General features: G+C 50.4%; 39 protein-coding genes, 1 tRNA gene and 1 pseudogene. 20 read left to right on the forward strand and 21 right to left on the reverse strand.

Translation table 11 applies throughout. From position 1 onward, the window contains the following. Nucleotides 1-92 precede the first annotated feature (92 nt). Together D5S03_RS08640 and D5S03_RS08645 are read right to left on the reverse strand one after the other, a co-directional pair. On the reverse strand, nucleotides 93-389 hold the full coding sequence (locus D5S03_RS08640; RefSeq protein ID WP_208596392.1) for a type II toxin-antitoxin system RelE/ParE family toxin: 297 nt from the start codon (nucleotides 387-389) through the stop codon (nucleotides 93-95). 432 nt (nucleotides 390-821) lie between these two features. Beyond that, nucleotides 822-1,610 carry a polysaccharide deacetylase family protein gene (locus D5S03_RS08645; protein WP_287043519.1) on the reverse strand — a complete coding sequence of 263 codons (789 nt, stop codon included), beginning with the start codon at nucleotides 1,608-1,610 and terminating at the stop codon, nucleotides 822-824. Between the two features lie 641 nt (nucleotides 1,611-2,251). Here D5S03_RS08645 and D5S03_RS08650 point away from each other — a divergent pair. The 9 genes from D5S03_RS08650 (at nucleotide 2,252) to D5S03_RS13805 (ending at nucleotide 6,653) form a co-directional block, all read left to right on the forward strand. Beyond that, nucleotides 2,252-2,545 (forward strand): type II toxin-antitoxin system RelE/ParE family toxin, encoded by a 294-nt coding sequence (locus D5S03_RS08650; RefSeq protein ID WP_008869838.1) that lies wholly within the window; start codon nucleotides 2,252-2,254, stop codon nucleotides 2,543-2,545. A gap of 17 nt (nucleotides 2,546-2,562) precedes the next feature. Beyond that, nucleotides 2,563-2,919: a HigA family addiction module antitoxin gene (locus tag D5S03_RS08655; protein WP_287043522.1), complete on the forward strand. Its 357-nt coding sequence runs from the start codon at nucleotides 2,563-2,565 to the stop codon at nucleotides 2,917-2,919. Nucleotides 2,920-3,438: 519 nt separating this feature from the next. Next, nucleotides 3,439-3,651 carry a hypothetical protein gene (locus D5S03_RS08660; protein WP_287043524.1) on the forward strand — a complete coding sequence of 71 codons (213 nt, stop codon included), beginning with the start codon at nucleotides 3,439-3,441 and terminating at the stop codon, nucleotides 3,649-3,651. Continuing rightward, the gene (locus D5S03_RS08665) at nucleotides 3,644-3,976 is read left to right on the forward strand and encodes a type II toxin-antitoxin system RelE/ParE family toxin (protein WP_287043525.1); all 333 of its coding nucleotides are present in this window, start codon (nucleotides 3,644-3,646) and stop codon (nucleotides 3,974-3,976) included. Before D5S03_RS08660 ends, D5S03_RS08665 begins: the two co-directional genes overlap by 8 nt. 188 nt (nucleotides 3,977-4,164) lie before the next feature. Then, a complete protein-coding gene (locus tag D5S03_RS08670; RefSeq protein ID WP_287043528.1) occupies nucleotides 4,165-4,497 on the forward strand; it encodes a hypothetical protein in 333 nt (110 codons plus the stop codon). 114 nt (nucleotides 4,498-4,611) lie between these two features. Further along, nucleotides 4,612-4,968, forward strand: a complete 357-nt coding sequence (locus D5S03_RS08675; RefSeq protein ID WP_287043530.1) for a DUF4411 family protein — start codon at nucleotides 4,612-4,614, stop codon at nucleotides 4,966-4,968. A gap of 224 nt (nucleotides 4,969-5,192) precedes the next feature. After that, entirely contained in the window at nucleotides 5,193-5,333 is a 141-nt protein-coding gene (locus D5S03_RS08680) for a type I restriction enzyme endonuclease domain-containing protein (protein WP_287043531.1), read from the forward strand. Nucleotides 5,334-5,395: 62 nt separating this feature from the next. Further along, a complete protein-coding gene (locus D5S03_RS08685; RefSeq protein WP_008869842.1) occupies nucleotides 5,396-6,049 on the forward strand; it encodes a four helix bundle suffix domain-containing protein in 654 nt (217 codons plus the stop codon). 433 nt (nucleotides 6,050-6,482) lie between these two features. Further along, complete coding sequence (locus D5S03_RS13805) at nucleotides 6,483-6,653, forward strand: DUF4282 domain-containing protein (protein WP_353745153.1); 171 nt, start codon at nucleotides 6,483-6,485, stop codon at nucleotides 6,651-6,653. A gap of 455 nt (nucleotides 6,654-7,108) precedes the next feature. Here D5S03_RS13805 and D5S03_RS08690 read toward each other — a convergent pair whose 3' ends face one another. Next, nucleotides 7,109-7,303: a putative DNA binding domain-containing protein gene (locus D5S03_RS08690; protein ID WP_287043532.1), complete on the reverse strand. Its 195-nt coding sequence runs from the start codon at nucleotides 7,301-7,303 to the stop codon at nucleotides 7,109-7,111. Between the two features lie 178 nt (nucleotides 7,304-7,481). Beyond that, a tRNA-Ala gene (locus D5S03_RS08695) sits at nucleotides 7,482-7,557 on the reverse strand. 418 nt (nucleotides 7,558-7,975) lie between these two features. On the opposite strand from D5S03_RS08695, the gene D5S03_RS08700 reads away from it, so the two are divergent. Then, entirely contained in the window at nucleotides 7,976-9,448 is a 1,473-nt protein-coding gene (locus D5S03_RS08700) for an adenylate/guanylate cyclase domain-containing protein (protein ID WP_287043534.1), read from the forward strand. Here the strand turns inward: D5S03_RS08700 and D5S03_RS08705 are convergent. From D5S03_RS08705 to D5S03_RS08735, 7 genes are all read right to left on the reverse strand, one after another. Then, nucleotides 9,445-10,812, reverse strand: a complete 1,368-nt coding sequence (locus tag D5S03_RS08705) for an FAD-binding oxidoreductase (protein ID WP_287043536.1) — start codon at nucleotides 10,810-10,812, stop codon at nucleotides 9,445-9,447. The two genes, D5S03_RS08700 and D5S03_RS08705, sit on opposite strands and share 4 nt — an antisense overlap. A gap of 75 nt (nucleotides 10,813-10,887) precedes the next feature. Next, nucleotides 10,888-11,355: an SsrA-binding protein SmpB gene (gene smpB / locus D5S03_RS08710; RefSeq protein WP_008869855.1), complete on the reverse strand. Its 468-nt coding sequence runs from the start codon at nucleotides 11,353-11,355 to the stop codon at nucleotides 10,888-10,890. Nucleotides 11,356-11,358: 3 nt separating this feature from the next. Then, entirely contained in the window at nucleotides 11,359-11,955 is a 597-nt protein-coding gene (locus tag D5S03_RS08715) for an HD domain-containing protein (RefSeq protein ID WP_008869856.1), read from the reverse strand. A gap of 101 nt (nucleotides 11,956-12,056) precedes the next feature. Then, entirely contained in the window at nucleotides 12,057-13,241 is a 1,185-nt protein-coding gene (gene argJ, locus D5S03_RS08720) for a bifunctional glutamate N-acetyltransferase/amino-acid acetyltransferase ArgJ (RefSeq protein ID WP_008869857.1), read from the reverse strand. 131 nt (nucleotides 13,242-13,372) lie between these two features. After that, nucleotides 13,373-15,889 carry a preprotein translocase subunit SecA gene (gene secA, locus D5S03_RS08725; protein ID WP_287043539.1) on the reverse strand — a complete coding sequence of 839 codons (2,517 nt, stop codon included), beginning with the start codon at nucleotides 15,887-15,889 and terminating at the stop codon, nucleotides 13,373-13,375. 129 nt (nucleotides 15,890-16,018) lie between these two features. Continuing rightward, nucleotides 16,019-18,067 (reverse strand): ribonuclease catalytic domain-containing protein, encoded by a 2,049-nt coding sequence (locus D5S03_RS08730; protein WP_287043540.1) that lies wholly within the window; start codon nucleotides 18,065-18,067, stop codon nucleotides 16,019-16,021. Nucleotides 18,068-18,078: 11 nt separating this feature from the next. Next, a complete protein-coding gene (locus tag D5S03_RS08735) occupies nucleotides 18,079-19,353 on the reverse strand; it encodes an IMP cyclohydrolase (RefSeq protein ID WP_008869860.1) in 1,275 nt (424 codons plus the stop codon). 213 nt (nucleotides 19,354-19,566) lie between these two features. On the opposite strand from D5S03_RS08735, the gene D5S03_RS08740 reads away from it, so the two are divergent. Next, nucleotides 19,567-19,875 (forward strand): hypothetical protein, encoded by a 309-nt coding sequence (locus D5S03_RS08740; RefSeq protein ID WP_008869861.1) that lies wholly within the window; start codon nucleotides 19,567-19,569, stop codon nucleotides 19,873-19,875. Here D5S03_RS08740 and D5S03_RS08745 read toward each other — a convergent pair. Then, entirely contained in the window at nucleotides 19,804-21,252 is a 1,449-nt protein-coding gene (locus tag D5S03_RS08745) for an MltF family protein (RefSeq protein ID WP_287043543.1), read from the reverse strand. The two genes, D5S03_RS08740 and D5S03_RS08745, sit on opposite strands and share 72 nt — an antisense overlap. Nucleotides 21,253-21,499: 247 nt before the next feature. Between D5S03_RS08745 and D5S03_RS08750 the strand changes: the two genes are divergently transcribed. The 5 genes from D5S03_RS08750 to D5S03_RS08770 are packed head-to-tail and all read left to right on the forward strand — an operon-like array spanning nucleotide 21,500 to nucleotide 28,012. Beyond that, nucleotides 21,500-22,774 (forward strand): adenylosuccinate synthase, encoded by a 1,275-nt coding sequence (locus D5S03_RS08750; protein ID WP_008869863.1) that lies wholly within the window; start codon nucleotides 21,500-21,502, stop codon nucleotides 22,772-22,774. 21 nt (nucleotides 22,775-22,795) lie between these two features. Next, nucleotides 22,796-23,629: a DNA polymerase III delta subunit-related protein gene (locus D5S03_RS08755; protein ID WP_008869864.1), complete on the forward strand. Its 834-nt coding sequence runs from the start codon at nucleotides 22,796-22,798 to the stop codon at nucleotides 23,627-23,629. A 60-nt stretch (nucleotides 23,630-23,689) separates the two neighbouring features. After that, nucleotides 23,690-25,573, forward strand: coding sequence for a 1,4-alpha-glucan branching protein GlgB (gene glgB, locus D5S03_RS08760; protein ID WP_008869865.1), 1,884 nt, complete (start codon nucleotides 23,690-23,692; stop codon nucleotides 25,571-25,573). Continuing rightward, the gene (gene malQ, locus D5S03_RS08765; protein WP_008869866.1) at nucleotides 25,573-27,099 is read left to right on the forward strand and encodes a 4-alpha-glucanotransferase; all 1,527 of its coding nucleotides are present in this window, start codon (nucleotides 25,573-25,575) and stop codon (nucleotides 27,097-27,099) included. The genes glgB and malQ overlap by 1 nt, the downstream gene beginning before the upstream one ends. A 43-nt stretch (nucleotides 27,100-27,142) precedes the next feature. Beyond that, nucleotides 27,143-28,012: a LapA family protein gene (locus tag D5S03_RS08770; protein WP_008869867.1), complete on the forward strand. Its 870-nt coding sequence runs from the start codon at nucleotides 27,143-27,145 to the stop codon at nucleotides 28,010-28,012. Here D5S03_RS08770 and D5S03_RS08775 read toward each other — a convergent pair. From D5S03_RS08775 to dnaN, 4 genes are read right to left on the reverse strand one after another with little or no spacing between them, the layout of a single operon-like run. Further along, a complete protein-coding gene (locus D5S03_RS08775) occupies nucleotides 28,009-28,800 on the reverse strand; it encodes a tetratricopeptide repeat protein (protein ID WP_287043546.1) in 792 nt (263 codons plus the stop codon). The two genes, D5S03_RS08770 and D5S03_RS08775, sit on opposite strands and share 4 nt — an antisense overlap. A 13-nt stretch (nucleotides 28,801-28,813) precedes the next feature. Continuing rightward, on the reverse strand, nucleotides 28,814-31,255 hold the full coding sequence (gene gyrA / locus D5S03_RS08780; RefSeq protein WP_287043548.1) for a DNA gyrase subunit A: 2,442 nt from the start codon (nucleotides 31,253-31,255) through the stop codon (nucleotides 28,814-28,816). A gap of 45 nt (nucleotides 31,256-31,300) precedes the next feature. Further along, the gene (gyrB, locus tag D5S03_RS08785; RefSeq protein ID WP_287043549.1) at nucleotides 31,301-33,703 is read right to left on the reverse strand and encodes a DNA topoisomerase (ATP-hydrolyzing) subunit B; all 2,403 of its coding nucleotides are present in this window, start codon (nucleotides 33,701-33,703) and stop codon (nucleotides 31,301-31,303) included. Nucleotides 33,704-33,708: 5 nt separating this feature from the next. Then, nucleotides 33,709-34,869 carry a DNA polymerase III subunit beta gene (gene dnaN / locus D5S03_RS08790; protein ID WP_008869871.1) on the reverse strand — a complete coding sequence of 387 codons (1,161 nt, stop codon included), beginning with the start codon at nucleotides 34,867-34,869 and terminating at the stop codon, nucleotides 33,709-33,711. Nucleotides 34,870-35,587: 718 nt separating this feature from the next. On the opposite strand from dnaN, the gene D5S03_RS08795 reads away from it, so the two are divergent. The 3 genes from D5S03_RS08795 to D5S03_RS08805 all read left to right on the forward strand — a co-directional run bounded on the left by D5S03_RS08795 (nucleotide 35,588) and on the right by D5S03_RS08805 (nucleotide 38,165). Further along, nucleotides 35,588-36,760 carry a homocysteine biosynthesis protein gene (locus tag D5S03_RS08795; RefSeq protein ID WP_287043551.1) on the forward strand — a complete coding sequence of 391 codons (1,173 nt, stop codon included), beginning with the start codon at nucleotides 35,588-35,590 and terminating at the stop codon, nucleotides 36,758-36,760. After that, nucleotides 36,747-37,529 carry an ATP-dependent sacrificial sulfur transferase LarE gene (gene larE, locus D5S03_RS08800; RefSeq protein ID WP_287043553.1) on the forward strand — a complete coding sequence of 261 codons (783 nt, stop codon included), beginning with the start codon at nucleotides 36,747-36,749 and terminating at the stop codon, nucleotides 37,527-37,529. Before D5S03_RS08795 ends, larE begins: the two co-directional genes overlap by 14 nt. 63 nt (nucleotides 37,530-37,592) lie before the next feature. Continuing rightward, the gene (locus D5S03_RS08805) at nucleotides 37,593-38,165 is read left to right on the forward strand and encodes a type I restriction enzyme HsdR N-terminal domain-containing protein (protein WP_008869875.1); all 573 of its coding nucleotides are present in this window, start codon (nucleotides 37,593-37,595) and stop codon (nucleotides 38,163-38,165) included. On the opposite strand, the gene D5S03_RS08810 is transcribed toward D5S03_RS08805, so the two are convergent. Both D5S03_RS08810 and D5S03_RS08815 read right to left on the reverse strand, forming a co-directional pair. Further along, on the reverse strand, nucleotides 38,134-39,117 hold the full coding sequence (locus D5S03_RS08810; protein ID WP_008869876.1) for a bifunctional heptose 7-phosphate kinase/heptose 1-phosphate adenyltransferase: 984 nt from the start codon (nucleotides 39,115-39,117) through the stop codon (nucleotides 38,134-38,136). The genes D5S03_RS08805 and D5S03_RS08810 overlap by 32 nt on opposite strands. 19 nt (nucleotides 39,118-39,136) lie before the next feature. Next, nucleotides 39,137-39,997 carry a ParB/RepB/Spo0J family partition protein gene (locus D5S03_RS08815; RefSeq protein ID WP_008869877.1) on the reverse strand — a complete coding sequence of 287 codons (861 nt, stop codon included), beginning with the start codon at nucleotides 39,995-39,997 and terminating at the stop codon, nucleotides 39,137-39,139. 49 nt (nucleotides 39,998-40,046) lie between these two features. Between D5S03_RS08815 and D5S03_RS08820 the strand changes: the two genes are divergently transcribed. Next, the gene (locus tag D5S03_RS08820) at nucleotides 40,047-40,454 is read left to right on the forward strand and encodes a hypothetical protein (protein WP_008869878.1); all 408 of its coding nucleotides are present in this window, start codon (nucleotides 40,047-40,049) and stop codon (nucleotides 40,452-40,454) included. 243 nt (nucleotides 40,455-40,697) lie between these two features. Here the strand turns inward: D5S03_RS08820 and D5S03_RS08825 are convergent, their stop codons facing one another. From D5S03_RS08825 to D5S03_RS08835, 3 genes and pseudogenes are all read right to left on the reverse strand, one after another. Next, nucleotides 40,698-41,462 (reverse strand): ParA family protein, encoded by a 765-nt coding sequence (locus tag D5S03_RS08825; protein ID WP_008869879.1) that lies wholly within the window; start codon nucleotides 41,460-41,462, stop codon nucleotides 40,698-40,700. Between the two features lie 363 nt (nucleotides 41,463-41,825). Beyond that, on the reverse strand, nucleotides 41,826-42,107 hold the full coding sequence (locus D5S03_RS08830) for a GAK system XXXCH domain-containing protein (RefSeq protein WP_008869880.1): 282 nt from the start codon (nucleotides 42,105-42,107) through the stop codon (nucleotides 41,826-41,828). A gap of 29 nt (nucleotides 42,108-42,136) precedes the next feature. Further along, nucleotides 42,137-42,320, reverse strand: a pseudogene (locus tag D5S03_RS08835) (slipin family protein); the annotation flags it as partial.

Consider the following 42,320-nt stretch of genomic DNA (forward strand, 5'->3'; position numbering starts at 1 on the left):
AATAAGGCTCTTCTGCCAGAATAACAGCTATGTTATCTGCCCCAATATAACCCGAGGACAGGGGAGGGAGGTAAACATTAGCCCCGGGGTTTTTAGGCGTTTTTTGGCTTTTCTTTTGGAATGAGTTTGTCAAAATTATCAATTATCAACTCGTTTCCAAAGAAGAAGCCAAGCAAACGAAAAGTGTTTTTTCCAACATCAATACGAACTTCCCAGATATCATCCGTATTTACCAGTTTTTTAAAATACTTAGATGGAACACGGTCAATTTCTTGGATTAATTTCAATACCCAGGTCACTTTCATAACTTGCGCATCTGTCAGGTTATCCAGATGATCTTCAACTGGGCAATTCCCAGACACTGAACGATAGAATTCAATGCTTTTCATTAATTTAAAGTACACATATATGTTAACATTGTCAAGGAGATTTATTGTTTTGTAGGCAGCGAACGAAAAGCTCACTCTTACATCTATGTTTTTGGCCCAAAAAAAGGCATCCTAAGGCAATTTTTAAGGCCTTATAGAGGACTTTTACTCAATTAGTTCAATGACTTGGTTAGGTCCGACCCCCATAGCGAAACCCCCATAGACCATAGCATGGTCCGCGTCAGGGATGCATACTTCAACCCTGAAACGCAACTTATTTCGTGCACCAAGTCACCTATTTTCTAATTGTCGTTGCGGGCTTGAATAACTTATTGCTCTGGGGACTGTCCCGGGATTACAAGTATGGAAGCAAGGGCATATGGGGGTATGATATTCAGAATATCTTCACCCCACACATGTGGGGCGCGGTTCGTTTAAGTTCACTGGCGGTGACTACTGCTGTTTTTTCAGCTCGCTCACGGTAACCGGCTTGAGTCCTCGAAGCTCCAGGCCAGCGATGATCCGGGGCAAAGCCTCGGCTGTCGGCAGATCAGGATTGTTCATGTGCAGGATTACAATGCTTCCCGGTCTGACGGAATCAATTACATAATCAGCTATTTCCTTCGGGGATGCATTTTCATCAGCGTCTCCGCTGGCGATATCATACTGAACCGTCAGCATACCCAGCTCGCCGGCAATATCCACCACATCGTTGTTTTTTTTGACATAGGGGGGGCGAAACAGTCTCGGCATCTCTCCGGTAAGCTTTCTGGCTATTAGCTGGGTATAGCCAAGCTCCTGCCTGATTACAGAGGGATCGTGCCGGGTAAGATCAGGGTGGGAGTAAGAGTGGTTGCCAAGCTCAAACAGATTATTATCATGCAGAGCCTCTGTCTCCTGCGAATAGTTGAGCATCCATAGTCCCCCCAGAAAAAGGGTGGCTGGAGTTTCTGTCTTTTTAAGTATTTTGATGACATCCGGATCGTAGCCCGTTTTCTGCCAGGTACTGCAGGCATCCAAGGTTAAAGCCACTTTTGACAGGTCGCTCTCAATTCTCTTTAGTACTTCCGGGCTTTTCTGCTCAATTTCCGGTGAAACTTCTGGAGCCATATCCGGATGTGCTCTTTTGAATCCATCCAGCACATCTTCCGGCATTTCTTCTGTCCAGGCCGGCAGGGCAGTCAGCAGCAAGACAGCCAGGCAGATGATGATGCAGAAAATAAGTCTGCTCAAGTTTGTCATATTCCATGTCCTGATGTGACTGCAAAAATTCATTTTTGCAGTCACAGATGTCAGAGCTCAGACGTCAGAGGTCCCCAGTGAAATCCCCCAGTTAAACAAAAGAGGGTTTAACCGGGTAAACTTCGGGAACTCCAAGGAGTTATTTCACGGGGCAGGCAGTAAAAACAAAGATTTATATCACGCGAAGACGCGTGATTGATTTCTGAATTATTGATTTCTCGACTTTTTGCAGATTCATCTGTCCTGAGAAGATTTAACTGCAAACAGTCAAGGCGGGGACTTGAACTAAATATAGCCTGACCAGACCAGTTCTAATTGTCAAGCGGTTTGTTGCCATGAGGTTCTTCACATTATGTTTGTTCGGGTCGGACCGAGCAAATATATTATAAATATATAAAATGATCTCGTTTTTTGCTTGCTTTTAAGTCTTATAACCGCCATATTTATGTGGTAAAAGCAGTGCTAAACTTCTATTCTCGAGGCGACAACTATTTTGACACATGGGACCCGCTTTGGATGGTTTAAATGAAATAATTGGTGGTTAACCAGTCACTGTTGCGGACTCGCTTCACTCGCCGCAAAGCTCCAACGTTCGGCTATAAAGGATTGACTTAGCATGAATACCGTGTTACCGTGATTTCATGATACGATCATTTAAAGATCAGGGTACAGAAGATATTTTCGATGGGAAAAACAGCAAGGCTGCCCGAAAATTATGCCCGCAACATCTTTGGATTTTAGCTGCGAGAAAACTGGAGCAGGTTGACTCCGCAACAAACCTTGACGACTTAAAAGTTCCGCCGGGAAATCGCCTGGAAGCCCTGTCAGGGGATCGTTATGGGCAGTACAGCATTCGAATCAATGATCAGTATCGGGTATGTTTTAAATGGGATAATGGCAATGCAGATAATGTTGAAATAGTCGATTATCATTGAAAGTTCAGGAGAATATCATGATCAGAATTCCGAAATACAGGGAGCCGACGCACCCGGGACAAATGTTGATGGAGGATTTTTTGGCTCCACTGTCAATAACGCAACGAGATTTGTCTAAGGCGATTCATGTTCCTTACCAGCGAATTAACGAGATTGTAAATGGGCGGCGCGGTATTACACCCAGTACAGCATTACGCCTGGCAAAATTTTTTGATATGTCAGAGGATTTTTGGATGAATATGCAGCTTCGTTGGGACCTGTATCGTGCTAAAAATTCAGAAGAAAGAGAATTGCGTATGATAAAGCCCTATACGTCTTCTGAACACACAACCCAGAGAAACGAGCCACAATCTGAACCGTTTGTTGGACAGTAACCATTCAGGGGGTCCTCGATGTTGATAACTGGCACAAGGCACCCCCTGAATGGTTACGTTGGACAAGCCCGGCATATATAGAAAATTGTGCACCTTACGCGGGTCAGACCCCATGCCCGCACAGACCCAAAACTACAAGTTTTTCCTTGTAATCCACTTGAAATAATGGTTACTTGACCGAAATTTGATAAGACGAGACTTTTAAAGGGCTTTTCTGATAATAACCAGGGAGCAGGGTGGATAAGATTCCATTGGTTATAACTGGGATATATTTGATCATAGAGAGTTTGCAAATTGAACGGCAATGATTTTAAATGGTTACCTATAGATCTATACATTCTTGATGGTAAAAGTTGTCTGTAAGACCCAAAGCATGTTGCTGGTATCAGAGACCTGTTTACTTCACCGGACAAAATACTCGCCACGCTCGCTTTTTTCCCGTGAGCCAAGCGTTATGCCTTGTAGGAAATCGTAATTGTTACAGGTCTTAATATTTCCACCAGAAACATGGAGGCAGTCATGGATATGAAGAAATCATACTACGTTCAGGAAATTTCCCGAGAAGTAGACGTGACTCCAGAAGAATATCTTCCTGCACTATTGGAGATTGTCAGGGGATTTCGCCTTGGAGTGCTGAAACCGGCGGATGAAAGCTTTAAGCAGGGCATGCAGGATGTTGTTGAAGGAAACACCAGGCCTGTCTCAGAACTCTGGAAAGGGATAGATGCCTGAAGTTTCTTTTACCTTTGAGTTCAAGAGAAACCTAAGAACTCTGGCTAAAAAATATCGGTCCATTAAAGCCGATGTTCAGCCGATCATTGATCAGCTGGAAAAGGGCGAACTGCCCGGTGAACAGGTTCCTGGAGTTAAGCTGGCTGTTTTCAAGGTCAGAATACAAAACACTGGTATTGAGAAAGGCAAACGGTCTGGATATCGCTGCATATACTACCTAAAAACCCGGAACCAGATTTTTCTGGTCACTATCTATTCCAAGCTGGACCAGGCAGATATTTCAAGCAAGAGAGTGAAGGAAATCCTCGCTGAAATGGGTATGTAGATTAATTTCTATGACAACAAAGATTCCTAATAAAAGAGTAGAATCCTCATGACACCTTACGCGGGTCAGACCCCATGCCCGCTCAGATTCAGCATGTTTTCTAATGCCTTATTTTCGACTATACAGTTGACGGGAGTGAATTTCATGTCTTTAATTCACACTGTTTTACAGTTGCGGAGATAAACACAATGACCAGAGTTGCCGTTAAGCCTGAATTATTACACTGGGCCATGCAAAGGGCCGAACTGGATGTTGAATCCCTGAGCGGCAGGTTTCCCAAGCTGGAAGCCTGGGAGATCGGCGAGGACAGTCCAACCTTAAACCAGCTGGAATCCTTTGCCAGGGTCACCCGTGTGCCAGTGGGTTTTTTATTCCTGGATACTCCCCCTCATGAGTCCATGCCTATACCTGACTTTCGCTTAATGGGCGGGATCAGGCCCGGGCATCCCAGTCCGGATCTTCTTGACACCATATATGCCTGTCAGCAGCGCCAGGAATGGTATCACGACTATGCCGGATAACATGGTGAAAAGCCACTTTCTTTTATTTGTGCAGCAACTGTTGATGACGATGTGATACAGGTTGCCTCCAATATACGCAGGGCTATCGGCTTTGACCTTCAGGAAAGACGCGCAATGCCCACTTGGCAGGATGCTATGCGCAGGTTTATCCAGCAAGTGGAAACAATCGGAGTCCTGGTCATGATCAGCGGAATTGTCGGCGGCAATACTAGGCGAAAACTTGATCCTGAAGAATTCAGGGGCTTCACCCTTGTGGACGAACTGGCTCCTCTGATTTTTATCAACGGTACTGATACCAGAGCTGCTCAAATGTTCACCCTTGCCCATGAACTTGCTCATGTATGGCTTGGGCATTCCACCAAGAAAATCAAAATTCCCAATGCATGTATTGGATTGGGAATCAAGTTCATGAACCCCTACCAGATGCTTCGACGTGAAAAAGCCAGGTTTGTGCTTGAAAGGCTTATCTGAAGCGCATTTAATGTCTTAATATTTTTTCAGACAACACCTTGGCAAAGGTACCATGGAAACCCTGGCCCTGATAAAAAACCATAGGCTTTTCCCTTGTAATCCCCACAAAAAAAAGGTTACTTGGCTGGAATTTGATAAGACGAGGCTTTTTAAGGGCTTTTCTGATAATAACCAGGGAGTAGGGTGGATAAGATTCCATTGGTTATAACTGGGATGTTTTTCTGTTGCTGGTCTCAGAGACCTGGCTCAGAGAACTGAAGGCTGATCTGATCATCCTTCTGGCCGATCACGGCTATCCCCCGGTGGACAGGGATGAAGTGTACAAGGAGATCTTTGAGCAGGCCGAGAACTTCAAGAAGTATTAAAGCAGGGTCAGGGGTTGAGCTGTGCTTATAAAATTTGAATCGCTTACAGCGGAATAAAGGAGTTGCTTCTGACAGAATCTGAAACCTTGATTCCCAAGCACGGCGGCTACCGGAAGCTCAAGAGCTTTCAACTGGCCCAGCTTGTATATGATCTGACCGTGCGTTTCTGTGGGCGGTATATAGATAAGCGCAGCCGCACTCATGATCAGATGGTTCAGGCCGCCCGCAGCGGGGTGCAGAACATCGCGGAAGGATCAGAAGTTTCTGCCACATCCAAGAAAATGGAGCTGAAGCTTACCCAGGTAGCCCGGGCCAGTCTTGAAGAACTGAAGCTGGACTACGAGGACTTCCTGCGTCAGCATGACCTGCCTTGCTGGGACCGAAATCACCCCCTGCGTCAAGATCTGGTTGATGCACAATGCCGAAGCGTTGATGACGTGGCCGAGTGGGTGATGAATGCGGCTAAAAAAATAGCCTGGGAGAGAGGACACAGTGAACAAAGTAGACTTGGGGAATCAGACAAGGATATTGAGTCTTCTACGTTTACTGCGTCCTCTTTTTATCCTGAAATCTCGGCCAATGCAGCTCTGACACTGGCCACTGTAGCCGGTTATCTCCTGGACCGGCAGATCCAGGCCCTGGCTGAGTCCTTTGAAAAAGAAGGCGGGTTTACAGAACGACTGTACAGTGTGCGTACCGCCAGAAGACGAAAATAAATCTATGAATTCGAGAACAAAGCTATATACAAGGCTCTTCAGGACTGGTGCAGAGAGAACGACATCCAACTGGCGGATTAATCGATGGCTGCATGGCCGCAAATTGATTTTGTCGACGGCCGAGAAGGATGTCTGTTCACAGCAACGGTTCACCGAAAACAGGTTTGCTCGGGTCGGACCCAGCCAATATATTGAAAATATTTAAAAAGAGCTCGATTTTTGCTTAATTTTGAGTCTTATAACCACCATTTTGATGTGGAAAAAGCAGTTCTAAACATCTATTCTCCGAAGCGACAACTATCCAGATACATGGGGAAACCAACAAACAACACAGGAGGTTTTAATCATGAACTTTAATTTAAAGGATTTGCTTTACTTTGATGAGATGATGACGCCTAAGATTATTACTATCATTTACTGACTTCTCCTGGCCATGGTTGTAATTTCTGGACTGGGACTTATGATCAGCGGTGGGACCTTCAGCAGTTTCATTGGAGGACTCGTAACCATAGTCCTTGGTGCTGCTTTTACAAGGATATGGTGTGAGATACTGATAGTCATCTTCAAGATTCATGAAAATATAAGAAAGGTTGCTGATAAGTAACTATAGATCGACCCATCCTTGACCTTATACTGCAAGCTGTGCGTGATGGAATAACTGGGGGTGCCCCACCTGGCTGAACTTCGACGATCTGCGGGAGCAATGCAAAGCTTCGAGGGAAAGAGATGCAGATTAAAGCAGTTAACTGCCTCATTTTAAGCCTAGTATAATTTGGGCAATCCAGACGACTTTTTTCCCATTTCAAGCTTGGCATGTTATGGGCAATCTGGCCTTGATTTTACCCATTTCAGTCTAGGCTTAGACTGGGCAATTTGGCTGTTGAAGGTAGCCTTTCAAGGAATGCAGAGAGCATGCAAAGTATCCTGCCTGCTTGGTGGGTAATCCCTTTCCGGGGCTTTTTATTCTTCAAAACTGTGTGTGCGGAGCACCCGTGTGAAGCTGAAGGCTTCCCGTGCCGGAGAAGATTTTTTTGGCACCTCAGTTGAATGCCCTGCGGGCTACCTCATCTGAGGATCTTCCCCACCATAGGCCTTGCCGTAACGTATCATGTTCCGCATGCCGGAGCCCAGTTCATCGGCACGGTGAATCTCCCGTAAAAAAGCTCCGATGACCGGATTCTTGGGAAAGGGGGTAAAGGTGTCTGGATCAAGGGCCCCGAATCCGTGAGGCTTGTTGCTGTTTTCGGTGCGCACCTGTCCGCGCTCTATGATCAGCTTGGCTGGAGCAACATATGCTACATAAAAGGGAGAAAAGATAGAAAACTGACATGGTGTACAGAGAAGCGTGAGAGTTTTTTGGGGACAAGGCGGGGACAAATCCTGAATAAATAAAAAAGGGGTTAAGCCTTGCAGCCTAACCCCTGGAAATTTCTGGTGGAGCTGAGGAGAATTGAACTCCTGGCCTCCTGAATGCCATTCAGGCGCTCTCCCAACTGAGCTACAGCCCCTCGTGAACAAACATGTATATATTTCATCAACGGTCTTGTCAAGAGAATTGTCCGGTCTTTGAAAACTTTCTTGCCCTGCCGGCCGACTAAAGCTATGCTGAACTCAATGCAGACCTGTGCTCGACTGAAACATATTTTACCAACCCCAATGGCAGGAGATACCCGCCCTTATGGCTGAACTGCTTAACACTTTAGCGATACTTATAAAATAGAATATCATATCTCAATTTGGGGACAGGCACCCCGCACTTATTTTTATTAAATGATCCTGATTTTATTGGAAAAAATAAGTGCGGGCAGAGCTAGCCCCCGGAGGTTAGTCATAAGTTTCGCTGTAATGTTAAGGCACAGAGCGATAATGCTGCCGGCCAGGTCGCTTTGCAGGCGGGCTGATACTCCTGCGCAGGGAGGCTTTTATATGCGCTTGGGGCTGAAAATCTTTCTACTTCTGTTTGTGGCCGCATTCACCATTTCCGGAGCCACGGGATCCTATTTCTATTATCAGGCCAGGCAATCCTTGCTGGAATCCATCCAGAGTCAGTTGCTTACTGCGGCCAAATCCTTTTCCGGGCTCATTTCCGGAGATGACCTGGAAGCCCTCAATTCTCCTGAAGACATGCATTCCAGTGCTTACCCCAGGATCCAGCGTATCCTGCACCAGATTGCTCTGACCAACGAGGACTTCCTATTTGCCTATACCATGCGCATCCAGGACGATGAGGTCCTGTTCGTGGTGGACTCACCCCCCAGCGATGATACCGGTGACGGCCGGATATCCCCGGACGAAATGCCTGAGCCCGTGGGTGCTGTTTACCCCGATCCTCCATCATCCCTGCTCAAAGGCTTTGTCCGCCCCAGTGTGGATCAACGTATTTACCAGGACCAATGGGGCTGGACCATATCCGGGTACGCTCCCATCAAGGACTTTCGGGGACGCAATGTGGGACTTCTGGGCATAGACATGTGTGCTGAACACATGGAGGCCAAGCTGGCCGCCATCAGACAAGCCGGACTGATCTCCCTTGGCGTGGCCGGACTTCTGGCCCTGGGAGTGACCCTGCTCCTGACCAGACATATTACTGGCCCCATCAAGTCCCTGCACCAGGGTCTGAGCCGGGTCAGCGCCGGAGACCTTGATGCCGTGGTCCCGGAGCATGGCCGTGACGAACTGGGGGACCTTTCCCGGCACTTCAACCAGATGGTGGGCGAACTAAGAGAAAAACAGCTTCTACAGTCCAGCCTGGGCAAAGTCATGCCCAGGGAAGTAGTCAGCAGGCTGCTGTCGGATGATCCCAAACTGGGCGGGGAGACCGCAGAGGCATGCATCCTTTTCTGCGATCTGCGCGGATTTACCAGCATCAGTGAAAAACTGCCGCCAAAGATCCTGGTGGGACTGCTCAACGACTACTTTTCCGCCATGGTCCAGGCAGTGGAAAAACAAGGCGGTCTGGTGGACAAATTTATCGGGGACAAACTTATGGCCGTCTTCGGTCATCCGATAACTGATGAAAAGGCCGAAGCCAAAGCCCTGCAGGCCGGTGTAGACATGCTCTCGGCCTGCGACCGCCTGAACTCTACCCTGGCCCTGACCTCGGATCTGATCCTGGAAAACAGCATAGGCATTCATACCGGTCATGTCCTGGCGGGCAACATCGGTTCACCTCAACGCATGGAATATACTGTGGTCGGGGATGCTGTGAATATCGCCGCCAGGCTGGAGGCAAAAACCCGTGAAATGCACACCAGGTTGATCATAAGCTCCCATGTCGCCGCAAAAATCTCTTCGTTGCCCGGGCAGCTTCGTTCTCAGAAAAATATCAGCCTGGAGGGCAGACGGGAAACTCTGGACATCTACCTGCTGGAGAACAGTGACCCGGCCGGGGACAACTAAATAGCCTTGCCCGGGTTTAGAATCCCGTCCGGGTCAAAGACCTTTTTTATCCCGCGCATGATTTCCAGTGCCGCGAGGCCGGGCTGCCTGTTTAAAAAACCTCTTTTGGAAAGACCCACCCCGTGTTCCCCGGACATGCTCCCTCCCAGGTCCAGCACCAGCTCAAGAAGCTCTGCCCGGGCCTTCTGGACCTCTTTTTGCACACCTTGCTGCTTGTCGTCGTACATGAAATTTACATGCAGGTTGCCATCGCCAACGTGGCCGAAGGCCAGTACCTGCAAAGAGTGGTTTCCGGCGATGCGGCGAATGCCCTGCATGGCCTTTAGAAGACTTCCCCGGGGGATGCTCACGTCATCACTGGCTTTGCCTGAGCCCAGCCTGAAAGAGGCCGGATTGATGAGCCGTCGCAGCTCCCAGATACGCTCCTGGTCACTGTTTTCGGCCTCATCAACGTAAACCGGCTCTTTGAGCCTTTTGCGCGCCTCTGCCATCTCCTGTCGCACACTGCCTTTCAACCCGTCACACTGCACCATGAGGGCGGCGCCTGCGTTATCCGGCCAGGGCATGCCGGAATAGGCAGACAGGCACTGCAGCACCTCCCGGGGCAAAAACTCCAGGGCGCAGGGCAGAAGACCGGCCCCGAAAATCTGGTCCACACTCTCCAGGGCCTGTTCCTCGCTTTCAAAGCAGGCCATTATGGTCGAAGCATACGCCGGGCGGGGCAAAAGCTTGATCCAGGCCCCCACAACCACACCGAGACAGCCTTCCGAACCCACCATTAAAGAGTTCAGGTCCAGGCCCACTACGTTCTTGTGCACCTTTCCCCCGGTGCTGATGAGCTCGCCCCCGGGAAGCACCACCTCCAGGCCCAGGACATAGTCCCGGGTGACACCGTATTTTACAGCCCGCATGCCCCCGGCATTGGTGGCTATATTGCCCCCGATGCTGCAGATGCGCACGCTTGCCGGGTCCGGGGGGTAAAAAAGCCCTTTTGCCGCAGCCGCCTGCTGCAGTTCATGAGTAATCACTCCGGGCTGGACATGGGCCGTAAAGTCCCGGCTGCTGAGGGAAAGTATGCGGCCAAGCTTCAGGCAGGACAGGACAATCCCGCCTGCCTGGGGCACGCAGGCGGAGACAACATTGGTCCCCCTGGCCCTGGGGATGACCGGCACTTTTTCCTGCCCGGCCCAGTGCATAATCTGCCTGACCTGCTCTACCGTTTCCGGCAATACCACCGCCCAGGGCATGGCAAAGCGCCGCCCGGCATCAGTGCCGTAGATAAGTTTTTCTGCAGGATTAAAAAGAAGTCCGTCATTGGGCAGGATCTTGCCCAGATCTCTGACCTGGGATTTTTTCAGAGACATCTCCCCCCCATGCCCTAAGCAGCCGGCCCGGTGAAAATTCCCTGTTCCCTGTGCTCCATGCCCTGCGCCCCATGCCTACTTATATTTGGCCATTTCCCGGGCGGTATCGCGTTCCACGGCCCTGCGCTTTAGGGTTTCGCGGCGGTCATGGAGTCTAAGGCCGCGGGCCAGGGCAATTTCCACCTTGGCTCTGCCCTGCTTGAAATACATCCGGGTGGGTATAACAGTCAGACCCTTTTGCTCCACCTTGCCCATGAGCCGTTTAATCTCGCTTTTGTGCATAAGAAGCCTGCGCGGACGTACCGGGTCATGCTGGGCATAACCGGCGTTTTCATAGGGGGCTATATGCACGTCCACCAGGTAGGCCTCACCCCGGTCAAAGCGCACGTAACCCTCCTTGAAACTGACTTTGCCCGCCCGCAAAGACTTGACCTCGGAGCCTGTCAGGGCCATACCAGCCTCCATGGTTTCCATTATTTCGAAATAATGGCGCACCTTGCGGTTGACCGCAATTATCTTTATGCCGCTTTTGCCTTGTGACATAGCCTACTTCTTGTGCTTGCGCTCAATCCACCAGCGCTTGTCCTGGCTTTCAAACCACCAGGCGGTGTGATCGCTTTCAAAAATCGCCCCGGCCAGTTTGCGGCCGTGCTCCGTCTTTACCCGCTCCCAGGCGTATTCCAGCCACTTAGTTGCGTACCTGTTGCCCAGATCCTCCTGCTCCTTGAGATTCAGGATAAGATCCAGCTGATCCGCATCCTCGGCCAGGCCGGCCTCCAGGGTGCTGTTCTGGTCCAGTTCCTCGTGAAGAGGAATCACTTCTTCTTCCAGACCTGTGCCCCGCAGGGCATCCTCCAGGGCTGACCGGTCATTGGTCTTGTTATACAGCCGGTTGACATAATTCATGTCCCCTACCCTGGATTCGTGAATATCGTGAAAAAGGCACATGTACACGGTCTTTTCCCGGTCCGCCCCGGCCATCCTGGCCAGGATATAGCCTATTACCGCGGTGCGGAAACTGTGCTCGGCCACATTTTCCGAGCCCGTACCCAGAAACTGGTAGCCTGTACGCGGCGTTCTCTTGAGCATGCCCACCTCGTGCAGGAAATCGGCCACACGGGGCAGGTTCAGTTTTGCGGTCATATATTGCGCTTCCTGTAATATAGAATGCTTCAGCCCTGGCTGTGCCACACCAGGCCTGGATAAGCTCTGAGTTAATAGTTGCGCTGCTGCGCTTTGACTGCTCAGCTGCGGTAATCGGAATTGATGCGGATATATTCGTCGGTTAGATCCGAGGCCATGAGAAAATATTCGCCCTGTCCCCTTCCCAGGTCAATATCCACCTGGATATCCCTGGAGGATAGCAGAGGGGCGAAAACCTCGTCTATATCCATATCCACAGGTCTGCCCTTAGAAAAGATCTCCAGGCCCGCCAGGCTGAGCCTGACTTTGTCTGGGTCAAAAACGGCCCCGCTTCTGCCCAGGGCGGCCACAATGCGGCCCCAGTTGGGATCGCACCCGAACATGGCCGTCTTGACCAGACTGGAATTGCCCACCGCCCTGGCCGCCTTGCGCGCGTCCAGGCTGTCTGCCGCCCCGGTTACCCGGATATGCATGACCTTGGTGCCGCCCTCGGCATCCTTGACGATCTGGTAGGCCAGATCCCGGCATACATCCTCCAGGGCTTTTGCTGCTATGTCCCGGTCCCTGCTGGAGTGTAATCCTGCCCTGGATCCACCTCCTGCCAGGGCCAGAACGCAGTCGTTGGTACTGGTATCTCCGTCCACGGTTATGGCATTGAAGCTCTGCTCCATGGCCCCGGCCAGCATCTCCTGCCACAGGGCCCCGTCCACCTGCAGATCCGTCAGAACAAAGGCCAGCATGGTGGCCATATCCGGGCAGATCATGCCCGCTCCCTTAGTCATGCCCCAGAAGCGCACCCGGCCCTGGTCCAGCTCTATCTCCCTGGCTGCGGTCTTGGGAAAGGTGTCCGTGGTCATAATGGCCATGGCCGCCTGTTCCCCGGTGCATTTTCCCAGGTTTTCCACCAGACCGGGCAGGCTTTTTTCCCAGGTGGGCATGGGCATCCTCACGCCGATGACCCCGGTGGAGGCAGGCAGTATTTCCCCGGCAGAAATATCCAGGTGTCCGGCCAGCAGGTCCAGGGTCCTGCGGCAGTCGGCCAGGCCTTCTTCACCGGTGCAGGCATTGGCCTGGCCGGCATTGACCAGCACAGCGCGCATGAGATCGCTGCGGTCTAAGTTTTCCCTGGCCACCAGCACCGGGGCAGCCTGGAATGCGTTGGTGGTGAAAACACCGGCAGCCCTGGCCGGAGTCCGGCTGAATATCAGGGCCAGGTCCGGGCGGTCTTTGTACTTGAATCCAGCCCGGACCGCAGCCAGATCAAACCCCAGGGGTAGATCCTGCATGTCCTGTATCCTTTTTTGTAGCCATTCAATGCAAAATTCTACTGCTGCGTACTCGCATACATTCTTCCCCATGCCCTATGCCCAATACGCTTTGCCCCATGCCCCATGCGCCACGCGCCACGCGCCACGCCCTAACCACAGCATTTCTTGTATTTCTTGCCGCTGCCGCAGGTGCAGGGGTCGTTGCGGCCTACTTTGGGCTCAGCCCTTCGCTGGGGCTCCTTTTTGGCCTCTTTTTTTTCCTCGCCCTTCTGCGGGGCACCGTAGCGCAGGTCTTCCTGTTCCTTGTGCCTGAATCCTTCAACCTCTTCCTTCTTGCGGATCCGCAGGCGGCACAGGGCCCGGACCACGTTTTCCTTTATGCGGAAAAGCAGTTCTTCAAAGAGTTCATACCCCTCGCGCTTGTATTCCCTTTTGGGATCGCGCTGGCCGTAACCGCGCAGGCCGATGCCCTGCTTTAAGTGATCCATCTGCAGAAGATGCTCTTTCCAGTTGCGGTCCAGGCTTTCCAGAAGGAAAAACCGCAGCACCTCCTCGTACTGATCCCCGGCGTCCGCCTTGAGCTGTTCCAGGTGGGCATGGACGGCGTTCAGGGTCTTTTCCTTTTCCGGGGACTCCACTTCCGGGAGCAGGCGCTTGATATTGAAAATTTCTTCCAGTCGTCCCATGAGCATGGAGCGTTCTTCTTCATCCTCCAGGCTGTCCGGAGTGCTCTCGCCCACCGGGGAGTAGACATCATCCAGGACATCCTGGATCATGTCCAGGACGTAATCCTCGAGTTTTTCCGCGTGCATCAGCTCCCTGCGCTGGGTATAGATGACGGTTCTCTGCTGGTTCATGACGTCGTCAAAGTCCAGAAGCTGCTTGCGGATATTGAAATTGTGCGCTTCCACCTTGGTCTGGGCGTTTTCAATGGCCCGGGAGATCATATTGTTTTCAATGGGCTGGCCGTCCTCCATGCCCAGCTTGTCCATCATCCCGGTTATGCGCTCGGAACCAAAAAGCCTGAGCAGGCTGTCGTCTAAGGCCAGGTAGAACCTGGATGAACCGGGATCGCCCTGACGACCGGCCCTGCCCCGGAGCTGGTTGTCTATGCGCCGGCTTTCGTGGCGCTCAGTGCCCAGGATGTGCAGGCCTCCGAGTTCGCGAACTCCTTCCCCCAGGACTATGTCCGTACCCCTTCCGGCCATGTTGGTAGCCAGGGTCACGCGTCCCATTTCTCCGGCCCGGGCCACGATCTCCGCCTCACGCTCGTGGTGCTTGGCGTTTAAGACCTCGTGGGGAACTTCTCTTTTGTTCAAAAGTTTAGACAGGTGCTCGGATTTTTCTATGGATGTGGTCCCCACAAGCACCGGCTGTCCCCTGGAATGCAGCTCCAGCAGGTCGTCGGCGATGGCGTTGAATTTTTCCTGCTGTGTCTTGTAGACCACATCAGGCAGGTCCTCACGGATCATGGGTTTGTGCGTGGGGATCACCGACACATCCAGGTTGTAAATTTCTTTGAATTCAACCGCCTCGGTGTCTGCGGTACCGGTCATACCGGCCAGCTTGTCATACAGCCGGAAGTAGTTCTGAAAAGTGATGGAGGCCAGGGTCTGGTTCTCTGCTTCCACCTTGACCCCTTCCTTGGCCTCCAGGGCCTGGTGCAGGCCGTCCCCGAAACGCCGGCCCGGCATCAGCCTGCCGGTAAACTCGTCCACGATGATCACCTGGCCGTCCTTGACTATGTATTCCGAGTCCCGGCCGAACAGATGGTGGGCCTTGAGGGCCTGCAGTACATGGTGCTGGTAAGTTATGTTTTCCGGATCATAGAGGTTTTCCAGGCCCAGTATATTTTCCACCCTGTGCACGCCTTCCTCGGTGAGGGTAACGGTCTTGGCCTTTTCGTCTATGTTGAAGTGTTCGTCTTTTTTGAGTTTGGGTACCACGGAATTCATCCGGGCATACAGGTCAACGGATATGTCCGCTGGCCCGGAAATAATAAGCGGGGTACGGGCCTCGTCGATGAGTATGCAGTCCACCTCGTCCACAATGGCGAACTGCAGGTCGCGCTGCACCAGCTGGTAGGCGTAAAACTTCATGTGATCGCGCAGATAGTCGAAACCAAACTCGTTGTTGGTTCCGTAGGTTATGTCCGCGGCGTAGGCCTGCCTTCGATCCTCGTCGCTCATACCGTGCACCACCACGCCCACATCCAGTCCCAGGAAATTGTAGAGCCGGCCCATCCACTCGGCATCGCGCCGGGCCAGGTAGTCGTTGACAGTGACAATGTGCACTCCTCTGCCGGTCAGGGCATTGAGCACAACCGGCAGGGTGGCCACCACTGTTTTACCTTCACCGGTCTTCATCTCGGCAATGCGGCCCTGGTGCAGAACTATCCCGCCTATGAGCTGGACGTCGAAATGGCGCATGCCCAGGACCCTGTGCGAGGCTTCCCGGACCACGGCAAACACGTGGGGCAGAAGATCATCCAGGGAAGCCCCGGCAGCGGCCTCCTCTTTCCAGGCCTGGACCCTGGACTGAAGCTGCTCGTCACTTAGAGAACTTATTTCCTCTTCCAGGGAGTTGATACGTTCCACCAGGGGCCTTAAACTTTTGAGGTACCTTTCGTTTTTACTTCCGAATATTTTTTTGACTATATTAAACATCAAATTCCTCTAGCCCGAAAGTGCCTGGACCAGCACTTTTTGAGCATTTATTTACAAACTGAGCAAGGATTCACCATTTCGTCCAGCACCTTGTGCTGTTAAACTCTTTCACCGGCTCTAAGGCACACTCTACTCTTCCCAGGCCTCCAGGACATGGATCTCGTTGTTCAAGGGATCAATCCTGCCCAGACGCAGCCTGAAGGCCTGTCCGATCATGGTCTTGCCTCCGAAGACCTCGTGCGGAGCTCTGATGAGCACCTGCTCCCGGGGCAGGGATAATACCACCGGGCCGCTGTTGTCCACCACCACCCCGGTCCAGGTAGTGTGCCTGGCCTGCTGTTTGAAATAGAGCAGCTTCCAGTACCTGGGGCGAAATTTCTGGATCCTGCTCACCTGTCCCATGCGGGTGTTCATAAAGGGCAGCATTTTCTCCAGCCAGGTCCTGTCCCTCACCGGGTGCCCGGAAAGAGCCGCAGCTATCTGGGCCTGATTCACCAGGTCCACGTATCTGCGCAGGGGCGAGGTAACCGAGGCGTATGCCCCGGCTCCGATGGACCTGTGGGGACGCGGCCGGGTCTCGGTGAGGGTCGCCCCCATGGAGCGTATCACCCGGTAAATCTCCTCGGGCTTTCGCCATACCCCGCTGTAATCTTTGGGCAGGACTATATCCTGGGTGCGGTATAAAAGTGGGATATCTTTCTCCCTTGCCCAGCTGGCCAGGACGGTGTTGCAAAGCAGCATGAACTCGGACACGATGAGATGAGCCCCGGGATGGGTCACCCCGGGCATCAGGCTGACCAGGGTCTGTCTGGGTGTATGCTCCAGCCTGATGATTGGTTCGTTTTGCTCTATGATTACCGCACCCTGCTCCAGCCTTTTTGCCCGCAGGGTCCTGGCCAGCCTCAGGGCCGAGCCCAGGCGGGATGCCGGGTCCATGGCCAGCTCGTCCTCCACTTCGGCATAGGTCCGGTTGGCCTGTACCCGGACCCATTCCAGGCGAGGCTGCAACCTGTACACTATACCCTGAAAATCCAGATCAATATCCAGGACCATTGCCGGGCGTCTCTGACCCTGGTTCAGGCTGAACATCTCCTCGGCCAGAATCCGGGGCAGCATATCGCTTTTTCCCTCGGGCAGATATAGACTGGAAACTCTGTGGGCTACATCCCGGTCCAGTTCTGATCCGAAAGTCCAGTAAAGGCCCGGACCGGCCAGGGCCAGGGTCAGCGAATAGCCGTCTGCATGCTCCCGGATATAAAAAGCGTCGTCAATATCCCGGGTAGAGGCGGAGTCGATGCTTATCAGCCCGTCAACTGCCGGCTCGCCGCTTTCCTGCTCCAGCTTCCGGGAAAGGGCCTGAATCTCCGGGTCATGCGTTTTTGACCATGAGTCTTCCCAGGCATAAGCCGCCTGCTCCAGCATGTAGTTGTAGTGCTCCGGATAAATGCCCCAGGCCCTGGCCAGGATAAAAGGCAGGTGCGGATCCTGGGGCAGACCCGCGGAAAGCTTGCTCCAAAGGTCCTGAGTATGGGGATCTTCAGGGTTTTTAATGCGCTGGACCAGAATATTTTTAAGCTGTCCGGCCAGTTCCGAGTCTTCCGGCTCCGGCTGGTCCCCGGGGGAATATTCACCTGAATGCAGCTTCCTGAAAAAATCTTTGCCGATACTCACCAGACGTTCTCTTTCCCGGTGCAGGCGTTCCTCCTCCATCTTTTTTTCGGCTGTTTCCCGGGAAAAAACCTCAAAATCGGGAGGTGAAAACTTGAAATGAGTCCTGGCCTGGAGCATGGCCCTGCCCAGTGCGGCTGTCCGGTCCGCATCCGGCTCATCCCAGATAAGGCCTGCGAACCAGAAAATGGAGGCCTGGACGATCTCTCCCTGGGCCATGGACCATACGTCCATTACGTCCAGGTCCTCCTGGATACTGTTGCGCCTGTGGTGATGCTCCTGCAAAAGCTGCAGCACGTCCTGCCTGGACAGGTCCGGAGAGTACACCGGACCTGTCCAGGGCATGACTCTTGCAATCGGCAGTTTGACTTCGCGCTGGTTTATGTTCAGCACCCGGACCCTTGGAGACTGGACCTCCTGGATCCAGGATACAAGAGGCTGGTTGTTCTGCAGGTATTCCACCACCTGCCCGGGGCGCAGTTCAGCTCTGTGGTGCTTGTAATCGTTCAAAGGCCTCGCCTTTAGTGTTTAAATGACCGCTGTCCGGTAAATACCATGGCTGCCTGGGGTTGTGCCTCGTTCAGGGCCTGGATGACCTCGTGATCGCGCATGGAACCCCCCGGCTGAGCAATGGCGGTGATCCCCTGTTCCAGGGCCAGGTCCACCCCGTCCCTGAAGGGGAAGAAGCCGTCGGATACCATGACCGCCCCGGGAAGATCCGCCCGTTCCTTGAGGGCCTTTTCTTCCACTGATGAAAGCAGATCTTTGGCCTCAGGGTCCGTCCTGGCCTTTTCCCTGGCCTGGTATATGGACTGTCCGGTCTGTTTGAAAATCTCCATGTCCATGTACTTGGTATAGGCCTTGTGAATTGTCAGGTCCACGCAGCCCACCCGGTCCTGCTCCCCGGTGCCTATGGACAGTGTGCGGCCATCCCGGGCGAAAAGCACGGAATTGGAAGTAACTCCTGCCTCCACCGCCCAGGCGAAAAGAAGATCTTCTGTCTCACGCTGGTCAGGATGCCTGGCACTTACAACCTGGTCTTTGCCCTGGGCCTGGGCCGGGATAAAATCTTCTGGCTCGCGCATACGGCTGGTAAAGGAAAACTGGACTATGACACCGCCGTCCTGCATGGACTTGATATCCAGAAAAGGATAGTCGGCAAATTCCTGCAGCCTGCCCAGACCGGCCATTTTGATGATACGCAGATTTTTTCTGGTCTTGAGCCTGTCCAGGGCTCCAGGCTCGAAATCGGGAGCTGCCACCACCTCCAGGTAATTATCCGCAAGAAACTCGGCCCCGGCCAGGTCTATGGGCCTGTTGAGCACCACCGCCCCGCCGAAGGCAGCAATGCGGTCCGAGTAGTAGGCCTTCTGCAGTATATCCAGGACCCCCTCACTGGACCAGGCCGCCCCGCAGGGATTGTTGTGTTTGAGGATAACCGCCGCAGGTTTTTTGTGCAGATACTGCAGGACATTGATACCGTTGTCCACGTCGGTAAGATTGATTTTGCCTGGATGTTTGCCCGCCTGGAGCATGTCATCCTCCGTAATGGCCGAAACCAGACCCTGGCCCGCACCCTTGAACTTTACCCCGCCAAGCTCCAGACCGCCGCCAACAGGCTCGTACATGGCCGCCGCCTGGTCCGGATTCTCCCCGTAGCGAAGCCCCTTCTCCTGGTCCTGTACCACCCAGGTCCTTTTGCGCATCCTGATTTCCTGATCCCCGAGCCTGATACTCATTTCTCTGGGAAAAGGGTCTTCTTTAATGTCCTTGTACATCTTTCTCAAATCCTGCATGTTTTACATCCTCCTAAATGTGCTTTTTCGGGGTTGCTCAAGAGACTTTTTTTTCATAACACAGGCCTGTTGCAGGGGCAAACTTTTTCAAACCTGCAACCCGAATGGACTGGCCATAAAAATTGTGATTATTCACCGAATTGCCAAAGCAAAGCAGAGACAAGCTGCTGACATTTACTAAAAAATATTGATTTTCAAGGACGGCACGCAGTTATGGAAAAGGTTCTCAAGAAGCTGGCAGACGAACTCAACAGCCTGGACGAAGCGTCCCTCATCAGCCTGTGGGACAAGTACTATGAACGGGTGCAGAATTTCTCCCCCAGCCGTGAATGGGAGGAAGATATACTTATTCTGTCCATGATCCAGTCCGTGCGCTGGAAAAACCAGCTTTTCAACCAGTGCCTGAGCCAGCAGTCAGGGATCCCTTCAAAGCACGAAGAAAAAAAGGACTCACTGCGGCCAGTCAGAAGGGACAAGGTCAAGAAATCCGCCAAGGTGCTCAGCTTCAAACCTCGAGAGTAAGGCTTGTCCGTATAGGAGGCTGTAGTAATAGCGCACACTTTCCACGAAATTAACCGCTTCATATCCCCGTGTATAGCCCCGGGGCACAGTTTCGTAATATTCTTTGTAGCTTAAGAGGGGATAAGTTTTTTTAAGCCCGTTCCAGGAATCAGGGTTATAGCCCTGACGCTCAGCCAGCGTCCTGGCATCATAAACATGCCCCAGGCCCTGATTGTATGCGGCCAGGGCCATAAACCACTTGTCCCAGGACTCAATGCCTATTCTATCCATGCGCTCCCCGAGCATCTGCAGGTACCTGGCTCCACCGGCGATGCTCTGGTGAGGGTCCAGGTGGTCTTCTATACCCAAAAATTCAGCCGTATGCGAGGTGATCTGCATTAGACCCCTTACCCCGGTGCGGCTTGTTGCCCCTGGATCAAAGCGCGACTCCTGGTAAATGATCGCCACCAGCAGTAAAGGGTCCAGACTGTACCTCCTGGAAACATCCCTGATTGTCTGTGCATACTTAGGCATCTCATTTTGCAGGGCATGCTGAAACTGTCTTAGTTCATATGGATCCTGTTCTTTAGGATAAAATCCCAGATACCTCTCCAACAGTTCATCCAGCAGTCCGGAATTCTTGATATCTTCCCAGAACCGGTCCAGATTGCGGTCCAGATTCATATAATGACTGCTCCAGAGCCAGTTCAGAGAGTAAGTCTCATCCAGTTCTTCCGTTCTGCGCACCTCCGGATAAAACCCCTTCCAGAAGGTGTAGTTCTTTTCATCCTTGATACCGAAGCGAAACCTGCGTTCAGCAAGGGCGTCAAAAAAATCCTTTCCAGGCTCAGGCCTTTTGGAAGGCTCCAATTCACACTGCAGAACTTCACGCACATCCTGCAGAATTTTGTCGAAAGCCGACCTGCCGGGGACAACCACGTCGGTTGCGCAAAGGTCCTCCAGGCTTCTCAAAGGATAACGCCACTGGTTGTGCAGGACGAGAAACCGGCCCTCCAGGTAGACCGGCCCTCTTTGAAGACTTTTTTTATCCGGGGTCTGCATGCCCGGTACCGGCAGGAGAAGCTGCAGATCATGGTTGATAAGTTTTTCCATGCCCTGTCTAAAATCCTGCAACTCCACCCAGACCGGGGTCAGTCCGTTGCGGCTGCAGAAAAGCTCCACAAGCTCACGGTCCAGGCCGGGACCATAAGGGCTTAGATTTGCATCAACTCTTTGAGAGGGCTTGAAGCCGATTCTGATGGTGTCTTCGGTCCACTGGCGAAGTTCCATGCGGTAGGAGTACTCATACCAGAAGACTAAAACCCCCTGCACCAGCAGCAGACAAATTATTGCAGCGATTTCTTTTGAGGATATACAGTAATTTAAACGATAGGACATGCCTGAACAGACTCCTTGACCAGTTAATGCTGAGCAAATGCTGTATGACAAAGTACTCCAATTTATTACTTTACTTTATTTCCGGGTAAATGGCAAATTTGCTCATCAAGGCCCGCATTGACTTTGCCTGTTTGCTATTTTAAAAAAACAGGCTATTTGCAAAAATTCAGGCACACACCCCCCATCCGAGCCCGGGGCGAAGCGCACTGCAAGACATAATTACCGCAGAGATTACGGAGGCTGATTCATGTCCAATATCGTTGTATTCGGGACCCAGTGGGGTGACGAAGGAAAGGGAAAAATAGTCGACCTTCTTACCGAGCGCGCCGAGGTAATTGTCAGGTTCCAGGGAGGCAACAATGCCGGGCATACCCTGGTCACCAGGGACAAGAAGTTCATCCTGCATCTGATCCCCTCGGGCATCCTGCATCCGGACAAACTTTGCCTCATCGGCAACGGGGTGGTTCTGGACCCGGAAGTTTTGTGCAGGGAAATGGATGACCTGCATCAGGGGGGAATTGAAATCACACCTGACAGCCTTGGAATAAGCAGAAAGACCCATCTTATAATGCCTTACCACAAGGAGCTGGACAGGGCCAGGGAGCAGGCCAAGTCCGGTAAGGACAGGATAGGCACTACCGGCAGGGGCATCGGGCCGTGCTACGAGGACAAGATGTCCCGCGTGGGCATCAGGGCCGGGGACATGCAGGACAGCGAACTTATGCTGGCCAAAATCAAAAAGGCCCTGCCGGAAAAAAACGCCCTGCTGCAGAGCCTGTACCAGAACACCCCCCTAGAGGCAGAAAATGTCCTGCAGTCCATAGCCCCTTATGCAGACAGGTTGGTGCCCTATTTGACCGATGTATCCCTAAAGATCCAGGAAGCCAGGGAAGCCGGGCGCACAGTGATGTTCGAGGGCGCCCAGGGGGTGCAGCTGGATATAGATCACGGAACCTACCCCTTTGTAACCTCGTCCAATACCATCACTGCCAACGCCTCTGCAGGCACCGGGAGTTATTACAGCATGGACGAGGCCATAGGCGTGGTCAAGGCCTATACCACCCGGGTTGGTCAGGGCCCTTTCCCCACCCAGCAGGACAACGACGTGGGAGAACATATGCAGGTTCAGGGAGCTGAGTACGGTTCCACCACAGGACGCAAAAGACGCTGCGGATGGCTTGACTTGGTTATTCTCAGAGAGGCGGTGAGACTGTGCGGACCAACTGCGCTGGCCATTACCAAGCTGGATGTCATGAGCGGCCTGGATACCATCAGGGTCTGCACCGCCTATGAGTATAAAGGACAGCAGATCCTTTATCCTCCTCAGGAAGAAAACGCCATGTCCCTGGTCACACCCGTATACCAGGAACTCCCCGGCTGGAGCCAAGATATAAGCCAGTGCAGAACCCGCCTTGACCTGCCGCGGAATGCGCGCATGTATATCGAGCACATTGAAGATGCCCTGAAAACTCCGGCCAGAATAATATCTGTGGGTCCGGACCGGGAACAGACCATCAGGTAGCCTGCAGGGGCTAGAGTTTTAATGACCATGTCTTCTGCACCTTCAACAGCCATCCAGGAACAGAGCAACGCAGCCGGGCTTCTCCTCAGGCTGGTCGACAACCCGCCCTGCAGCTTGGTTCTCGAAGGCGGCAGTCAGACACAGAGAAGCGCCCTTGCCGGATACCTGCTCAAAGCCCTGCACTGCAGAAACCCTGGAGATGGTCCGTGTCTTAAATGCGATATGTGTGTCAAGATTGAGGCTGATGCTTTCAGGGACCTCTTCCGGCTTACCCCCCTGGAGGGCCTGTCTGTCGATGAAGTCAGGGAAATTAGGCCCGCTCTTTCCCAGAGCCCGCATCACGGCTGGCGGATGGTGGTGGTGGAGGAGGCCGGTGAAATGAACGCGTCTTGCGCCAATGCTCTCCTCAAATCCGTGGAAGAGCCTGTAAGCCGGAATATTTTTGTATTCCTGTCCAATGAAAGGCAGTCCATCCTGCCCACCATCGTTTCCAGGAGTTTTGTGCTCACCCTGGGTAGAACACCAGGGACAGGCCTTGAATCCGGGCAGGAAGAACTGTATTCGGACTTCAGCACTTTTGTCCTTCATGGAAAAGGTTTTATGCACAAATGCTCCAAAAAGGAGAATTTCGACCTGACCGGAGCCAGGCAGTTCCTGGTGAGAATCCGCCTGGACCTGGCCCGGGGCATGCGGGGGGAAAAAAGCCTTTTTAAGAACATTGAGCCTGTAAAAGCAAACAAAATGCTTCTAACCCTGCAAAAGGCGGAGCAGGCACTGGCATTCAAGGCGCGCACCGACCTTGTAATGCAGTGGCTGGCCCTGACCATGTGGAAAATTTTCAATAAAAAACAGTAAGCACCTGTATACTGCTCAATTTTTTTCTGCCCGCCGGGCAAAGGAGAACTTAATAATCTTATGTTTACCGAACAGGATATTTATCTTTACAAGCAGGGAAGACACTTTCGCCTGTACAAGCACCTCGGAGCCCAGGTGGTCATGCATGGCGGTGTACGCGGAACCTACTTCGGGGTATGGGCCCCCAACGCGGAACAGGTCAGCGTCATTGGAGATTTCAACTACTGGGACAACACTACCCATCAGCTCAATGTCCGCGGCGACGGTTCCGGCATCTGGGAAGGATTTGTGCCCGAGGCCATGCCCGGTCATAAGTACAAGTACCATATCCGCTCCAGATTTCAGGGCTACAGTGTGGACAAGGGCGATCCCTTCGGATTCTACTGGGAAACAGCTCCCAGCACAGCTTCCATTATCTGGCAGATGGACTACCAGTGGGGAGATGAAGAATGGATGCAGAACCGCCGGGAAAAAAACCGCCAGGACAAGCCCTTGAGCATCTACGAAATGCACCTGGGTTCATGGATGCGGGATCCGGATAATCCCGAGAGGCTCCTGAGTTACCGGGAACTGGCTGACAGGCTGCCGGGGTATCTTGTGGACATGGGCTTTACCCACGTAGAATTTATGCCCGTGGCCGAACATCCTTTTTACGGATCCTGGGGTTACCAGATCCTGGGATTTTTTGCCCCCACCAGCCGCTACGGGACTCCCCAGGACTTCATGTATCTCATAGATGTCCTGCACCAGCACGGCATAGGGGTCATCCTGGACTGGGTGCCTTCCCATTTCCCCACCGACGAGGTGGGACTGGGATTTTTCGACGGCACCCACCTGTATGAGCATATGGACAGTCGCAAGGGGTTTCACCCGGAATGGAAAAGCTACATTTTCAATTACGGCCGCAATGAGGTGGTCAGCTTTCTTATAAGCAACGCCCTTTTCTGGCTGGACTACTACCACATAGACGGGCTTCGCCTGGACGCTGTGGCTTCCATGCTCTACCTGGATTACGCCCGTGAGGACGGTGACTGGGAGCCCAACGAATTCGGGGGCAATGAAAACCTGGACGCCATAAGCTTTCTCAAGCACCTCAACAGTGAGGTGTACCGCTCTTATCCGGATGTCCAGACCTTTGCCGAGGAATCCACTTCCTGGCCCATGGTTTCCAGGCCTACATACGTAGGGGGCCTGGGATTCGGATACAAGTGGAACATGGGCTGGATGAACGACACCCTGAGCTACATGAGCAGAGAGCCGGTATTTCGCAAGTATCACCACAACCAGATGACCTTCAGCATCTGGTACGCCTTTACCGAAAATTTCGTCCTGCCCCTGTCCCATGACGAGGTGGTGCACCTCAAAGGATCACTGGTCACAAAAATGCCCGGTGACGACTGGCAGAAGCTGGCCAACCTGCGGCTTCTTTTGGGCTACATGTATGCGCATCCCGGCAAAAAGCTTTTGTTCATGGGGGCTGAAATGGCCCAGTGGACTGAATGGAACCATGACAAGAGCCTGGACTGGCATCTTCTGCAATACGACCGGCACAGGCAGGTTCAGGACTGGCTGCGTGAGGTGAATAACCTGTACCGCAACCGCCCCCAGCTTTACGAGCTGGATTTCGAACCAGGGGGATTCTCCTGGATCGACTGTACCGACTCGGACAACAGCGTATTATCCTTTATCCGCCGGGACAAAGAGAAGAAGCCGCTGATTATGGCCGCCAATTTCACGCCTGTGCCCAGGCATGATTATATCCTGGGGGTACCGGGACCTGGACCCTACAGGGAGATACTCAACAGCGACGATGCCCGGTTCGGAGGTTCTCACCTGGTCAACCCGGATGTCTATCACGCTCAGGAAATCCAGGCCCATGGATATTCCCACCGCCTGAGCCTGACACTTCCCCCCCTGGGCATATTGTTCATGGAGCAGAGCTGATGAAGAGGTTAAACGGCATACTCCTGCACATATCATCACTGCCTGGACCCTACGGATCAGGCGACATGGGTCCACATGCCTACCGCTTTGTTGATTTTCTGGCCGGCAGCAGGCAGAAGATCTGGCAGATACTGCCCCTTAACCCCACCACACCCGGGACCGGCAATTCACCCTATTCCAGCTACAGCGCATTTGCCGGCAATCCGCTTTTTATTGATCCGGAAGCGCTGCAGGACAAGGGTCTTCTTGATCCGCAGGATACAAGAGATCTGCCCGGCTTTCCAGAACACCGCACGGATTATGAACTGGCCGGCGACTTTAAAAAATCCTTGCTGCAAAAGGCCTTCAAGCGCAACAGGGAAAGCCTGGAAAACGGTTCAAAGTTCGAGCTTTTCTGCCGCAACCATTCCTTCTGGCTTGATGACTTCGCTCTGTTCAGCGCCCTCAAGGAACATTTCAGCGGAGCACCATGGTACAGGTGGCCAAGAAAGATCAGGCTTCGCCACCTTGAAGCCGTGGAGGAATTTAAAAACAGACTGTCAAATGAAATATTGCGGGAAAAATTCTGTCAGTACTTATTTTTCAGTCAGTGGCAGAAACTTAAAACCTACGCCAATAACCACAACGTGCTCATATTCGGGGATCTGCCCATCTATGTCAGCCTGGACAGCTGCGACGTATGGTCCAACCCTCACCTCTTTTTGCTGGACCAGGAGAAAAACCCCACCAGGGTGGCAGGAGCTCCGCCGGATTATTTCAGTGAAACAGGGCAGTTGTGGGGCAATCCCATTTATGACTGGGAAGAATGCGCCAGGGAGAATTACCAGTGGTGGATCAAGCGCATAAGGCAGAACCTGGTTATGTTCGATCTTTTAAGATTTGATCATTTCCGGGGGTTTGCCTCCTACTGGAGCATACCTGCCGGTGCCCAAACCGCAGTTGACGGTAAATGGGAGGAAGGCCCCGGGCACCGTTTCTGGTCCGCCCTGACCAGTGAAATATCCCCGGCTCATTTTGTGGCCGAGGACCTGGGATACATTACTGAAGATGTACTGGAGCTAAGGGACAGTTACGGCCTGCCGGGAATGAAGATCCTCCAGTTCGCCTTTGGCGAGGATATGCCCACCAACCCTTATATACCTCACAATCATATACCCAATTGCGTGATCTATCCGGGAACTCACGACAACAACACGGTGAGAGGATGGTTTGAAAATGAACTGGATTCCATAGCCAAAAAAAGGCTCAGCGAGTATACCGGGCGAAGGCTCGATGCAGAAAATATTTGCAGGGAAATTATCCGCATGGCCATGTCCTCACCGGCCAGATTATGTGTTTTACCCATGCAGGATGTACTCGGCTTAGACGGGCGTTTCCGCATGAATACACCGTCTGTTGCCCGAGGAAACTGGGAGTGGCGTGTAAAAAGTGCAGAAATTGGCATTGATATCAAGGAATTTTTGCTCTACTTTACCACCATCTACGGTAGAGACAATCACTTTGATGCCGGTACGAACCATACATAAAGCCGGAGATGAATAAGCCCGGAAACCTGAGGGGGATGCAAAAATGAACGCATTTAGACTGATTTTTCTGTTGCTGGTTTTTGCCGCAGTAATGCTCGGCCTCAGTCAAAACACTGAAACACTGGGATTAAAGGCGCCTCTGGAACTTGATCTGTGGTTCATTGAGCTTTCTTTGCCCCAGGTGGCCATGTATGTATTCATCTTCTTCTGCTTTCTGCTGGGCATAATTTTTGGTATAATCACTTTTTTCCCGGCCAACAGGGAGGCCAGGGAAAAATTGAAAGTCCTGCGCAAAAAATTGAGGCTCTTGCAGGAAGATTTTAAGACGGCCGAAATGGAACGGGCCAGACAGATCATGAAGCGCCAGGAAAAAATAAGCCCTGACGAAGAAGCCTTTAAGGAAGAAATTGTCAGTTCAGCCTCATCCAGGGCCTGGGGCAAGGCGGCCATGGCCGGATGCGTAGTTCTTTTCTTCATCCTGGTGGCTCTTTACTACTACGGCCACACAGAATTTGAAAAAGTGCACGAGCAGACTAAAGCCAATATGGAAAAAACCACCGGCATGATTGAAGATACCCAAAGCAGCCTGGACAGCCTGGAGCATGATTTCAGGGATGCGGATAAAAAACTGGGAGAGCTGGACCGTGAATTCAGGGAGGAGACCGCAAAGCTTCAAGACGCCACAGAAAACATGCAGGAAAAGCTTCAAAAGCACTCCGGGGAAATAAGCGAACTAAAGCTCATACCGGTTAAGACCCGTGATTACCTGACTGTCATGCATCTTGAGCAATACCTGCAGACCCTGGGTTACCTGAAGAAGGAGGCTGATACAGAAGAAGACAGAAAACGCCTGCAGGAGGCTGCAGAAGAAGTCCGCAAGGCTCTGGAGCATTACCGGGAAAAATCTGATTAATCCCGGATAGATGACAGATGTTCAATGCGGGCCTCAATGGCTTTGGGGTTGGGATGTATGTCCAGGATTTCTTTTAAGAGATCTACAGCCTGATCGACTTTATCCTGGTCAAGGAGGACCTCTGTCAGGAGAAGTCCAGCCCTGGACCTGTATTCATTCCCGGCATCCAAGCTGTAAGCCCTGGATAAAACCTCCCCGGCCCTGGTAAGATCATTTTCCAGGTAATAGGATTTCCCCCGGGTATAATGAATCATGGAGCACAGCTCGGCATCTGTTTCGCCTGAACAGTCAGAAAATTTTTCCAGGTCCTCCCGGACCCTCTCAAATTCGCGCAGCTGAATACCTGTTTTGGAAAGGAAAAGAGCTGCTTTTTTCCTTTCCTTACCGGACTGTGCCAGTTCCTTGTTCTTTTTCCAGAGCCGGCGACTTTCCCGTGGCTGTCCCAGTCTATCATATTTACCTGCAATCCTGGCATTGATATCCAGGATTCTGTCCAGTTCCCCGTCGTACTCCATCTGCATGGCCTTTAATATATCAAGCCCTCCCTCAATGTCATTATATATATCCACACTGATGCTTAAAAGCCGGTTCCAGGCCTGGTATCTTTTTCGTCCGTGCTCATTTTCGTCTATATACTGCTGGTATAAATTTCTGGCCTGGTTGAACTGACCCGTGGAAAAATAATATTCGGCCTGGTCGAAATCATCCGTATCCTCTTTTTGTTCCAGGCATCCAGGAAGCATAATAAATATGAGAACCGGAAAAATGATGTAAAGCAGCCTTTTCATACATGCAACTATTCTACTGCTCTTCTTTATCACCAAGCAGGTGCTGTTCCGGGATGATCAGGTCTGCGCAGATCACCTTCTGATCATTTTCCAGGTCAACCATTTTTACTCCCTGGGTTGAGCGTCCAACAGACCGGATATCGCTGGTGCCCAGCCTGATTATCTTGTTGGCTGAGGTGAAAATAATCAGCTCTTCCTGGTCTGATACAGGCATTGAACTCACCACCTTGCCCGTTTTGGAGGTTACCTTCATATTGATAAGACCCTTTCCCCCCCTTGCCTGTAACTTGTACATGTCCAGGCTGGTCTTTTTTCCGAAACCTTTTTCCGAAATGGTAAAAAGCTCCCTTGCTTCGCCCGGGTCCAGTACAGCCCCGGAAACCACCTCGTCGCCCTGGCGCAGGGAAATTCCCTTGACCCCGGCGGCGTTTCTGCCCATCGCCCGGAGATCCCTGCAGGCAAAGCGAATGGCCAGGCCATCATGTGTAGTTATAATTACCTCGGATTCATCTTTGACCACTTTGACCCCGATGAGTTCATCTCCGGGTTTGAGATTGACTGCAATCAGACCCAGGGAGCGCATGTTCTTGAACATCTCGATGGATGTCTTTTTGACCATGCCTTTTTTGGTCACAAAAAGAAAATAGTGTCTCTGGTGAAAATTGCGCTCGGAAAGTGCTGTGGCAATGTATTCCTCGTTATCCAGGGGAAGCAGGTTTTTAATGTGCACTCCCCTGGCCGTGCGTGATCCTTCCGGGATTTCGTAGGCCTTGAGCAGATAAGACTTGCCGGTGTTGGAGAAGAGATAAATATCCTTATGATTGCTGGTGGTAAAAAGAGTAGTAATAAAGTCCTTGTCCCCGACATTGGCCCCGGCTATTCCCTTGCCTCCTCTTTTCTGCTGGTGGTAATATTCAAGAAGCGTTCTCTTGATATAGCCATTTCTGGACAGGGTCACCACCACGTCATGATCCGGGATCAGGTCCAGCATCTCTATACTGTCGGGGTCCTGTTCCAGGATCTGTGTTCTGCGGGGAGTGGAATAGGTTTTTTTTATCTCTTGGAGTTCTTTTTTTATTTCACCCTTGAGGATATCAATATTTTCCAGGATGCTTTTTAGAAATTCAATCTGCTGCAAAAGCTCCCTGTACTCCTGCATCAGTTTTTCGCGCTCCATATTGGTCAGCCTTTGCAGGCGCATATCCAGGATGGCCTGGGCCTGAACCTGGCTCAGGGAAAAGTTTGACATGAGCTTTTCTCTGGCTTCGGCCCCGGTGGATGACGACCTGATGAGCCGGACCACCTCGTCGATGTTGTCCAGGGCTATCTGCAGCCCCTCCAGGATGTGCGCCCTGTGCTCCGCCTTTTCCAGGTCATGCCTGGAGCGCCTGAGTATGACCTCCTTTCTGTGCTCCAGGAAATACTCCAGGACCTGTTTGAGGTTTAACAGCTGCGGACGGTTATTGACCACGGCCATCATATTGATGCCGAAGCTGGTCTCCAGGGCGGTAAGCTTATACAGTTTGTTGATGATTACATCGGAGATGGCTCCCTTTTTCAGGTCTATGACTATCCTGATTCCATTGCGGTCTGATTCGTCCCGCAGATCGGAAATGCCTTCGATTTTCTTATCATTGACCAGCCCGGCTATTTTTTCCACCAGGTTGGCCTTGTTCAGGGCATAGGGAACTTCGTTGATGACAATTGATTCATGTCCCCTGGACCTGGTCTCCACGTCCAGCCTGGAACGGATTTTAAAGCTTCCCCTGCCTGTCCGGTAAGCCTCGAGTACACCTTTGAGGTTGTAAATATATGCCCCGGTAGGCAGGTCCGGGGCCTTAATGTGCTGCATGAGCTGGGAGATGTTTGTCTCCGGGTTGTCCAGAAGCTGCAGAAGGGCGTCAATCACCTCCCCCAGGTTGTGCGGGGGAATATTCGTGGCCATGCCTACGGCAATGCCCGAGCTGCCGTTGACCAGGATATTGGGAACTCTGGCCGGCAGGACCTCGGGTTCGGTGAGGGTATTGTCGTAGTTGGCCCTGAAATTGACCGTGTTTTTTTCGATATCAGCCAGAAACTCGCCGGCAAGCCTGGACATGCGGGCTTCTGTATACCGCATGGCTGCCGGGGCGTCCCCGTCGATGGAACCGAAGTTGCCCTGTCCGTCCACTAAGGGGTCACGCATATTGAAATCCTGGGCCATGCGCACCAGGGCATCATACACTGCTGAATCACCGTGGGGATGGTATTTACCGATGACGTCACCAACCACCCTGGCCGATTTTTTATAGGGGCGGTTGTAGGTGTTGCCAAGCTCGTGCATGGCATAGAGTATACGCCGGTGAACGGGTTTCAGACCGTCACGGACATCAGGGATGGCCCGGCCGATTATTACGCTTAGCGAATATTCCAGGTAGGATTTTTTTATTTCCTGTTCAATGCTGATATTGCTCAATTGCAGGCTCCGGGAATTTGTTTTAATTGATTTTTCATAACTACTTTAAATATCCAGATCTGCTACTTCCAGGGCGTTTTTCTCGATGAATTCCCGCCTGGGTTCCACCTTGTCGCCCATGAGCCTGGAAAAAAGATCGTCTGCAAGTTCTGCGTCTTCTACGTTGACCTGGAGCATGGTCCTTTTGTCCGGATCCATAGTGGTGGACCACAGCTGCTCTGGATTCATCTCCCCCAGGCCCTTGTATCGCTGGATGTTGATCCCCTTGTGAGCAAGCTCAAAAACCTTGTCCAGGAGAGGAAAAATACCCTTAACCTGGATGGTGTCCTTCTGACTCAGGATTTCAAAACCAAGGCCCGGGTTGTTGTGAAGGATCTGCTGTTGCACCTGGTGCGCCTTTTTGTACAGACCTGAGTTGAAAAATTCTATTCCTATGCGTGTACTGTGCTCGTTTCGGTCTGTAAAAACCAGGAAATATCTCTTTTCAATCTCGCTTTCCTCTTTTTCCAGGGTGGTTTCAAACCCCCTGCCGGACATGAAGCTGATAAACTCTGAACTGTCTTCATATACAAAATGGACAGGGTGAAGTCTTGGTTCATACTCAAGAAGACTTTGAAAAAGTTCTTCCTTGATGCCCATATTGCCGGCATCTTCAAAACTGTCTTTAAGTGATATAAGATTTTTGATGAGTTCAACCATCTCATCCTTAGTGTATTCCAGCCCATTTTCCGTTTTAATGGAAATTTCATCGTAAACACGATTGAGCAGAAAATCGTGCATGGTTTTTTCATCGCTTATGAACTGTTCAAAATTGCCTTTGTGCACCCGGTAAAGGGGAGGCTGGGCTATATACAGGTATCCGTTCTCAATGAGCTGGCTGAACTGCCTGAAGAAAAAAGTCAAAAGAAGGGTCCTGATATGCGCACCGTCCACGTCCGCGTCGGTCATGATCACTATCTTGTGATACCTGAGCTTGGAAAGATCAAGCTCCTTATCGCCTATGCCTGCACCCATGGCTGTTATAAGTGCTTTTATCTCATTATTTTCGAGAATTTTTTCAAATCTTGTCTTCTCTACGTTGAGAATTTTCCCCCGCAAGGGTAAAATGGCCTGGTGCTTTGGATTTCGGCCCTGCTTGGCCGACCCTCCGGCTGAATCACCCTCGACAATGAAGATCTCTGATTCCGACGGGTTTTTGCTCTGGCAGTCAGCAAGCTTGCCCGGCAGGGAATAGTCAGAAAGAGCCCCTTTTCTGCGCACCAGTTCCTTGGCCTTGCGCGCGGCCTCCCTGGCCCGGGCAGCATCTACAACTTTCTCCACTATGATGCGGGCATCCTTGGGATTCTCATTTAAAAAAGTGGTGATCTTTTCGTAGGCTATCCCTGACACATAGCCCGAAATTTCGCTGTTGCCCAGCTTGGTCTTGGTCTGGCCTTCAAACTGTGGATCCGGGACCTTGACGCTGATTATACTGGTAAGACCTTCTCGTACGTCATCACCGGTGAGTTTCTGTTTGAGTTTTCTGGGCAGATCCTGGGCATGCTGGATATATGTATTTATGGCCCTGGTCAGTGCAGAACGCAGGCCGTTTAAGTGGGTTCCGCCTTCTACGGTACGGATATTGTTGGCAAAAGAGTAAATATGTTCCTTGTAGCCTGTCTTGTACTGCAGGGTCAGCTCCATGGATACGTTGTGAACTTCGCCGCTGGCGTAGATCACCTTGTGCAGGCCGCTGTCCTTGTTCACATTTTTAATAAAGGACAAAAGCCCCCCGTCGAACTGAAACACATCGCTTTTCTGGTAGCGCTCGTCCTGAAACTTTATCCTCAGGCCGCAGTTTAAGTATGCAAGCTCTTCAAATCGCTTGGACAGTGTATCGTAGTCAAAATCAAGAGTGGAAAAAATCTCTTCATCGGGCCTGAACTTTATGGTGGTACCACGGCTGGACGAGGGTCCCTCATGGCGAAGCTTGGTAACCGGTATGCCTCTTTCAAACTTCTGGAAATACTTTTCTCCTTCCCTGCGAACGGTTACTTCCAGGTATTCGGAAAGGGCATTAACAACCGAAACCCCTACTCCGTGCAGTCCCCCGGATACTTTGTAGCTGGCGTTGTCGAATTTTCCCCCGGCATGAAGAACGGTCATGACCACCTCCAGGGCCGGCCTGTTTTCCTTTTCATGCCAGTCCACAGGAATACCCCGGCCGTTGTCTGAGATGGTTACGCTGTTGTCCATGTGAACAGTTATGCGCACATTGTCGCAATAACCGGCCATGGCCTCGTCTATGCTGTTGTCCAGAACTTCATAAACCAGGTGCTGAAGACCCCGCACATCAGTTGAGCCGATGTACATTGCCGGGCGTTTTCTCACCGCGGTCAGCCCTTCCAGAACCTGGATGCTCTGGGCTGTGTATTCTCCTGAATTTTCCTGTCTGTCTTTGTTGTCCATTTTTTTTAATCCATTTCTTCTTCGGTGTAATAGGTCTCTTCTTCGATCTGTACCGGCATGGTCATGACGTAGTACTTTTGGTCGTTTTCTCCGTTTATCCTGCACGGTTCTATGGGACCTGAAAACTTCATGACCACGTTATCGTCATCGATATGGCCCAGGATTTCCAGGAGGCTTTTGGTGTTGAAAACCACCTCCTTTAGATTACCCTGGTAACTGCAGCCGACAACCTCTTCAGCTTCTCCTGAATCCACGGCAGTACTGGTCATATAGATCTCTTCCTGTCCAAGCCTCATGAGGGTGGACATCTGAGAATCAGTGTTGAATATCAGAATTCTCTCTAAGGAATCCATGAGATCATTTTTTGTGGTTACCAGAGGCCCACCAAGCTTTTCCGAGTAGTTGTTTATAAAATCGCGGTAATTGGGAAACTGATGCATGTTCAGGGGCAGACTAAAGCATTCTTTTTTGTCCAGTGTCCTGAAAAATATCTTTGAATCGGTGATGGTTATCTGAATATCCGACTCAGGAACCCATTTGCGAAGATCCATGAGGTATTTCTTGGCGATCATTATTCCCTTTTCGGGCAGGATCTCTCTTAAGCCACTGCTTTCATGGATGTACAGGCTCAGCTGATGCCCGTTAAAAGCACAGAATTCCACCTGGTTCTCATCTCCGGGGGCAATCTTCAGGCAGGTCATTCCCTGCATGGTATCGTCATCACTTATGCAGAAAAGACTTTTTTCCAGAATATCCTTGAATTTTATCCCGGGAATGCCGGCCAGAGCATTTTCTTCCGGGAATTCATCAAGTTCGGGAAACCAGGAGCTTTCACTGAGGGGCAGCTTGAAATGCCTTTTTTCCTGTTGAACATATAGAATATCATTTTTTTCATCAGAATACATGGTGATGGGTCCGGATTTCAATTTCCTTATGAGGTCGGATATTTTTCTCCCCGGCGTGCCGATAAGGCCTTCTTCAACGATTTCAGCCCGGTATTCACCTGTAAATTCCACATTGCTGTCCGTACTCATAATCCTGACGCTGTCCATATCCGTTTTGAACCAGATGGTTCGAAGATATGCAGCCCCTGTTTTAGTTGGAATAAGGTTTGAAGCCTTACTGATCCCTTCCACGAAATCCTCTTTATATATTATAATTTTCATAGATTTAGAATCCTTAATAGGGTATGTTTAAATGTATATTTTTCATTTAACTATCTTTATTTATTTATTTTTTTGTCTTGTAATGTTTGTTGTTTCTTTTCATTTCCGTGAACCGGGTGTTCAAAAAATCATTTTCCTGAAGCAGAATTGTCAATTTTTTCATAACTGTTGTTATTGAGTTTATAAATCAAATAACCAACTGATATCCTTAAATATAGGACAGAGTCTCTTTGTTTATGCAAAAACAAATCCTTATACCATTGATTTTGTATTTTGTAAAATACTTTTTATTATGTATCATCTTGTAATTTTTATATTTTTTTAATAAACTAACCGATTTTTTTTGAGTTTTTATAAAGTATTTCTTGTTCATCAGCCATCTCTTTGACTTGCATGAATCCTTTTTTTAATTTAAAAATCAGGAATTATTCATAATTGATTGAAACTTGAGACTCTTTTTTTGTAACCATTCAGGGGGACCTCGGTGTTGGCTGATGGCACAAGGCCAGGGGCCTGTCCCCGCTAAGTGATGATAATGATGCTTCACAGAACTTCGTGTCTGTACTTTTCAGTGGTGCAGTAAAAGTGTCGCGGGGACTGTACCCCTGGACGGTATCTGCCCCCTGAATGGTTATTTTTTTTGAGCTTGATATTTTCCATTTTCCAGGACTGCAGTCCCTAATCCAAACATAGCCGCAACACCCGGCAGGAATGATAAATGGCTTTTAATAAACAGGTAAACAGAACCATTGACGAGATAAATCAGAAAATCAAGTCTGGTAAAGCAGTGGTAGTCAATGCACGGCAGATGGCTTCCCTGGTCCGGGATAAGGGCAAGGTGGAGGCAGCCAGGGAAGTTGATGTGGTAACCACCGGTACTTTTTCTCCAATGTGTTCCTCGGGCATGATTTTTAACTTTGCCCAAAAACCACCCATGATCAAGGGCCACAAGATATGGCTGGATAACGTCCCCTGCTATGGAGGACTGGCAGCTGCTGATTCATTTATCGGTGTTACGGAAACAACGGAAAACGATCCCCTGAACAAGGTTTATCCAGGTACTTTTACCTACGGTGGTGGACATGTGATTGAAAACCTCGTCCGGGGAAATTCCGTACACTTGCGTGTCCAGGGATATGGTACAGACTGTTATCCCCGAAAACTTCTGGAAAAGGATATAACCCTTGGCGAACTCAAAAGTGCTGTACTTTTCAACCCCAGAAATGCCTACCAGAATTACAACTGTGCTGTGAACCTCACCAACAGGATCAAATATACTTACATGGGTCCGCTAAGGGCTAATATGGGTAATCTCAACTTCGCTACCGCAGGTTCCCTGAGCCCTTTGTTCAATGATCCTTATTTTCTGACCACAGGGCTTGGCACCAGAATTTTTCTGGGCGGTGGCACAGGATATGTTATTGGTGAAGGTACCCAGCACAATCCTGATCCACCACGAAATGAGCGCGGCATCCCCAAGATGCCCGCAGGGACCCTGATGGTCAAAGGGGATTTTAAACAGATGAACCATAGATATATCCGTGGAATCAGTTTTGCCGGTTATGGATGCTCCATGGCTGTTGGACTTGGCATCCCCATTCCGGTGTTAAACGAGGATATAGCCTGGTATGCAGGAGTTGACGATTCTGAAATCCACATGCCGGTTATTGATTACGGGTACGAATATGGAGCAGGCAAGGCCAAAATACTGGCTTATGTCACGTATGAGCAACTCCTATCAGGAAGTGTGGAGATAAACGACAAAAAGGTGACTACAGTACCCCTGACCAGTTACTCCATGTCCCTGGAGATTGCAGACCAGTTAAAGGACTGGATCCAGTCAGGTGAATTTTTTCTGACCCAGGCACAGGATAAAATTGAATCCAACTGACAGGCTCCGTAAGCACCTTTTGTTTCTTTCTCCCCTGGCTATAGCCCTGTCCGGGGGGGTGGACAGCTCAACACTTACTTTTTTCTGTCTTGAAAACCATATTGAATTTACTGCGTATACTTTCTGCGGGGATCACTTAACATCATTTGAGGCAGAGCATGTCCAGAAAGTGGTCACTGAAAATTCTATACCGCATTTATTTATCCCGTGCCAGCCTCTCAAAGATCCAAAAATCGCCGCCAACTCCAGGGAACGTTGTTATTACTGCAAAAATGATCTTTATTTCAGGCTTAAAAGATGTGTAGAGCCCGGCAGGACCATTATCGACGGTTCCAATGCTTCAGATCTTTCAAAGTATCGGCCGGGTCAAAAAGCCTTAAAAGAGCAGGGAGTCATGACTCCTTTTGCCAGCCTGGGTTTTCACCGTATGATGGTTGAAGATCTGGCCCAGGAATTGGGCTTAAATATTCCCAGGTTTTCCAGGTCCTGTCTTCTGACCCGTTTCCAGTATGGATACCAACTGGATTCCGACCTGGTTCAAAGGCTCGGCAGAGCAGAGGATTATCTACTCAGGGCCGGCCTTTCGGGCTTCAGGACGAGGGTTCTTTTGGACGAAACGGTCCTGGTGCAGGTTGATGCCTCTGAGAAAGTCGGTTTTTTAAATATTGAGCCTGGTTTTCAATCTTTAATGCAGGAGTTGTTTTTTTATCCTTACCGGGTGCAGTACATGGAATTCAGTATGATAAGCGGTTATTTTGATCGAAGCTGACCAGGTCTTTTCATCCTGCGTTTTACTGTCTGAATACATTTTAAGAATTTAAGAGGGTTAGACATGCATGAAGTAAAATTTGATCAGGTGATCCAGGACTATCTCACCGGCAAGGATCTCCAGATGACCACTTACGAGGATATCCGCCAGGCCCTTGCCCGCATCCTGGTCGAGGAAAAAGGTTATCCCGTGCAGAATATAAAGCCCAGATATAAATTGCCGCTCGGGCTTGATGATATTGATTACACTATAAATCTGGATTTTCTGGTCACCATAGATGAACAGCCTGCTATGATCCTGGGTTTTTGTCCTGGAGCGGTTTCTACATATATTACCCAGTATGTAAGCGCAGCCAGAATTTTTCCCGGAGGCCCCGTACCTTTTGTCCTGGTCACCGATTCAACTGATGCCGCTCTGGTCCGGGTCAAAGATAAAAAAGAGATCTGCAGGGGTTATCATTGCATTCCAACCTGGCAGCATCTGCAGGAAATATTCAAGGAATGCCCGCCCTGCACTTTCACCACGGAGAGACAGCTAAAGGAGAAAAGAGTGGCTCATGCCATGTTCGCCCTGAGCGATGGGTACTGTTCCTCAAGTTGTGAAATTACCAGTGATAAATCTCAGGCTGACTCATAGATTCAATGGACTGAACAAGGTTCTCCCTGTCTGCAGCTGCAGTACCAACCTGGCCCACAACCAGGCCTGCAGCAAAATTGGCCGTCATACAGGCATCCGGCAGTGAGTATTGTGCCTGCAGGCAGATTCCCATGGTGGCAATAACTGTATCCCCTGCCCCGGTTACATCATAGACTTTTCTGGCGCTTGTGGGAAAATGCAGTATCTCTTTGTTGCTTCTAAACAGGACCATGCCCATGGGGCCAACAGTTATCAGCAGGTTTTCCAGGTTTTTGGTTTTCATTATTTTTTTTCCTGTGCTGATAATGTCTTTATTTGAGTTGATTTTTGTGTTGCTGCCCTCCTCGGCCTCTTTCTGGTTTGGGGTCATGAGAAACAGATCCTTATATACCCTGAAATTTTTTGTTTTGGGATCCAGCACCACCTTGTAGTCCTGTAAAGCCGACAGAGTCTTTCTATTGACCATTCCTTTTCCGTAATCCGATACCAGTACATATTCGCCAAATCCCTTTTTCTCTATCAGACTGGTTATTTCAGCCATAAGTCCTGGTTCCAGATCATTGCAGTTTTCCTGGTCCACCCTGACAATCTGCTGACTGTTGCCGATAACCCTGGTTTTAACGGTGGTTTTTCTCTTGCGTGAACTTACTATTGTATGTTCAATGCCTTCTCTATCCAGCATTTTTTTTATTTCTCTGCAGTGATCATCATCTCCGGCGACACTTATCAATACCGGTTCACCGCCCAGGCTTTTTATGTTTCTGGCTACATTTCCCGCCCCGCCCAGGCTGTATGTTTCCTTCTCCACGTATACCACCGGCACAGGTGCCTCGGGGGAGATTCTGGAGACTTCCCCCCATTGATAATGATCCAGCATGATATCGCCGATGACTAACAGGCGTTTTCCCCGAATTCTGTCCAGGTTCTGTATTAATTTTTGTCTGGTTTCCATTTCAGGCAGTTCCAAATTGTTAGTTATCTATGCCAAGGCATTTTAAAAGAGCATCAAGTTCGTTCTCGTTTCTGTATTGCAGAACAACCTTACCCTTTTTTTCGTCTCCCTGCGTCTGAACACTTAGTTTGTTCTCGATCTTCTCTTTTATCCGGCTTTCCAGTGAACCGGCAAAGTCACTCTTGTTTCTTCTGCTTTCTTTTTTCTTTTCCTGGGTTAATTTTTTAACCAGCTCTTCGGTCTGCCGCACTGACAGGTTTCTGGAGACGATTTTACCTGCTGCCTCCAGCATGAGCTCTTCATCCTTGATTCCCAGTAGACATCTGGCATGACCTGGACTTAAAGACCTGTCTTCCACCATGTCCCTGATTTTCTCTGGAAGTTTTATCAGCCTGAGGGTATTGGTTAGCTGTGATCTGCTCTTGCCTATTCTATCAGCCAGCTCCTCCTGGTTGATGCCCAGCTCTGACTGCAGCCTCTGCAGAGCGTAAGCCTGCTCCATTGGATTTAAATCCTCACGCTGAAGATTTTCAATAAGCGCTATTGCCAGAACCTGGTTATTGTCATAATCTCTCACCAGTGCCGGGATGGTGTTGAGACCAGCTTCAATGCTGGCCCGCCATCGTCTTTCTCCAGCTATGATCTCGTACTCCTGGTTTTCATTTTTGCGCACCAGGATGGGCTGGAGTACTCCGTTTTCCTGGATTGAGGCAGCCAGCTCGCTGATACTTTCTTCTGCAAAGTTTTTCCTGGGCTGATATGGATTTGGCTTGACTTTTTGAACACTTAGTTGAACGCTGTCCGTGTTCTTTTCCTCATAGAATGAAGGTTTGATCAGGGCATCCAACCCTTTGCCCAGTCCTTTTTCTTTTTTTTGCATTTCTGTTTTCCTGTTTTATATTACTTTAAACTTCAGTTAAGGAGGCTTTATGAATAGCAAAATGCCTGTACAACCTTTCTACAATGAGACCGGTCAGCTCACCGGGGTCTGGATACCTGCAGAAGAGTGGCTCAAGCACCAGGATGATCTGGAAAGCATACTCCTGAAGAGTGAAAAAAAGTCCGCTCTTCCTGCAGAACCATTAAACGAATGGACAAACTTTTTAATGTACTGGGACTTTAACTATCCTGTGGAAAAAAAGGTTGAATGCAAGGGTTGTGGTGCCCTGACCAGCGACTGGACCCAGGATGACCCCAAGAAGTTTTATTTAAGAAGCGCAAGCCTCGGTGGTCTTGTTGCTTTTTTATGCCTTGGATGCCAGTCCAGGGTTACAAAAAAGCATTTCAAGGATCATATCCTTTATGAATGCTCAGAATTTACCTGCAAGGTAAAGTAGAGCCAGAACAGAACATGGATTATTTTACTCTTGATTACCACTACAGGGAATCTTAGCGTGTAGCCAAAGTAACCTGTTTTCACTGAAAAATCATTTAACCATGAAGATCATGATGACAGGATATAAAATAACTTTTCCTTCCCTGTTTTAAACTCTATATTCTTCACTGCTTATTGTTCCCGCGCTCCCAGCCGCCAGGGCGGGTGAGCGCGGGAACAATAAGCCTTTTGATTCAGCCTGCTGTTATTGCAGCCTTCCCACAACCTCTCTGGCCAGCCTCAGATATGCATGCGACCCAGTAGACCTTATATCATATGCCAGTACCGGCCTGCCGTGACTTGGAGCTTCAGAGAGACGGACATTTCTTGGAATAATGCTGTCCATGGTTTGAGCCTGAAAATGCCTTCTGATTTCCTTGATAACCTGGTGACAGAGTTTGTTCCTTTTATCAAACATGGTCAGGGCCACCCCAAGCAATTCCAGATCATTATTCAGCCGCTTCCGTATTAGTTCATATGTTTCGAACAGTCTGGCAATTCCCTCCAGGGCATAATACTCGCATTGCATGGGAACTAATAAACGATTGGATGCGCACATGGCATTGATTGTAATCATGCCCAGCGAGGGCGGGCAGTCCAGTATTATGTATTCGTACGGCTTACTGACGTTCTTGAGAAGTTTGTACAGATAATATTCCCTGTCCTGCCTGTCATTCAGTTCCAGTTCTACAGCAACCAGATCCTTGTTAGAGGGAATTATATCTAAGTATTTCATTTCCGTAGGTCTGATGAGTTTCTCCGGTTCAGCCTCCCCTGTCAGTCCATGATACAGAGAATATTCCAGGGAGTCTATGTCCAGACCAAGACCGCTGCTGGCGTTGGCCTGGGCGTCACAGTCCACCAGGAGCACCTTTTTTTCCATTACCGCCAAAGATGCCGCCAGATTTACCGCTGTAGTAGTCTTGCCCACGCCACCTTTTTGATTGGCAACCACAATGTTCCACTGCAATGCTTTTCTCCTTGCCAAAGTTAATGTTTCACGTGAAACATTAACACTACAGAGAAACTTCTAAAATTTTATCACCTGTCGCGATTGGGGACAGTCCCGCACCTACTTGATTTCTCAGCAAGTTCCAGCGATTTCATGAAATCATTCCCAGGTAGGTGCGGGACTGTCCACCGAGGTCAATATATAAGTTTGGCTGTAGTGTTAACTTTGATGAAAATTCTGTAAGTTGGTGTCGAAAATAATCAAAGGTTAAAGCACAATCATGTTCTGATTTCGGCTTTACCAAGTATGCCAAAAAAAAACAAGCCTGACTGAATTTCATCAATCAGGCTTGTTCAGAATTAAATGGTTGGAACTTGAAAATCAATTTTCAGCTATAAAAGTCCAGGCTTCTCTGATGGAGTCCATCAATTGGACTGCCTCTTCAAACTGGCTGTTTTTAACTGCCAGCAGAAGCTGGTCAGCGAGATGGCTGAAGTCCTCTGCTTCAGCCAGCCAGGATTCGTCAGCCTTCATAGGCAAAGCTCTGGCTGCTCGGACAAATTCCTGGACTTCGTTTAGGCTGGGCATTTGGTTATCGTTCTGTGAATTCAATATGTCCTGAATAAAAGCTTCTATCCGGGTATTTAATGTAGCGGTCTTCATTTAAGCACCCTTAGTATCTGGTGTATTGCTCAGCTTTTTTGTTCAGAGTTTAGAGGGTCAGGGGGTACATCAGGCTCGGGCAGATCCTCAGGATCAATCTTGGTAGAACCCTGTGCGTGCTCAGACATTATCGGGTTCAGCCCCCTGAACAGATCAATGGGTATTGGTATAACCGTGGCATTTCTGCCTTCAGAGGTCATCTCCCGCATGGTC

Origin of the sequence: Desulfonatronospira sp. MSAO_Bac3 (assembly GCF_003838035.1) — a bacterium.
GTDB lineage: Bacteria > Desulfobacterota > Desulfovibrionia > Desulfovibrionales > Desulfonatronovibrionaceae > Desulfonatronospira > Desulfonatronospira thiodismutans.

Coding starts and splice junctions, on each gene's coding strand:
- D5S03_RS08640 (WP_208596392.1), bottom strand. CDS start 389: ATGAAAAGCATTGAATTCTATCGTTCAGTGTCTGGGAATTGCCCAGTT.
- D5S03_RS08645 (WP_287043519.1), bottom strand. CDS start 1,610: ATGACAAACTTGAGCAGACTTATTTTCTGCATCATCATCTGCCTGGCT.
- D5S03_RS08650 (WP_008869838.1), top strand. CDS start 2,252: ATGATACGATCATTTAAAGATCAGGGTACAGAAGATATTTTCGATGGG.
- D5S03_RS08655 (WP_287043522.1), top strand. CDS start 2,563: ATGATCAGAATTCCGAAATACAGGGAGCCGACGCACCCGGGACAAATG.
- D5S03_RS08660 (WP_287043524.1), top strand. CDS start 3,439: ATGGATATGAAGAAATCATACTACGTTCAGGAAATTTCCCGAGAAGTA.
- D5S03_RS08665 (WP_287043525.1), top strand. CDS start 3,644: ATGCCTGAAGTTTCTTTTACCTTTGAGTTCAAGAGAAACCTAAGAACT.
- D5S03_RS08670 (WP_287043528.1), top strand. CDS start 4,165: ATGACCAGAGTTGCCGTTAAGCCTGAATTATTACACTGGGCCATGCAA.
- D5S03_RS08675 (WP_287043530.1), top strand. CDS start 4,612: ATGCCCACTTGGCAGGATGCTATGCGCAGGTTTATCCAGCAAGTGGAA.
- D5S03_RS13805 (WP_353745153.1), top strand. CDS start 6,483: ATGGTTGTAATTTCTGGACTGGGACTTATGATCAGCGGTGGGACCTTC.
- D5S03_RS08700 (WP_287043534.1), top strand. CDS start 7,976: ATGCGCTTGGGGCTGAAAATCTTTCTACTTCTGTTTGTGGCCGCATTC.
- D5S03_RS08705 (WP_287043536.1), bottom strand. CDS start 10,812: ATGTCTCTGAAAAAATCCCAGGTCAGAGATCTGGGCAAGATCCTGCCC.
- smpB (WP_008869855.1), bottom strand. CDS start 11,355: ATGTCACAAGGCAAAAGCGGCATAAAGATAATTGCGGTCAACCGCAAG.
- D5S03_RS08715 (WP_008869856.1), bottom strand. CDS start 11,955: ATGACCGCAAAACTGAACCTGCCCCGTGTGGCCGATTTCCTGCACGAG.
- argJ (WP_008869857.1), bottom strand. CDS start 13,241: ATGCAGGATCTACCCCTGGGGTTTGATCTGGCTGCGGTCCGGGCTGGA.
- secA (WP_287043539.1), bottom strand. CDS start 15,889: ATGTTTAATATAGTCAAAAAAATATTCGGAAGTAAAAACGAAAGGTAC.
- D5S03_RS08735 (WP_008869860.1), bottom strand. CDS start 19,353: ATGCAGGATTTGAGAAAGATGTACAAGGACATTAAAGAAGACCCTTTT.
- D5S03_RS08740 (WP_008869861.1), top strand. CDS start 19,567: ATGGAAAAGGTTCTCAAGAAGCTGGCAGACGAACTCAACAGCCTGGAC.
- D5S03_RS08745 (WP_287043543.1), bottom strand. CDS start 21,252: ATGTCCTATCGTTTAAATTACTGTATATCCTCAAAAGAAATCGCTGCA.
- D5S03_RS08750 (WP_008869863.1), top strand. CDS start 21,500: ATGTCCAATATCGTTGTATTCGGGACCCAGTGGGGTGACGAAGGAAAG.
- D5S03_RS08755 (WP_008869864.1), top strand. CDS start 22,796: ATGACCATGTCTTCTGCACCTTCAACAGCCATCCAGGAACAGAGCAAC.
- glgB (WP_008869865.1), top strand. CDS start 23,690: ATGTTTACCGAACAGGATATTTATCTTTACAAGCAGGGAAGACACTTT.
- malQ (WP_008869866.1), top strand. CDS start 25,573: ATGAAGAGGTTAAACGGCATACTCCTGCACATATCATCACTGCCTGGA.
- D5S03_RS08770 (WP_008869867.1), top strand. CDS start 27,143: ATGAACGCATTTAGACTGATTTTTCTGTTGCTGGTTTTTGCCGCAGTA.
- D5S03_RS08775 (WP_287043546.1), bottom strand. CDS start 28,800: ATGAAAAGGCTGCTTTACATCATTTTTCCGGTTCTCATATTTATTATG.
- gyrB (WP_287043549.1), bottom strand. CDS start 33,703: ATGGACAACAAAGACAGACAGGAAAATTCAGGAGAATACACAGCCCAG.
- dnaN (WP_008869871.1), bottom strand. CDS start 34,869: ATGAAAATTATAATATATAAAGAGGATTTCGTGGAAGGGATCAGTAAG.
- D5S03_RS08795 (WP_287043551.1), top strand. CDS start 35,588: ATGGCTTTTAATAAACAGGTAAACAGAACCATTGACGAGATAAATCAG.
- D5S03_RS08805 (WP_008869875.1), top strand. CDS start 37,593: ATGCATGAAGTAAAATTTGATCAGGTGATCCAGGACTATCTCACCGGC.
- D5S03_RS08810 (WP_008869876.1), bottom strand. CDS start 39,117: ATGGAAACCAGACAAAAATTAATACAGAACCTGGACAGAATTCGGGGA.
- D5S03_RS08815 (WP_008869877.1), bottom strand. CDS start 39,997: ATGCAAAAAAAAGAAAAAGGACTGGGCAAAGGGTTGGATGCCCTGATC.
- D5S03_RS08820 (WP_008869878.1), top strand. CDS start 40,047: ATGAATAGCAAAATGCCTGTACAACCTTTCTACAATGAGACCGGTCAG.
- D5S03_RS08830 (WP_008869880.1), bottom strand. CDS start 42,107: ATGAAGACCGCTACATTAAATACCCGGATAGAAGCTTTTATTCAGGAC.